General features: G+C 31.3%; 44 protein-coding genes (2 of these 44 cut by a window edge). 36 read left to right on the forward strand and 8 right to left on the reverse strand.

Annotated elements, in window-relative coordinates; all coding sequences use genetic code 11:
• The 6 genes in view from Q0842_RS01970 to Q0842_RS01995 are tightly spaced (at most 17 nt apart) and all read right to left on the reverse strand, a layout consistent with a single transcriptional unit that may run on beyond the window.
• A protein-coding gene (locus Q0842_RS01970; protein WP_298493736.1) for a rhodanese-like domain-containing protein crosses the window boundary here: on the reverse strand, positions 1–389 show its 5' portion. 268 nt of this gene lie to the left of the window's left edge; only the first 389 of its 657 coding nucleotides appear in the window; it begins with the start codon at positions 387–389; its stop codon lies beyond the left edge, outside the window.
• Between the two features lie 17 nt (positions 390–406).
• Positions 407–997 (reverse strand): YeeE/YedE thiosulfate transporter family protein, encoded by a 591-nt coding sequence (locus Q0842_RS01975; RefSeq protein WP_298493739.1) that lies wholly within the window; start codon positions 995–997, stop codon positions 407–409.
• Between the two features lie 16 nt (positions 998–1,013).
• Entirely contained in the window at positions 1,014–1,544 is a 531-nt protein-coding gene (locus Q0842_RS01980; RefSeq protein WP_298493742.1) for a YeeE/YedE thiosulfate transporter family protein, read from the reverse strand.
• 11 nt (positions 1,545–1,555) lie between these two features.
• On the reverse strand, positions 1,556–2,515 hold the full coding sequence (gene nrfD / locus Q0842_RS01985) for an NrfD/PsrC family molybdoenzyme membrane anchor subunit (protein ID WP_298493745.1): 960 nt from the start codon (positions 2,513–2,515) through the stop codon (positions 1,556–1,558).
• A 10-nt stretch (positions 2,516–2,525) separates the two neighbouring features.
• Positions 2,526–3,059: a 4Fe-4S dicluster domain-containing protein gene (locus Q0842_RS01990; RefSeq protein ID WP_298493747.1), complete on the reverse strand. Its 534-nt coding sequence runs from the start codon at positions 3,057–3,059 to the stop codon at positions 2,526–2,528.
• Positions 3,056–5,299, reverse strand: coding sequence for a molybdopterin-dependent oxidoreductase (locus tag Q0842_RS01995; RefSeq protein ID WP_298493750.1), 2,244 nt, complete (start codon positions 5,297–5,299; stop codon positions 3,056–3,058). The genes Q0842_RS01990 and Q0842_RS01995 overlap by 4 nt, the downstream gene beginning before the upstream one ends.
• Before the next feature lie 179 nt (positions 5,300–5,478).
• On the opposite strand from Q0842_RS01995, the gene Q0842_RS02000 reads away from it, so the two are divergent.
• From Q0842_RS02000 to Q0842_RS02060, 13 genes are all read left to right on the forward strand, one after another.
• Complete coding sequence (locus Q0842_RS02000; RefSeq protein WP_298493752.1) at positions 5,479–7,383, forward strand: hypothetical protein; 1,905 nt, start codon at positions 5,479–5,481, stop codon at positions 7,381–7,383.
• Positions 7,384–7,558: 175 nt separating this feature from the next.
• A complete protein-coding gene (locus tag Q0842_RS02005) occupies positions 7,559–8,308 on the forward strand; it encodes a Crp/Fnr family transcriptional regulator (RefSeq protein ID WP_298493755.1) in 750 nt (249 codons plus the stop codon).
• 364 nt (positions 8,309–8,672) lie between these two features.
• Positions 8,673–10,067 (forward strand): CmpA/NrtA family ABC transporter substrate-binding protein, encoded by a 1,395-nt coding sequence (locus tag Q0842_RS02010; protein WP_298493758.1) that lies wholly within the window; start codon positions 8,673–8,675, stop codon positions 10,065–10,067.
• 28 nt (positions 10,068–10,095) lie between these two features.
• Entirely contained in the window at positions 10,096–11,202 is a 1,107-nt protein-coding gene (locus Q0842_RS02015) for an ABC transporter permease (RefSeq protein WP_298493761.1), read from the forward strand.
• A gap of 113 nt (positions 11,203–11,315) precedes the next feature.
• On the forward strand, positions 11,316–12,164 hold the full coding sequence (locus tag Q0842_RS02020; RefSeq protein ID WP_298493764.1) for an ABC transporter ATP-binding protein: 849 nt from the start codon (positions 11,316–11,318) through the stop codon (positions 12,162–12,164).
• A 7-nt stretch (positions 12,165–12,171) separates the two neighbouring features.
• The gene (locus Q0842_RS02025) at positions 12,172–13,002 is read left to right on the forward strand and encodes an ABC transporter ATP-binding protein (protein ID WP_298493767.1); all 831 of its coding nucleotides are present in this window, start codon (positions 12,172–12,174) and stop codon (positions 13,000–13,002) included.
• Between the two features lie 121 nt (positions 13,003–13,123).
• Complete coding sequence (locus Q0842_RS02030) at positions 13,124–14,395, forward strand: alginate export family protein (protein ID WP_298493770.1); 1,272 nt, start codon at positions 13,124–13,126, stop codon at positions 14,393–14,395.
• A 407-nt stretch (positions 14,396–14,802) separates the two neighbouring features.
• Entirely contained in the window at positions 14,803–15,642 is an 840-nt protein-coding gene (gene kduI, locus Q0842_RS02035; RefSeq protein ID WP_298493773.1) for a 5-dehydro-4-deoxy-D-glucuronate isomerase, read from the forward strand.
• Positions 15,643–15,650: 8 nt separating this feature from the next.
• Positions 15,651–16,439 carry a gluconate 5-dehydrogenase gene (locus tag Q0842_RS02040; protein WP_298493776.1) on the forward strand — a complete coding sequence of 263 codons (789 nt, stop codon included), beginning with the start codon at positions 15,651–15,653 and terminating at the stop codon, positions 16,437–16,439.
• 11 nt (positions 16,440–16,450) lie between these two features.
• Positions 16,451–17,851 (forward strand): glucuronate isomerase, encoded by a 1,401-nt coding sequence (gene uxaC / locus Q0842_RS02045; RefSeq protein WP_298493781.1) that lies wholly within the window; start codon positions 16,451–16,453, stop codon positions 17,849–17,851.
• A 27-nt stretch (positions 17,852–17,878) separates the two neighbouring features.
• Positions 17,879–19,177 carry an MFS transporter gene (locus Q0842_RS02050; protein ID WP_298493784.1) on the forward strand — a complete coding sequence of 433 codons (1,299 nt, stop codon included), beginning with the start codon at positions 17,879–17,881 and terminating at the stop codon, positions 19,175–19,177.
• Positions 19,178–19,217: 40 nt separating this feature from the next.
• Positions 19,218–20,663 (forward strand): tagaturonate reductase, encoded by a 1,446-nt coding sequence (locus Q0842_RS02055; RefSeq protein ID WP_298493789.1) that lies wholly within the window; start codon positions 19,218–19,220, stop codon positions 20,661–20,663.
• Positions 20,664–20,682: 19 nt separating this feature from the next.
• Entirely contained in the window at positions 20,683–22,290 is a 1,608-nt protein-coding gene (locus tag Q0842_RS02060; protein ID WP_298493792.1) for a UxaA family hydrolase, read from the forward strand.
• 81 nt (positions 22,291–22,371) lie between these two features.
• On the opposite strand, the gene Q0842_RS02065 is transcribed toward Q0842_RS02060, so the two are convergent.
• Positions 22,372–23,406: a LacI family DNA-binding transcriptional regulator gene (locus tag Q0842_RS02065; protein WP_298493795.1), complete on the reverse strand. Its 1,035-nt coding sequence runs from the start codon at positions 23,404–23,406 to the stop codon at positions 22,372–22,374.
• A 383-nt stretch (positions 23,407–23,789) separates the two neighbouring features.
• Here Q0842_RS02065 and Q0842_RS02070 point away from each other — a divergent pair, with 383 nt between their 5' ends.
• The 18 genes from Q0842_RS02070 to Q0842_RS02155 all read left to right on the forward strand — a co-directional run bounded on the left by Q0842_RS02070 (position 23,790) and on the right by Q0842_RS02155 (position 50,371).
• Positions 23,790–25,184, forward strand: a complete 1,395-nt coding sequence (locus tag Q0842_RS02070) for a glycoside hydrolase family 28 protein (RefSeq protein WP_298494029.1) — start codon at positions 23,790–23,792, stop codon at positions 25,182–25,184.
• A 93-nt stretch (positions 25,185–25,277) separates the two neighbouring features.
• On the forward strand, positions 25,278–28,331 hold the full coding sequence (locus tag Q0842_RS02075) for a TonB-dependent receptor (RefSeq protein ID WP_298493798.1): 3,054 nt from the start codon (positions 25,278–25,280) through the stop codon (positions 28,329–28,331).
• A gap of 10 nt (positions 28,332–28,341) precedes the next feature.
• Positions 28,342–29,952: a RagB/SusD family nutrient uptake outer membrane protein gene (locus Q0842_RS02080; RefSeq protein WP_298493801.1), complete on the forward strand. Its 1,611-nt coding sequence runs from the start codon at positions 28,342–28,344 to the stop codon at positions 29,950–29,952.
• 183 nt (positions 29,953–30,135) lie between these two features.
• Entirely contained in the window at positions 30,136–30,990 is an 855-nt protein-coding gene (locus Q0842_RS02085; protein WP_298493804.1) for an alpha/beta hydrolase, read from the forward strand.
• Between the two features lie 2 nt (positions 30,991–30,992).
• On the forward strand, positions 30,993–32,000 hold the full coding sequence (locus tag Q0842_RS02090; RefSeq protein ID WP_298493807.1) for a DUF4861 family protein: 1,008 nt from the start codon (positions 30,993–30,995) through the stop codon (positions 31,998–32,000).
• Positions 32,001–32,004: 4 nt separating this feature from the next.
• Positions 32,005–32,433 (forward strand): cupin domain-containing protein, encoded by a 429-nt coding sequence (locus Q0842_RS02095; protein ID WP_298493810.1) that lies wholly within the window; start codon positions 32,005–32,007, stop codon positions 32,431–32,433.
• A 14-nt stretch (positions 32,434–32,447) separates the two neighbouring features.
• Positions 32,448–33,662 (forward strand): glycoside hydrolase family 88 protein, encoded by a 1,215-nt coding sequence (locus Q0842_RS02100; RefSeq protein WP_298493813.1) that lies wholly within the window; start codon positions 32,448–32,450, stop codon positions 33,660–33,662.
• A gap of 10 nt (positions 33,663–33,672) precedes the next feature.
• On the forward strand, positions 33,673–34,716 hold the full coding sequence (locus Q0842_RS02105) for a Gfo/Idh/MocA family oxidoreductase (RefSeq protein ID WP_298493816.1): 1,044 nt from the start codon (positions 33,673–33,675) through the stop codon (positions 34,714–34,716).
• Complete coding sequence (locus Q0842_RS02110; RefSeq protein ID WP_298493818.1) at positions 34,713–36,323, forward strand: DUF5060 domain-containing protein; 1,611 nt, start codon at positions 34,713–34,715, stop codon at positions 36,321–36,323. Before Q0842_RS02105 ends, Q0842_RS02110 begins: the two co-directional genes overlap by 4 nt.
• On the forward strand, positions 36,320–38,014 hold the full coding sequence (locus Q0842_RS02115) for a glycoside hydrolase family 28 protein (protein ID WP_298493821.1): 1,695 nt from the start codon (positions 36,320–36,322) through the stop codon (positions 38,012–38,014). Before Q0842_RS02110 ends, Q0842_RS02115 begins: the two co-directional genes overlap by 4 nt.
• A gap of 2 nt (positions 38,015–38,016) precedes the next feature.
• A complete protein-coding gene (locus Q0842_RS02120) occupies positions 38,017–38,697 on the forward strand; it encodes a LamG-like jellyroll fold domain-containing protein (protein ID WP_298493825.1) in 681 nt (226 codons plus the stop codon).
• A 10-nt stretch (positions 38,698–38,707) separates the two neighbouring features.
• Positions 38,708–40,717, forward strand: coding sequence for a pectate lyase (gene pelA, locus Q0842_RS02125; protein WP_298493827.1), 2,010 nt, complete (start codon positions 38,708–38,710; stop codon positions 40,715–40,717).
• Positions 40,704–41,477 carry a rhamnogalacturonan acetylesterase gene (locus Q0842_RS02130; RefSeq protein ID WP_298493830.1) on the forward strand — a complete coding sequence of 258 codons (774 nt, stop codon included), beginning with the start codon at positions 40,704–40,706 and terminating at the stop codon, positions 41,475–41,477. Before pelA ends, Q0842_RS02130 begins: the two co-directional genes overlap by 14 nt.
• Positions 41,478–41,486: 9 nt before the next feature.
• Positions 41,487–42,410 carry an alpha/beta hydrolase gene (locus Q0842_RS02135; RefSeq protein ID WP_298493833.1) on the forward strand — a complete coding sequence of 308 codons (924 nt, stop codon included), beginning with the start codon at positions 41,487–41,489 and terminating at the stop codon, positions 42,408–42,410.
• 906 nt (positions 42,411–43,316) lie between these two features.
• Positions 43,317–46,415: a TonB-dependent receptor gene (locus Q0842_RS02140; RefSeq protein WP_298493836.1), complete on the forward strand. Its 3,099-nt coding sequence runs from the start codon at positions 43,317–43,319 to the stop codon at positions 46,413–46,415.
• 15 nt (positions 46,416–46,430) lie between these two features.
• On the forward strand, positions 46,431–48,221 hold the full coding sequence (locus Q0842_RS02145) for a RagB/SusD family nutrient uptake outer membrane protein (protein ID WP_298493838.1): 1,791 nt from the start codon (positions 46,431–46,433) through the stop codon (positions 48,219–48,221).
• Between the two features lie 12 nt (positions 48,222–48,233).
• Positions 48,234–49,940: a hypothetical protein gene (locus tag Q0842_RS02150; RefSeq protein WP_298493841.1), complete on the forward strand. Its 1,707-nt coding sequence runs from the start codon at positions 48,234–48,236 to the stop codon at positions 49,938–49,940.
• Positions 49,941–49,969: 29 nt separating this feature from the next.
• Positions 49,970–50,371 (forward strand): hypothetical protein, encoded by a 402-nt coding sequence (locus Q0842_RS02155; protein WP_298493843.1) that lies wholly within the window; start codon positions 49,970–49,972, stop codon positions 50,369–50,371.
• Positions 50,372–51,157: 786 nt separating this feature from the next.
• Here the strand turns inward: Q0842_RS02155 and Q0842_RS02160 are convergent.
• Positions 51,158–52,174 (reverse strand): T9SS type A sorting domain-containing protein, encoded by a 1,017-nt coding sequence (locus tag Q0842_RS02160; RefSeq protein ID WP_298493845.1) that lies wholly within the window; start codon positions 52,172–52,174, stop codon positions 51,158–51,160.
• 602 nt (positions 52,175–52,776) lie between these two features.
• Here Q0842_RS02160 and Q0842_RS02165 point away from each other — a divergent pair.
• From Q0842_RS02165 to Q0842_RS02185, 5 genes are all read left to right on the forward strand, one after another.
• Positions 52,777–53,640: an AraC family transcriptional regulator gene (locus Q0842_RS02165; RefSeq protein WP_298493848.1), complete on the forward strand. Its 864-nt coding sequence runs from the start codon at positions 52,777–52,779 to the stop codon at positions 53,638–53,640.
• A 205-nt stretch (positions 53,641–53,845) separates the two neighbouring features.
• The gene (locus Q0842_RS02170) at positions 53,846–55,183 is read left to right on the forward strand and encodes a GntP family permease (protein ID WP_298493850.1); all 1,338 of its coding nucleotides are present in this window, start codon (positions 53,846–53,848) and stop codon (positions 55,181–55,183) included.
• 193 nt (positions 55,184–55,376) lie between these two features.
• Positions 55,377–55,697, forward strand: coding sequence for a hypothetical protein (locus tag Q0842_RS02175; RefSeq protein ID WP_298493852.1), 321 nt, complete (start codon positions 55,377–55,379; stop codon positions 55,695–55,697).
• A gap of 36 nt (positions 55,698–55,733) precedes the next feature.
• Positions 55,734–56,741: a family 16 glycosylhydrolase gene (locus Q0842_RS02180; protein WP_298493854.1), complete on the forward strand. Its 1,008-nt coding sequence runs from the start codon at positions 55,734–55,736 to the stop codon at positions 56,739–56,741.
• A 9-nt stretch (positions 56,742–56,750) separates the two neighbouring features.
• Positions 56,751–57,671: the 5' portion of a family 16 glycosylhydrolase gene (locus tag Q0842_RS02185; RefSeq protein ID WP_298493856.1), read on the forward strand. Its footprint extends 78 nt past the window's final position; 921 of the gene's 999 nt are visible here — the first part of the coding sequence; its start codon is at positions 56,751–56,753; its stop codon lies beyond the right edge, outside the window.

The raw sequence follows: 57,671 nt of genomic DNA on the forward strand, positions 1-57,671 counted from the left end.
GCCCAAGCTTGATCTGCATAAAAATTATCATCAGAAAAAAACACAACATCATATTGATCTTGATTTAAATAAGATTCAAACTCTTTATCCAGTAATTTTTTTAAAGGAATATTTATAGCATTAGGAAGTGTATAGCTATTATATCTTTCCTCACTTCTAACATCTATTAATATGAACGAAGGATCTTGACTAATTAATTTATCCGAAATTTGATCTGTAGAAACATATCTTTCAAGACTTATTATATTGCTAAGTAATTGTTCTGCTGGAATACCTTCGCTCTCCTGATATTTTGGTAGTAAAACCAAGCCACCGGCAAGCAGAATAAGTATAGCAGCCATCATTGTATACCTGAAAGATAAAATTTTTGCGATTCTTTTTTTAACCATCATCATTTTGTTTTAAATTAATAGAACACCTTTTTTATTTTTTTTCTAACCATATCAGCAACTACAAATGCCACAACTGCTATGATTGAAAAAATGAAAATTGTCCAATAAGGGTTCCATTCAAAAGAGTCAATTAAAGTGATATTACCTAAATAATAGCCATTATAAATAGGTTCAAATACGGTATACAATTCTGAAAAAATAAAAATCCCAATTAAAATTCCTAATACATAAACCCAAGCATCTAATTTACCAATTGCAACACCACATAGACCAGTTCCTGGACAAAAACCACCAGCAATAAAACCAACACCCATAATAGCGCCACCAATTATTGCACCCCAAACATATGTTGGGTGAATATATAATTTAGTTACATCTAAGTAACCTAAATAATCTAGATAATATATTCCAATTACAGCAACTACTGCAGCTGTAAAAAACACTTTTAAAACAGCAAAATCATAACCATAGAACACACCTGCCATTTTTCTTGAAGAAGAAAATCCAGAAGATTCTAAAACAAAACCAAAAGCAATACCAATACATATGGCAATAATACTATCCCATTGTTCAGGAATAATGCTAGTAGAAATTAAAAATTCCATATTTTTTATTTTTTAATTAAATCCAATTTTTTCTAAAAAAATAAGCAAATGCATAAGCTGTTCCGAAAATAGCTAACATAGTTATAAACCCTCCAGAAGATAATACGGCCATGCCACTTAATGCTGCGCCACTTGTACAACCTCTTGCTATTTGAGCGCCTAAACCAAATAAAATTCCTCCACCAAGAGCAAAAAGCAATCTTCTTCTGCTAGATATTTTAGGAGAATGTTGTACTCTCCATCTAATTCTTCCTGATAAACTTCCCGAAATAAATGCGCCAATAAGTACTCCTAATGCTTCAAAAACTAACCAAGTATTCATTGGTGTATCATCTTCTTTAACAAACTGGCTATAATATGCATTGTTTTCTGCGTGGGTTGGTGCTACTTTATCAACAATTGTAACAACACTACTTTTCATAGCACCACTTGCTCCTAGACCTCTTCCTGTTAATAAAAAGGTAAAAATGATTATGATGCCAAGTAGAAAGCCACCAAAATATGGATTCCAGTATATATGACTGTTTTTTTTTGGTTTTGTATTCATAATAAATATTTTTAATAAAGAAATCTTGTTAATTGTCCGGCTTCTACCATAACAAATCGGAAAATGAGTCCGCCTATAATAACCATTAAAGCAGGTACTACAACAGGAACTTTAAAACCTATAAGTTCAATAAATTCAAGTATTGCAGGAACTATTAATCCTAGTATTACTACAAAGCCAAAGAACATTAAAGTAAAATCGCCTGCAATTAATAATTGCATAGCTTCAAGTTGAACTTGAGAGCCTGCATAATATCCCATAATCATATGAGTAATTAATGCTAATTCAATAATGATTAAGCCTAAATCAATTTTTCCAAACAAATGTTTTTCTGTCTTTGTTTTTGATAATAAAATAATAGCTGCAGCTCCTGTTGAAAGTCCAGAAACTAAAAATAATGGCCCTAAAATAGCATTGTTCCAAAGTGGTCTAGCATTAAAAGCAGATAATAAAATACCTGTGTAAACACCTAAAATTAATGCTAATGGAATTAAAGCGTATGCTATGTTTTTTTTATTTTTTATAGTAAATTTTTCAATTGTATTTAAAAACTTAAAACGTTTAAATACTTTTAACTTAGCTTCAAGTTTAGGGTAGACTTCTCTATAATAACTAAAAGTCCAAAGAAAAGATAATGGCGTTGTAATTAACAAAACCCAAGCCCCCCAAGACATTGGAGATTCAATTCTGAAAGTGGTATATAATTGCCATGTGTATAATGGATGTGTTAAGTCATACACCAAAGCTAATAACCCTATCGATAGTGCTATTGGTGGAATAATAGATGCTGTTTTCACAGCTGTTGGATATTCATCTTCTTTGCCTAATATATAGAGTAAAGCTCCAAAAAATAATATGCCTGCAGCTAGGCCTCCTAAAAATAAATATACAGATATTGGCCAATGCCAAATTTCTAATGAAGGATCAATATTAGGAATATGTCTTCCGCTTGTGAATAATTCTTCTTGCATTGTATTAGTTTTAAATTAAGTAAAATACATGAGGATCCGTACCTGCTTCTGGAGCTAATGTTTTGTGTTTTCTATTTTTTAATAGTAGTGAAACTTCACTATTTGGGTTGTCTAAATCTCCAAAATACATACATTTTGTAGGGCAAACAGAAACACATGCAGGAAGTTGTCCTTTTTGAAGTCTGTGATGACAAAATGTACATTTATCTACATAACCATCAGGATGTTGATAACGTGCATCATAAGGGCATGATTCTATACAAGCACCACAACCAATACATTCATCTGCTGTAACTAAAACAATACCACCATCAACAATATGACTCGCTCCTGTTGGGCAACATCTAACGCAAGGTGCGTTAGCACAATGATTACATCTTTCAGATTTTAATTCTAAAGCAATGTTGGGGTATGTGCCATCTACAGTTTCTGTTATCCAATCTCTACAATATCCAATTGGTACGTTGTTTTCGGTTTGACAAGCAACTACACAGTCGCTACATCCTACACACTTTAATGTGTCTATAACCATTGCATATCTCATATCTCTACAGTTTTATGTGGATCTTCAGTTAAAATTTCAACAAAGTTTCCACGCATTCCAGTTCCTCCCATAATTGGGTCTATCATTGTTTTGGTAACCATTTCTGTATCATTAATACCTTTACCAAAAGCTCTACTCAACTTTTTGTTATCATGCCCAAAGCCATGAACCATATATACAGAATCCCATCTAATACGTTCTGTAACTCTTACTTTAATGGAAAATGTTGAGGTAATTTTATCTTGATTTTTCAACCAAACTGATTGTCCAGTTTTTAAACCAATTATTCTAGCAACTTTTGGGTTTACCCAAAGATTGTTTTCACTCTTTAAATCATTTAGATTAGGGTTATTAGCAGTTCTGCTAAATGTGTGCATAGGCGATCTTCCATAATTTAATCTATAAAAACCTTGAGGTGGTTCAGGGTGTTTGGTATAAAGTGGCATTGGGTCGAATCCTAAATCTTTTAATTCTTTAGAATACAGTTCTATTTTACCACTTGCAGTTGGAAATTCATGATTTTCACCTTCCACTAAATACATTGGTCCAGATTTACGAGGATAATGTTTTACTCCAATCTTTTCCATTTCTTCTAATGACGTTCCCATTTTTTTCAATTGCCATTCTATGACTTCTTTATAATCATCATATTTAAAAAAATCGCCTAAACCAATTCGTTCACCAATTTGTTTAGCGATCCACCAACCTGGTTTAGAATCGTATTTTGGTTTTACAGCAGGTACTCTAACAGCTATTGAAGGCTCTCTATTTGTAGCAGAACGAATACCATCATAACGCTCTAAATAGGTGCATTCTGGTAGAACAACATCAGCATAACCAGTAACATCCATAGGCATGGTATCTATAACAACCATAAACTCAAGCTCATCTATTGCTTCTTCTAATAATTTTTTATTAGGGATTGATTTTGTGATATTTGTACCAGCAACCATCATCGCTTTTACAGGATATTTATTATCCTTACTAGGAATTGCATGTCTAATAACTTCTGTAGTAATTCCCATTTGAGCTAACGGGAATTTTTCCCCTATGTCTCTCCAATCCCATTTTGGATGTGGATATTTTGGATGTGGGAATTTAGGAACACTAATGCTTTCTTTGAAGTAGAATCCACCACGTCGTCCCCAAGAACCTAAAAGACCATTTAAAATAGCCATAGCTCTAGCACGTTGTGTATCATCGCCATACCAACTTACATGGCGTCCAGGATGAATAATTACAGCAGGTGCAGCATGTGCCATTTCCCTGGCTGTTTTTCTAATATCTTCGGGTTTAATTGTTGTAATTCCATAAGCCCATTCTGGAGTGAAATTCTCCACATGATCTTTTAATTCGTCAAATCCGATTGTATATCTTTTTACATACGCTTTATCATATAATTCCTCCTTAATAATCACATGCATCCAAGCCAACATTAAAGCAATATCTGTAGCTGGTTTTATTGCTAGCCAATATTGAGATTTACTTGCTGCTGTTGATAACCTTGGATCTACAGTTATAATTGTTGCATTATTATCAATAGCGTCAGACATTTCTTGTACTTGCGAATTATGCATATTCTCACCAATGTGAGAACCAATTAATACTAAGCATTTTGTGTCTCTAATATCTGTTGGTTCTGGAGATCCTATCCAAGAACCATAAGTTAAGTTAAAACCCGCTTCACGAGCACCTCTACATTGAGCGTAAGCTGGTTCGGCTACTGTATCAGATCCATACGCTTTAAACAAGTGTTCTAAATGTTTACCAGGAGAACCATGTTTTAATAATGCAAATGATTCAGCTCCATACTTTTCTTTAATATCTTTAAATTTTGAAGCAATTAAGTCTAAAGCTTCTTCCCAACTAGCTTCCCTAAAGGTCTCTTCACCATTAATTGTTGTTCTAATTAAAGGTGTTTTTAAACGGTCTTCATCATGATACATTCCTACACCACCTGTTCCTCTAGGACATAGTCTGCCAAAACAATGTGGGTCTGTTTCATTTCCAATAATTTTTTTAATATTTCCTTGCTCATCAGAATGTGCCCAAGCTGCACATTTCCAAAAACATACCTCACAATAGGTGGCAGTTTTTTTTAAATTTTGGGTAATGTTTAAAGCGGTCTTATTATTTAAATATGAATTTTTACCAAAAAGATTTAACGCTGAAGTGGAGGTAACAAGTCCTCCTATACCTAATGCGGAAATTTTAATAAATTTTCTCCTCGAAGTCGTCATATATTACTTTTTTTTCCCAGTAAAGATAGAATCGTTGAGGTTTTGAAATTATGACAATTGTCATTAATTCAGTGTTTTATATGTAACAAATGTTACATAACAATGTCTTTAATAGTATTCGGAATGTTTTGATAATTGTCTTTCTAAATTATTGTAAATTTGAATAATTGTAAACCTGAATGAAGAAAAAAAAATATTCAAGAGTACTATTTATAATAGTTATACTATTGTTTTCTATATTATTATACGTAAAAAATAAGACAATCTTTGAGTCAGAAGGTGTATATAAAAGTGTTATTGAAAATGTTAATGAAAGTGACGTTGTTTCAACTCAAGAATCTTGTTTTTTATGTCATCAAAACACAAAAGGATATTCTAAGTTTCATAATCCAGAAAATATTGGCTGTGCAAGTTGTCATTTAGGTAATATTACTTCATCTAACAAAGAAGAAGCTCATAAAGGCATGGTTTTAATTCCTGGAAATTTATCTGATGCAAAACAAACCTGCGGTAAGTGTCATCCAAATGAATTGCATAAAGTAGAAAACTCTTTAATGACAACAAATAGTGGACTTGTAGCAGTAGATAAATTTGTTTTTGGTGAAGCTGATAGTTTGGATTATCATTATCATATTAAGGATTTAAAAAATTCGGCAGCAGACAAACATTTAAGAGACTTATGTGCTAACTGTCATTTAGGAGCAGAAAAAACAACTTTCGGATCTATAAATCAAAAGAGTAGAGGTGGGGGTTGTAATGCGTGTCATCTAAATTATTCAAATGAAGCATTAATAGACCTAGATAATTATTTAACTTCAAATAAAACAGAATTACCCAAATTTCATCCTTCAACAGATATTTTTGTTAATGATACCCATTGTTTTGGTTGTCATAGTCGTTCAAGTAGAATTTCTACAAATTATATAGGCTTGCAAGAAACCTTGTTGGAAGAAACAGATGTAAACAACAAATCGGGCTTTGAGGTTTTAGAAGATAAACGTGTTTATAAATATATTGAAGAAGATGTACATCATACAAAAGGTATGTTATGTATTGATTGCCATTCATCTCATGAAGTTATGGGAGATGGTATAAGGTATGCACACGAAGAGCAAGCTGTAAAAATTCAATGTATAGATTGTCATTTTAAAGATAAACCTAACACTATTTCTTATGACTCTTTAGATACAGAAAGTATGCTTGTTTTTTATCACCGAGATTATAAGCATAACGATAAACAAATTATAGCTGTTAAAAAGGATAATCACCCATTAGTGAATACCTATGTAGATAGCCTTGGTGATGCTTATTTAATTGGTAAAAAGGATGGAGCGTTACATGCTTTAAAACCTCAGGGGGATGTTTGTTCTAGAGATAGCGCCCATAAAAATGTGAGTTGTGCAACTTGTCATTCTTCATGGACTCCACGTTGCATAGGTTGCCATAATGAATTTGATAAAGAAGAACCAAGTGCTTTTGATCTGTTAGATAAAAAGTATACAAAAGGACAATGGAAAGAGTATGTAGCGGAGTTTTCATCATCACTTCCAGCCATGGGAGTTCGAGAAAATAGTGAAGGAAAACATATAGAACCTGCAATTCCTGGAATGATTATGACTATTGATTTAAATAGTTATACTCAAAAAACTACAGGAGAGTCACTTTTATTTCACAGATTATATGCGCCAAATTCACCACATACAACAACAAAAGAGGTGCGTGATTGTGCATCTTGCCACTCAAATTCTGCTACTTTAGGCTATGGTAATGGTACTTTGGTTTACGATATAAAAGGAAATAGTGGCGAATGGGTATTTACACCCGAATACGCATTAAACAGTCATGATAATTTACCAGAAGATGCTTGGATTCCTTTTTTGAAAAAGGTTGACAAAAAAACCATAAACTCTACTCGAACAGATTTCAGACCTTTTACTGTACAAGAACAAAAAAGACTTCTTTTGGTGGGTGCTTGCTTGCAATGTCATAAAGATACTTCCAAAGTTATGAGACAAGCCATAGAAATTGGTCTAGACCCTATATTAAAAGAAATTAGTAAAGAATGTATAATGCCTAAGTGGTAAAAATACGCACTAATAAAATATTAAAAGATTTAAAATACAGATTGCATAATATTCTTAATATATTATTTAGGATTATAAAAATATAACTTACATATTTTGTTTACTCTTTAAAAATACGTATTTATTTGTATAAATTAAGTATTATTACTTATTTTTGATTTAAATGTAACTCGCAATGCATCTTACACCAACATCTAATAAATTAGAAATCAAGACGTCTCTAGACGGATCTTGTAGTGTTTGTAAAACTGCAAATTGTCTCATTCATAATAACGCCGAAGCTCTTTTTAATTCAAAACTACCACAAAGTAATGCCGTAATTAACTGTAAAAAAGGTCAGCAATTCATTATAGAAGGCGCTCCAGTTAACGGATTGTTTTTTATAAAAAGTGGTACTGTAAAAGTTTTTAGAACAGGCATAAACGGTCGCCAGCAAATTGTTCGTTTTGCAAAACCTTGTGAAATTGTAGGACATCGTGGTTTTGGTACACAAGAATATTATTCCATTGGCGCTATTGCTCTTCAAGATACAAAATTGCATTATTTCTCGAAAGAACATCTTCAAGAAGCATTGCTTAAAAACCCCAAATTTGCTTACGATATGATGCTCTTTTACGCTAATGAACTTAATCGTAGCGAGAATAAAGTGAAATCTATTTCTCAAATGACGGTGCGCGAGCGCGTTATTGACACCTTATTGTATATACACCGAAAGTTTGGCGATTTAAGAGGCTTTATAAATTTACCTCTAAGCAGAAAAGAGTACGCAGATTACGCTGGTACAACAGAAGAGCAAGTTATTCGTGTGTTCTCCTTACTTAAAAAAGAGCGTCTTATTAATACACAAGGAAAAAAAATTGGTATTATTAATGTTCAAACTCTTAAAAACGAAATTAGCGAGCATAACTATTTCTTAGATAGTTAATCTGTTGTTTTAATTAATTATTTGGGCTCCTTTATGTCGGGAGGCAGGCTAGAACAAGGGTTGGGCTTTCTTTTTCAATTCCTAACGCATTTATTCCCTAATTGAGTGTTAGTATTTAGAATGTATTAACTAAGTAATTTAAATCAAATTCAAGTAATATTAAGTAAGAGTACATACACTAATGTGATTGTTTAAAATATTGATTTACATTGATTTATGATTAAAGTATGTTTTTTTGCAGGTTTTGTTATGTTTTAAAAAGAGGTTTTTACATGGGTATAATCATGAAATAGAATTAAGTCTACTTATATATTTGTCTTAAATAAGTATTAATACTTAGATTAATTTAAAACTCATATAAAAAATGAAATCTTTATTTAAAAAAACAACTTGGATTTTACCTGTAGCAGCCTTACTAATTGCTTGTGGAGGTAAAGAGAAGAAAGATAAATTAGCTGAAAACACAGCTGCTGAAACTTCAAAAACAAAAACATTAGCTATTGAAAAACCACAATTAACTTTTGGTTTTATAAAATTAACAGATATGGCGCCTTTAGCAATTGCTAAAGAAAAAGGGTTTTTTGAAGATGAAGGTTTATTTGTTTCGGTTGAAGCACAATCAAACTGGAAAAACGTATTAGATCGAGTTATTGATGGTCAATTAGATGGGTCTCACATGTTGGCAGGTCAACCAATTGCAGCAGGTGCTGGGTTTGGTCGTCAAGCTAAATTAGTAACTCCTTTTTCAATGGATTTAAATGGAAATGGTATTACTGTTTCTAACGATGTTTGGTCTAAAATGAAACCAAATGTACCTAAAGGAGCAGATGGAAAACCAATACATCCTATAAAAGCTGAAGCTTTAAAGCCAGTTATTGATGAATATAAGACCAATGGTAAGGCCTTTAAAATGGGAATGGTATTTCCAGTTTCTACACATAACTACGAAATTAGATATTGGTTAGCTGCTGCAGGAATACACCCAGGTATGTATACTGCAGATAATGTACAGGGACAAATTGATGCAGAAGTTTTATTATCTGTAACGCCACCGCCACAAATGCCAGCAACTCTTGAAGCAGGAACTATTTATGGTTATTGTGTAGGAGAACCTTGGAATCAACAAGCTGTATTTAAAGGTATTGGTGTTCCAGTAACAACTAATTATGATATCTGGAAAAACAACCCAGAGAAAGTTTTTGTAATGACAGAGAAATTTGTTGAAGAAAACCCAAATACTGCAATTGCTGTAACTAAAGCATTAATTAGAGCAGGTAAATGGTTAGATGAACCATCAAACAGACCAGAAGCTGTTAAAATATTATCTATGTCTCAATATGTTGGTGCGCCAGAGGCTGTATTAGCAAATTCTATGACAGGTACTTTCGAATTTGAAAAAGGAGACAAACGTGAGATGCCAGATTTTAATGTATTCTATAAGTATAATGCTACTTACCCGTTTTATTCTGATGGTATCTGGTTCTTAACTCAAATGAGAAGATGGGGACAAATTCCAGAATCAAAACCTGCAGATTGGTATGCTAATACAATAAAAGACATATACAGACCAGATATCTGGACTAAAGCGGCTAAACTTTTAGTAGAAGAAGGTAATATTCCAGCAGGAGATATTCCAACAACAGATGGGTACAAACCTGCAACAGCAGATTTTATAGATGGAACAACTTATGATGCCAAAGACCCAATATCATATATCAATAGTTTTAAAATTGGTAACAAAGATAAAGCTGTACAATAATTAGTAAAGTAAACAAATAAATAAAACGATGAAGCAAAGTATAACATTAGGAAAAGTAACCAAATTTATTGGGTTAGGATTTTTAAGCACAATAAAAGATCTATTTACTGGGAAGCTAGAAAAGCAAGATTTTATAAATTTTCTGCGCAAAATTGTCGTACCGCTTGCTTCCATTCTTTTATTTATTGGTCTGTGGCATATGGGGGCTAAAACGCTATACAACATAGAAGCAGATTTTAAAATAGAAAAAGCCTTGACAGATCAAGGTCCAGCGGCGGCTGATGCTTTACGAACATGTATTGCTTCTGGAGAGTCTAGTTGCCAGCCAAATACATTACCGTCTCCTAGTCAAGTTTGGGACTCTTATAAATCTTTATTAAGAGATCATAACATTATTGCAGCAGATAAAGCGGCATTTATAGAAAAAACTGCAGCATTAAATGAAACACGTATTGCAGATGGGTTAGATGCTATTACTTATACAGGTAGACCATCATTTGTAGACCAAATATTTAGAAGCTTAAAAACGGTTTTTGCTGGTTTCTTATTAGCATTATTTATTGCTGTACCATTAGGAATATTTATTGGATTAAGTCCTACTTTAAAAAGTGCATTTAACTGGTTTATTCAAATTTTTAAACCCGTATCTCCAGTAGTTTGGTATTTATTGGTTTTTATGATTGTAAAGACATTACTGATTGATTCTAATGAAGATAGCTCATTTACCATTTCGTTTATTAGTGTTGGTTTATGTTCAATGTGGGCAACTCTTGTAAATACTGCAATGGGAGTGTCTAGTGTCGATAAAGATTATATAAACGTTGCTAAAGTATTAAAGCTTGGTAATTTTCAAAAGATATTTAAAGTGGTGCTACCATCGTCTTTACCATTAATTTTTACAGGTTTAAAGATCACATTATCTGTTGCTTGGATGGTTTTAATTGCTATTGAGTTATTAGCCCAAAGTCCAGGTTTAGGATTGTTTGTTTGGGAAGAATTCCAAAATGGAGCAAACGACTCTAATGCTAAAATTATAGTTGCCATGTTTGTAATTGGTATTATAGGATTCTTATTAGATCGATTAATGTTAACCATACAAAACTGGGTAAGTTTTGATAAGACTGATGCAATTTAATTAAAGTTACGAATTTGCGTTAGGGATTGAACGGCATGTTTGAGCTTCCCGAAGCATGAGGAAGCGAGTAGTGAAAGCCCGACCCTTGTGGTAACGCCCAAAAAAAAATAAAAATGGCATACTTAGAATTAAATAATATTTATAAAACTTACGGGCAAGGTGAAAACGAAACCGAAGTGCTTTCAAACATTAATTTGAAAATAGAAGAAGGTGAGTTTGTAGCCATAGTAGGATTTACAGGAAGTGGAAAAACAACCTTAGTGAACTTAATTAATGGTTTGTTAGAGCCAACAAAAGGAGAGGTTTTATTTAAAGGGCAACCTGTGCAAGGTACTAGCCATGAACGCGGTGTAATTTTTCAAAACTACTCTTTATTGCCATGGCTAACTGTAGGGCAAAATGTATATATGGCTGTTAAAGAAGCATTCCCTAAAAAGAGTAAAAAGGAGTTAAATGAGATTGTTGCCAATTATGTAGAAATGGTGAGTTTAACACCTGCTATAAATAAACGTCCTAAAGAATTATCGGGTGGTATGCGCCAGCGTGTTGCTGTTGCTAGAGCTTTGGCTATGAAACCAGAGATGATTATTATGGACGAACCACTAGGTGCTTTAGATGCATTAACCCGTGGAAATCTTCAAGATGAGATTTTAAATATTTGGGGTAAAGATAAACGTACCGCACTCTTAATTACTAATGATGTGGATGAGGGAATTTATATGGCAGATCGTATTATTCCATTACGTCCAGGGCCAAATGCAACATTAGGTCCAGAGTTTAAAATTGATTTAGAACGCCCTCGTGATAAAACAGAAATGAATGATAATGCAAATTTCAAGGAAACAAGAAATGCTATTATTGAATACTTGATGGACATTGGTGACGAAAGAAAATCAGAAAACAAGGAACAAATTATTTTACCAGAATTAAGCCCTAAAGATTTCGTTAATCAGTTTAAATAATATACTTATGAGTACTATAATAGAAAATAAAAAAGCAACTAGTTTAACTGATAATGGTCTTTTTCCTTCTAATGAAGTGATGTTGGATTTGAAAAACCTTAAGAAAGTATATCCAACACCAAAAGGGGATTATGTTGTTCTGGAAGATTTAAATCTTCAAATTAGGAAAGAGGAATTTGTGACCATTATTGGTCATTCCGGTTGCGGAAAAACCACTATGCTTTCTATGATTGCTGGCTTAAATCCAATTTCAGGTGGTAATATTTCTGTTCTAGGAAAACACATTAAAGGGCCTGGACCAGATAGAGGTGTAATTTTTCAATCGCCTAGCTTAATGCCCTGGATGACAACCTTGCAAAATGTCATGCTTGGAGTTAATCAGGTTTTTCCTCACGCAACAAAAGCGCAGCGAAACGATATAGCAAAGTATTACTTACAAAAAGTAGGCCTAGAAGATGCTTTTAATAAAAGAGCTTCAGAGCTTTCTCAAGGTATGCAACAGCGTGTGGGTATTGCAAGAGCTTTTGCTATAAAACCTAAAGTATTATTGCTTGATGAGCCTTTTGGAATGTTAGATTCTTTAACAAGAGGCGAACTTCAAGACATACTAATAGAAATTTGGAATAAAGAAAAAATTACAGCGGTAATGATTACACATGATGTAGATGAAGCCATCTTTTTGGCAGATCGTGTTGTAATGATGACAAGTGGACCCAAAGCAAAAATTGGTGATATTTTAAATATAGACTTTGAAAGACCTAGAACAAGAAAAGCGGTTTTAGAACACGAAGATTATTACAAATATAGAAAGCATTTAATTGACTTCTTAGAGCATTAATCAATACAATATTTTAAGTATAAAATTAAAATATGAAAAAGCTAATTTTTCATATTAATAGGATACCTATATATAAACAAAAAATTATAAATCAAACAATCAAAATTTAAAACTAGTAACTATGAAAAAACAATATGTATTAATAGGCTTAATGGCATTGATAGTTCAATTTGCACAAGCACAGTTTACATTAGAAGGAGAATTTAGACCACGTACAGAGTACAGAAACGGATTTGGTAGTTTAATTGCCGATGATGCCGATGCGGGTTTTGGAATCTCAACAAGAGCACGATTAAAAGCAGGCTATAATACAGATGCTTATAAATTCTTTTTAAGTTTTCAAGATGTCATGGTATGGGGAGAAAATAGACAAATATTACCTTACGACCAGAATAATTCTTTTGCAATATTTCAAGCTTGGGCAGAAATTAAATTAGGAGAAGGTTTCTCAACCAAATTAGGACGTCAAGTATTATCTTATGATGATCAACGTATTCTTGGAGGTTTAGATTGGGCACAACAAGGTCGTAATCATGATGCCGCTTTATTAAAATATTCAAAAGATAGTTTTAAATTAGATTTTGCTTTGGCATTTAATCAAGATTATAGTAACCCAACAGGTTTTGTATCTGCAGGTACAGCCTATGATACTACAGGTTTCTTTTCATATAAAACTATGCAAATGTTGCATTTAAGTCAAAAATGGGAAAAATTCTCTGGTAGTTTATTATTAATGAACAATGGTTTTCAAGAATATGAAGATGATGGCGTTACAGGAGATGGAACAAGTAGCTTACTTACTTTAGGTACACATTTAAAATATAATTCTGGAAAATTTGGTCTAGCTGCTAATGCTTATTTACAATCTGGAAAACGCCAAGGCGAAGTAGATGTAAAAGGAGCTCATTTATTAGGTCTAGATTTCACGTATAAAGCTTCACCTAAAGTTGGTTTAGGTGCAGGTATTGAAATTATAAGTGGTAATGATGCTGATGCTGGAGAAACTGGCGCATTTTTCCCATTGTATGGAACAAATCATAAGTTTAATGGGTTAATGGATTATTTCTATGTTGGTAATCATGCAAACTCAATTGGTTTAGTGGATGTACATGTAAGTGCAAACTTTAAATTAAGTGAAACTTCTAGTTTATTAGTAAAAGCCTTAAACTTTAGTGGCGAGCAAGAATTAGCTAGTGGAGAGAAGTCTTTAGGTACAGAAATAGATTTAGTGTTTAAAAAGAAATTTAAAGGATACGCATTAGTCGCTGGATATTCTCAAATGTTTGCTAGTGATGGAATGTACGAACTAAAGGGCATATCTGAAGATTTAGCTGCAAGTAGTCAAAACTGGGGATGGGTAATGCTCGTTTTAAAACCTAAGTTTATAAACTAAGAAAAGTCATCGTTGAATTGGATAAAATTTTCATTTTATAGATGTTAATTAGTTTTATGGTCCAATTTATGAATCCCACTTCGGTGGGATTTTTTTTATTCTTAAATATTTATAAAAATACAATACCGAAACTTAAAATATTGATTTTTTTAAAGAGTAAATTATAATATGTCCTTTATGTTTCATACAAATTTTAATATTCAAATATAAAATAATCGTACTTTTTACTATTTATAAATAATCTTCTTATACATTGAATTTGTTACAATTTAAAACAGATTAAGAGTAATTATTCATCAATATTTTTAAATTAAAAATCTATTATTTATAATTTTTTGTATCATAAAAAATTGTTTTTGAATAAAAAACTATATATTTGTGCAATCGATTACACTAAATATAGTATCATGAAAAATTATAGAACAAGATATGCTTCAAACCCTGAAAATGTAAGAGAATATAACACCCAAAAATTAAGAAATGAGTTTTTGATCAAAAAAGTTTTAAAAACCGATAGATTAAAATGGGTTTATTCACATTATGATAGATTTATGGTTGCAGGTGTTATTCCGGTAGAAAATAATGTGAAATTAGAAACTTTAGATGTTTTAAAATCAGAATATTTTCTTCAAAGAAGAGAATTAGGTATTATTAACATTGGAGCAGAAGGCTCTGTTCAAGTTGATGGAAAAACTTATAATTTAGAGAATAAGGAAGCATTATACGTTGGTAAAGATGTTAAAGAGGTTGTTTTTTCTAGTAAGTCTAAAAATAATCCTGCCAAATTTTATTTAAACTCTACACCAGCTCACAAAGTTTTTCCAACAAAAAAAATTGGTAAAGACGATGTTGAGGTTATCGAATTAGGTACTGCAGAAACTACAAATGCAAGAACACTAAGAAAATATATAGTTAATAGTGTGGTTGATGTTTGTCAATTACAAATGGGAATGACATCCATTAAACCAGGTAGTTCTTGGAACACCATGCCAGCTCATGTTCATGATAGAAGAATGGAAGTGTATTTCTATTTTGAAGTTCCAGAAGATCAGGCAGTATGTCACTTTATGGGACAACCAACAGAAACAAGACATATTTGGATGGCTAATGAGCAGGCTGTAATTTCTCCACCTTGGTCCATTCATTCAGGTTCAGGAACAAGTGCCTATAGTTTTATTTGGGGAATGGCAGGAGAAAACCTTGACTATGGTGATATGGATATATGTAATATTAACGAGATAAGATAGTAGCTACAATGAAAAATTTATTCGATTTAACAGGTAAAAGAGCTTTAGTAACAGGAGCAGTTCATGGTTTAGGAATGGCAATGGCAAAAGGATTAGGTCATGCAGGTGCAGAATTGATAGTAAATAACCATTCTCCTGATATGTTAAATGAGGCAAAAGTTGAATATGAACGTGAAGGGCTTAAAGTACATACTTATGTTTTTGATGTTACAGATGATAATGAAGTTAATAGAAATATTGACTTAATTGAAAAAGAAATAGGTCCTATAGACATCTTAATTAATAATGCTGGAATTATTAAAAGAGTTCCTATGGAGGATATGGAAGCTAAAGATTTTAGAGCAGTTATAGATGTAAATCTTGTAGGTCCATTTATTGTATCTAAATACGTTGGTAGAAAAATGATATCTAGAAAAGTAGGAAAAATAATTAACATTAACTCTATGATGAGTGAATTAGGAAGAAATACAGTTTCAGCTTATGCAGCATCAAAAGGAGGTTTAAAAATGTTAACTAAAAATATGGCAACCGAGTGGGCAAAACATAATATTCAAACAAATGGTATTGGTCCTGGATATTTTGCAACTTCTCAAACAGCACCAATACGCGTAGGAGGCCATCCTTTTAATGATTTTATTATTAGTAGAACACCAGCAGCTAGATGGGGGAATCCTGAAGATTTGGTTGGGGCTGCTGTGTTTTTAGCTTCAAAAGCAAGTGATTTTGTAAATGGGCAAATAATATATGTTGATGGTGGAATACTAGCAACTATAGGTAAGCCTTCTAACGAAGATTAAAAAGCAAAATAATGAGCAATAAATTTATTCACGATAATTTTCTCTTAGAAAATAAGTATGCTGAAGAATTATATCATAATTATTCTAAAAATCAGCCAATCATAGATTATCATAACCACTTATCACCTCAACAAATTGCAGAGGATAAAACATTCAATAATATAACGAATGTTTGGATAAATGGAGACCATTATAAATGGCGTGCAATGCGTACATTGGGTATAAATGAAAAATTTATTACTGGAGATGGTTCAGATAAAGATAAATTTTTAAACTGGGCAAAAACAGTACCTTATACAATGCGTAATCCTTTGTATCATTGGACACATTTAGAATTAACAAGGTATTTTGGAATTACCGATTTATTAAGTGAAAAAACAGCAGAAAAAATTTGGGAACAAACCCAAAGTCAATTAACATCTGATTCTTTAAGTACCAGACAATTATTAAATAAAGTAAATGCTGAATATGTTTGTACTACTGAAGATCCAACAGATAATTTAAAGTATCATAAAGCAATTAAAAAATCTAATTTTAATGTAAAAGTTGGGACTTCTTTTAGACCAGATAAAGCTATTTTAATTAATGCTGATGGGTATAATGAGTATTTAGATTCTCTAGGAAATTCAACAACAACAACTATTTCAACATACAATGATTTATGTGATGCTTTAAAAAACAGAATCGATTTTTTTAATAAAAATGGATGTAGTGTCTGTGATCATGGATTAGATCAAATTTATTTTGAAAGTTATACAGAATCTGAGGTAAAAACAATATTTGCCAAGAAAAGAGAAGGAAAAGAAGTTTCTAATGAAGAAGCTTTAAAATTTCAAAGTGCTATTTTAATTTTCTTAGCAGAAACTTATCATGAATATGGTTGGGTACAGCAATATCATTTGGGTGCTTTAAGAAATAACAATGCACGTATGCATCGTATTTTAGGTCCAGATACTGGGTGGGATTCTATTAACGATTATCCACAAGCACAAAAATTATCCGCATTTTTAAATACTTTAGATAGTAAAGATAAATTAACAAAAACCATAATATATAATTTAAACCCTGCAGACAACGAAGTAATGGCTACCATGATAGGGAACTTTAATGACGGTAGTGTTAAAGGAAAAGTTCAATTCGGTTCTGGTTGGTGGTTTTTAGATCAAAAAGATGGTATGACAAAACAATTAAATGCGCTTTCTAATATGGGGCTAATTAGCTGTTTTGTTGGAATGTTAACAGATTCTAGAAGTTTCTTATCATTTCCTAGACATGAATATTTTAGAAGAGTTTTATGTAATCTTTTAGGAGATGAAATTCTAAGAGGAGAATTACCAAATGATATGGAATGGATCGGTAAAATGGTTTCGGATATTAGTTATAATAATGCTAAAGAATATTTTAAGGTTTAAAAATCAAATAGACATAAATTAATAATTATGAATAAAGCACAAAAAATAGGAACCTATCGATATCGAATTCTAGCACTATTAATGTTTGCAACTACTATTAATTACTTTGATAGAAGTATAATTGGTGTTATGGCTCCAACTTTAGAAAAACTATTTGGTTGGACCAATAGTGATTATGCAAATATCATGATTTCATTTAAAGTCGCCTATGCACTAGGAATGCTTTCTATGGGAGGATTAATAGATAGATTAGGAACCAAGAAAGGATACACTTTATCTATTGCAATTTGGAGTATTTTTGGAATGCTACATGCATTGGTTAGACCAGGATTTAGTGTAATTGGTTTTGCAGCTGCTCGGTTTGGTTTAGGTTTTGGTGAAGCAGGAAACTTTCCTGCTGCTATTAAAACAACAGCTGAATGGTTTCCAAAAAAAGACCGTGCTTTTGCAACAGGTCTTTTTAATGCAGCAACAAGTATTGGAGCTATAGCAGCACCTTTTGTAATAGGGTGGATAGTACATGAAAACGGAAAAAATTGGCAAATTCCATTCTTAATTACAGGAGCTTTAAGTGCTATTTGGGTATTATTATGGTTGCGTATGTACAAAAAACCAGAAGTGCATCCCAAAGTATCAAAAGAAGAATTAGCTTATATTCAAGAGGATTCTGAGGTTGAAAGTGAAGAAAAATTACCATGGAAAAATGTTCTAAATAAAAGACAAACTTGGGCATTTGCATTGGCAAAGGTAACCGATGCAGTTTGGTGGTTTTACTTATTCTGGGGAGCAAAATTTTTAGCAACCACTTTTGACGTAAATATTAAAAATATTGCGCTTCCATTTTTTGTTATTTATTTATTAGCAGATGGAGGTAGTATTTTAGGAGGCTATCTATCAGGAGCATTCATTAGAAAAGGATGGGCAATAAACAAAGCAAGAAAAATAACACTTTTAATCTGTGCATTAATTATATTACCTGTAAGTTTTGTAGCAATTACAGATAATAAATGGTTAGCCATTGTACTTATTGGTATTGCTGCTGCAGGACACCAAGCTTGGTCTGCAAATATTTTTACACTTGTGTCTGATGTGTTTCCAAAAAAAGCAACAGCTTCTGTTGTAGGTATTGGTGGGATGGTTGGTGCTGTAGCAGGTATTGTTGCCGATGCTGCATTGGGTTCTGTATTAGATGCTGCCGGAAATTCTGGATATTTTTGGGCCTTTCTAATTGCAGGGTCATGTTACTTAATCATCCTTGGTTTGGTCCATTTATTAATGCCAAAAATGACTCCATTAGATGAAAATTTAAAACTAATCACTAAATAATAAAGGTGATTTTCATATCGTACATATTAATAGTATTAAGATGAAAAAACTAAATAGAAGTAATAAAGGATTAGAAAACAAACTGCCCATTAAAATTGCGCAATTTGGGGAAGGAAACTTCTTAAGAGCCTTTATAGGGTATGCTTTTCAGGAACTAAATAAAACTGTTAATTTTAATGCAGGAATTGCAGTTGTACAACCAATTGATAAAGGTTTGGTTAAAATGCTAAATGATCAAGATGGATTGTACACACTATTCATGAAAGGTGTTAAAAAAGGTAAAGAAATTCAAGATATTGAATTAATATCAAACATAGTCAAGGCAATAGACCCTTATTCTAATTTTAAGGATTATTTAAGTTTAGCTAGGGAAGAGTCATTAGAGTTTATAATATCAAACACGACAGAAGCAGGTATTGCTTATGTAGATTCAGACACGCCTTTAATGCAACCACCAAGTTCATTTCCAGCTAAATTAACTGTCTTTTTATATGAGCGTTTTAAGCATTTTAAAGGTGATAAAAACAAGGGGTTAACCATCATTCCATGTGAATTAATTAATCATAATTCAGAAACTTTAAAAGAAATTATATTAAACTACGTTTCTGATTGGAATTTAGGCGATGATTTTAAAAATTGGCTACTTGTAAGTAATTCATTTCACAGCACATTAGTAGATAGAATTGTACCTGGTTATCCAAAAGCAGAAATTGAAGCTTACAATGCACAATTAGATTATGACGATAATTTAATTGTTTCAGCAGAAGCATTTTTATTATGGGTTATAGAAGGTGGAGACGATTTAAAGGCAAAACTACCATTTGATAAAACAGCATTAGATGTCAAGATTGTTAACGATATGCAACCATATCGTACCAGAAAAGTTCGTATATTAAATGGTGCTCATACAGCAATGGTACCTTTCTCTTTGCTATATGGAAATAAAACTGTAAAACAATCGGTTGATAACCTTTTTACAGGTGAGTTTATAAATAAAGTAGTTTTTGATGAAATTATTGATACTTTAGATATGAATAAAGCAGAACTAATTAGTTTTGCAGATGAAGTTTTTGATCGTTTTAGAAACCCATTCATCATTCACAATTTATCAAGTATTGCATTAAACTCAATATCTAAATTTAAAGTCCGAGTGTTACCTAGTTTGTTAGAATATGAAAATAAGCATAAAAAACTACCAACACATCTTACATTTGCTTTAGCGTGTTTAATTCGTTTTTACAAAGGCACTTGGAAAGGTAATAGTTTGCCTATTCAAGACAATCAAGATATAGTTGCTTATTTTTCTGAAACATGGAAATCTAATAATTTTAATGAGGTAGCAATAAACATTTTAAGTCAAGAGAACTATTGGGGAGAAGATTTAACTAAGATTAAAAACTTAGCAAGTTCAATAGCCTTAGCCTTAAAAGAAATTGAAGAAAATGGTATAGAAAAAGGTTTTGAAAATTATAGCAAAACCTATTAAAAGATAATATGTTATTAGGATGCAAAATAAAATAATAAAAGTAAATTCTTCAGATAATGTTGCTGTAGCTTTAATAAATTTAAAGGCAGGAGATGTTGTTACCTTTAATGAAGAAACTATAAAGATTTTATCAGACACTAAATCAAAGCATAAAATAGCTTTAGAAAAATTTGAACCTGGAGATAGAATTATCATGTATGGTGTCCTCGTAGGTACAGCTAATATAACCATAGAAAAAGGCAATATTTTAACTGTAAATAATGTTAAACATCAAAGTGAAAAGGTTATTGGTAAAACCGAATCTTTTAGATGGGCAGCTCCTAACGTAGATAAGTGGAAAGCTAGAACTTTTCAAGGCTATCATAGAGAAGATGGGCAGGTAGGAACAGAAAATGTATGGTTGTTTTTCCCGTTAGTATTTTGTGAAAATAGAAATGTTGAAATTTTAAAAGAAATTTTTGAAAAAGAACTTTTAAAGCAAAAAGTTAATCCACATCAAATGCTTTTACGTTCATTAGTTAGTGGAAACGAAGAGACAGAAATCACTTCAACTTCATCAGATGTTTTCGATAATATTGATGTAAAATTTATTACACACCCTGGTGGTTGTGGTGGTATAAGACAAGATTCAGAAAGTTTAGCTAAATTACTAGCAGGCTATGTAAACAATCCCAATGTTGCAGGAGCAACTGTGCTAAGTTTGGGTTGTCAAAACCTTCAAATTAATATTTTTAAAGAAGCTCTAAATAATATTAATCAGAATTTAAACAAACCTGTTTTAATTTATGAGCAACAGCAAATGGGAACGGTAGATGAGATGCTCTCTGCTGTTATAAAAGACTCTTTTAAGGCTATAAAACAAGCTAATCAAATAGAACGTAAACCTGCACCTTTATCTAAATTAAAAATTGGATTAGAATGTGGTGGATCTGATGGCTTTTCTGGGATTTCTGCAAACCCTACATTAGGAGTTGTTTCAGATATGATAACTGCTTTAAACGGAACAGCTATTTTAGGTGAATTTCCAGAATTATGCGGAGTTGAACAAGAGTTAGTAAACCGTTGTGTTGATGATAAAAAAGGCATAAAGTTTTTAAAATTAATGAAAGCTTATGAAAAATCTGTAATAGATGCTGGGTCAGGATTTGATATGAACCCCTCACCAGGAAACATTAAAGATGGACTTATTACAGATGCAATGAAATCTGCAGGTGCAGCTAAAAAGGGAGGAACATCCCCAGTTCAAGATGTTTTAGATTATGGTGAATATATCACCAAGCCAGGTCTTAACCTGTTATGTACACCAGGAAATGATGTTGAAAGCACTACTGCAATTGTAGGATCTGGAGCTAATGTGGTATTATTTACTACTGGCTTAGGAACCCCTACAGGAAATCCTATTGCACCGGTTATAAAAGTTTCTTCGAATACAGAACTTGCAGAAAAGATGCCTGATATTATAGATTTTGAAACTGGAGCAATAATTCGTGGTGAAAAAACCATTGAAGAAATGGGTGAAGAAATGTTAGAATTTATTATTAAAGTTGCAAGTGGAACAATTAGCACCAAAGCAAAAGTTTTAAACCAAAATGATTTTATCCCTTGGAGAAGAGGTGTATCTCTTTAGCATTACATATTTGGGCTATTAAACAAAAAAACGCTAAGATTTAATCTTGGCGTTTTTTTGTTTATTGTAAGTAATTGTATCTTAATTAGAAACTGGCTTCTTTAAAGAAGATTTTCTAATTAATAACTCTGGCGTAAGAACAACTTTTTTTTCAATTTTAGCATTATCAGTATTATTTACTTGCTCTAAAAATACGTTAGCAGCTATTTTGCCCATTTCTACAGGGGATTGGTCAACTGTAGAAATTGATAGCTCCATAAATTTTGTAAAAGGCTCATTTGCAAATCCAACTACACAAATATCTTCGGGAATTTTAATGCCTTGATTTTTAATCTCTTGTATGGCTCCTAAAGCAGCATAATCACTAGAAGAGAAAATGCCGTCTGGTGATTTTTTTAATTTTAATAACTTTTTCACAGCTTTTCGACCATCTTCAACTGTACTTTTAATTCTAATAACATAATCTTCATTAAACTCAATACCTTCATCTTCTAAAGCTTGTTTGTAGCCAAGAAATCGATTGTTGAAAATATCCAACAATGTATTACCAGATAAATGAACAATTTTTTTACAACCTTGCTTAATCAAGTGTTTTGTTGCTTTATAGCCAGCTTCAAAATCATTAATTGTTACAGAACTAACGCCTTCTATATTTGCTTTTCTATCAAAAAATATTAGTGGAATTTGTTTTTTAAAAATTCTATTAAAACTTTCTTTTTTATATATATCTACATTCGAGATGGACATTAAAATACCGTCTACTTGAGCATTTAATAATGTGTTAATAATTTCAATTTCAATATTTTCGTTATTATGAGTTTGACAAATTATTACGTGGTAACCATGTGCAAATAAATTTTCTTCAATACCTCGAATTACAGATGCAAAGAAGTTGCTATCTATTCGAGGCACAATAACTCCTACATTATTACTTTTACCACTTTTAAGAGCTAAAGCCAATTTATTTTGCTCATAATTCATTTTGTTAGCCATTTCTAACACAAGATCTCTTGTTTTTTTACTAATCTTGGGGCTGTTATTTAAAGCTCTTGAAACTGTAGCCGCGGTGATATCTAGCTTTTTAGCTATGTCGTAAATAGTAGTTTTCTTACCCATTAGTAGTACTGTAATATATATTATTTGTAAAAGTAATATTTAAATAATAAAAAATATTATGTTATCGATTACACTAAACGTAATTATCCGTTAATTTTTTAATGTTTAATTAAATTTAGTTATTAAATATATAGTCTTTATTAACATTTTATTAAGATAACCATTTAATTGTTTGTTTGTTTAAAGTTTATTTATTAGTTTTGTGCAATCGATTACATTATGTAAAACTTATATTATCGAGTGTTTTTTTAATAATATGATTTTTTAAATCAATTTTTATGAAACTTATAGAGATTACAGTTAAAGTTTTTAATAAATCATTTAGATATAAAATGATTTGCCTTTTTGGTTTAACTATTTTTTTTCTTGGATGTAAAGTGAAAATGAAATCTGCTATTAATCATGTAAACGATAAAAATTCACCATGGCAAATCATGCAGCAAATAGTTGATGATGTAAATGAGCCAAATATTCAAGATAAATCTTTTAGTGTAATTGATTATGGTGCAATCTCAGATGGTGTATTTAATAATTCTGATGCTTTTAAAAAAGCTATACAAAATTGTTATGAAAATGGAGGAGGAAAGGTTATTGTACCTTCTGGTAAATTTTATACTGGTCCAATTCATTTAAAAAGTAATATCAATCTTCATTTGGAAGAAGGAGCAGAAATATTATTTAGTACAAATCCTTCAGATTATTATCCATTAGTGCATACTTCATACGAAGGGCTAGAATTAATGAACTATTCTCCTTTAATTTATGCTTATAAAGCAAATAACATATCTGTTACAGGAAAAGGAGTTTTAAATGGTCAAGCTAATAGTCATAATTGGTGGCCATGGAGCATGGGTGTTGACCATGGTTGGAAAGAGGGTATGCCATCACAAAGAGATAGTTTAAACCTTCCTAAGCTAATGAGTTTCGCGGATAAAGGAATTCCAGTTAACGAAAGGATATTTGGTGATAACCATTATTTAAGACCAACTTTCCTTGAGCCTTTTAATTGTACTAATGTGTTAATCAAAGATGTGAAAATTATAAATGCACCTTTTTGGGTTATTCATCCTATAAAATCTAAAAATGTTATTGTAGATGGTGTAACTATTGATTCTCATGGTCCGAATAATGATGGTTGTAATCCAGAATATTCAAAAAATGTTATAATAAGAAATTGCACTTTTAATACTGGTGATGATTGTATAGCAATTAAAGCTGGTAGAGATAACGAGGGCAGAAGAATTGCTATAAAAAGCAAGAACATAGTTGTGCAAAACTGTAAAATGATTGATGGTCATGGAGGTGTAGTAATAGGTAGTGAGATGTCGGCTGGTGTGTCTAATGTTTTTGTTGAAAATTGCATAATGGATAGCCCAAATTTAGACAGGGCAATAAGGATTAAAACAAATTCAAGAAGAGGGGGTACTGTTGATGGTGTTTATGTTAGAAATATTGAAGTTGGACAAGTTAAGGAAGCTGTTTTAAAAATTAATATGTTTTATGGTATTTATAGTAACCAAACAGGAGCGTTTATACCACAAGTTCGAAATATATTACTAGAAAATGTTAACGTAAAAAATGGCGGTGAATTTGGGGTTTTAGCAAAAGGATATGTAGGGTCTCCAATACAAAATATAACATTAAAAAATGTTGTTATAGAAAAGGTTAAAAAGGAATTTTCTTTGGAAAATGTTACAAATATTAAATTAATAAACACAAAAATTAACGGATTGCCTGTAGAAGAAACTAATACTAACAAACAATTAAACAATAACTAATTTCAATTAAACAATTAAATTATGAATATCAAACTTTTATTTAGAAAATCACTAAAATTGTGTGGCACAATTTTCCTTTTTCTGAGCTTACTCATGGGTAATGAAATCTATGCTCAAGAAAGAAGTACTCCAATAAGCGGTACTATTATCGATGAAACTGGACAGCCTATTCCTGGTGTAAATATTTTGGAAAAAGGTACTAGTAATGGAACAACTACAGATTTTGACGGCAAGTACACCTTCAAGGTTACAAATTCAAATGCAGTATTAGTTGTGAGTTATGTTGGTTTCGCAAAACAAGAAGTTATTGTGGGAGGGAATAGTATTATTGATATAACACTTAAAGAAGATTTAGAATCACTAGATGAAGTCGTAGTGGTTGGTTATGGAACTATAAAAAAATCAGATCTTACAGGATCTGTTAGTACTATTAGTGCATCAGATGTAACAGAAAAAAATGTTACTAGCCCTTTAGAGGCCATTCAAGGTAATATACCAGGTGTACAAATTTCTTCATCTTCTGGTAGAATTGGAGATGGTTTTGATATTACAATTAGGGGTAATAACTCATTATTAAGTGAGACAAAACCATTATTTGTAGTAGATGGTGTTCCAACAGATGATATTACTTTTTTAAATCCACAAGATATAGATAGAATTGATGTTTTAAAGGATGCATCATCAGCGGCAATTTACGGTTCAAGAGGTGCAAGTGGTGTAGTAATTGTTTCAACCAAAAGTGGTAAATCTGCTAAATCTGGTTTAAATATATCTTATGAAACATCTTATGGAACAAAAGAAGTAGCCAGATTACCAAAAATGATGGGTGGTGAAAAATGGTGGTACTATCATCAATCTGCTTATTTTGCAACAACTAATGGAGGGGATGCATCAACAACAACTGCAGATATGTTAGCGGGGTCTGTTGTAGGTAGTAGTAATACTGTGCTTTTACAAAGAGCTTCAAATAATGATACCTTTGATTGGTATGATGCTGTGCTTGAAAGCGGAAGTCAACAAAATAATTATTTGAGTATTAACGGAAGAGCAGATAATGGTCTGGCATATAGTTTAGGCTTAGGATTGCAAAAAGAGACAGGTAATGTTCCTAATGAATCGATTGATAAATACACATTTAAGGCTGGTGTAAACCATAAAATAAATGAGAAATTTTCAACAGGAGCTAATATTACATTAGCTCGTACTGATGAGCAATTAGGTAGTGATGTTGCAATGCGAGAAGCATTTAGATTAAATCCTTTTTTAACACCTTGGAAGGTGGATGAAAATGGTAACGAAATTGTTGGTGAATATCAAGATCAACCTGGTAAATTAAGATTTCCTGATGGGTCTTATGCAATCAATAAAACTAGTACATATAATCCGTTATTAGAAATTGCTAATTCATCAAATGAGATTAAAAGATGGAGAACTTTTGGAAACTTGTATTTAGAATATAAGCCTTTAGAATGGTTAACATTAAAGACTACGTATTCAGGAAATTACAATACTTCTAGACAAGGTGAATTTTCGGGAGCTCAAACAAATGCAGGTATAAGTAATGAAAATCTTCCGTTGTCATCACTTGCTAAAAGTGAGAATTATAACTATACATGGGATAATCAATTTAATATAAATTATATTTTAAATGAAGATCATGTTTTTAATTTTTTAGGATTACAAAGTTTATACTCTAATGTAACAGAAAGTTCTTTTTTAAGTTCAAGAGAGCAACCTTTTGAAACAGGGTTTTATAACATAGGATCTGGAGAAGCTGGTACTTTTAATTTGGGTTCTAATTATATTAAAAAGACGTTAAACTCATATGCAGTTCGTTTAAATTATTCATATAAAGATAAATACTTACTTACTGCCTCTAACAGATGGGATGGATCATCTGTGTTATCAGAAGGTAATAAATGGGAATCTTTTCCATCAGTAGCATTAGCATGGAAGGCAAGTAAAGAATCTTTTTTAATTGATAATGAAACTATTTCAAATTTAAAGGCAAGAGTAAGTATTGGGTATACAGGTAACGACAATGTAGATTCATATTCAACTCTTAATGCTTTAAATCAGCAGGTATATTACGATTTTAATGGTACTTCTGCCAATGGATGGTTAGCAGAAACTCTAGCTAATAGTGATTTAACTTGGGAAAAAACTAGAGAATTTAATATAGGTGTAGATTTTGGGTTATTTAAAAATAGAATTTCTGGTAGTGTAGATGTTTATGACAGGTTATCTGAAGATCTTATTTATGCACAAGCTTTACCATTAGAATCTGGATGGGAATCAACTTTTGCAAACGTAGGTTCTGTTAGTAATAAAGGTGTAGAAATACTTTTAACCACTAGAAATATTAAAACGGATGATTTATCTTGGAGTACAACATTTACTTTTACAAAAAACACCAATAAATTAGAATCTATTTATGGGCAAAGTGAAGTTTCAGATATAGGTAATAATCTTCATTTAGGAGAATCGTTAAATTCTTATTATAACTATGTGTTTGACGGTATTTGGCAAGCTGATGAAGCTGATGAAGCTGCCTCTTATGGTCAAAGTGAAGGTCAAGCGAAAGTAAAAGATTTAAATAATGATGGCGTTATTGATGCTAATAACGATAGGACTATTTTAGGTAATTCTGATCCAGATTGGTCTGGAAGTTTTATTTCTAATTTAACATATAAAAATTTTGATTTATCTATTTCAGCTTTCACTAACCAAGGTGTATTTGCTTATAGTGAATTCCATCAAAACTTTACAGATGTAAGAGATAGAGGCCGTCAAAAATTAGATATAGCAGATTGGTATATTCCAGCAAATGCTGCTGGTATTCCTGCACAAGCATCAAATTCGTTTCCACAACCTCGTAATGCAGGTACTTATTGGAGAAATGATAGAGTTGGATATTATAAAGATGCATCTTTTATTAAAGTAAAAAATATTGCTCTTGGCTATACTTTAAGTGATAATGTTGTAAATAAACTCAAAATTAAGAGTTGTAGAATTTACGCTAACGTATTGAATCCATTTGTAATTACAGATTACGAAGGATACGATCCAGAATGGGCTGTTGCAGGTTATAATATAGCGCGTGTTAGCTCGGTAACATATCAATTAGGTTTAAGTTTAAAATTTTAAAAAAAGAATTATGAAAAAAATATTAATATTAGGAATCCTAGCATTGATAGTTAGCTCTTGCTCGGACTTTATAGAAGAAGAGAATCTTGCAAATGCAGATGCAGAGACTTTTTATACAACATCAGAAGGTTTTAATGCTTTAGTTAATGCAAATTACTCAGAGTTGCGTGAAATATACGGAAACGACGCTTATGTATTCTGCGCTGGTACAGATTTATATGCAGTAGGATCTGGAAGAGGATCAGAACCAGAAGGACTGTCTATTTACTCGCAATTAAATTCATCATCTGTTGGTGTAGATCAACTTTACGCTTCATGTTATTCAGCAATTCAAAAAGCAAATATAGCTATACATTATTCTGATATTACCGCTCAAACTGAAGAATTAAGTACTTTAGTTGGCGAGGTGAAATACATGAGAGCAAATGCATACTTTTTGTTAGTGCAAACTTACGGTGGGGTTGGAATAGTTACTGATTATATAGCAAGTCCTATATTATCTTTTGATAGAAATTCTGCTGAAGAAGTATATAAATTAATAATTGCAGATTTGCAAGAAGCTTTATCAGCAGTAAAAGATGAATCATTTTCAGGAAGAGTAACAAAAAGAGCTGTTCAACATTTATTAGCTAAAGTACATTTAACAAGAGCATACGAAACTTTTGCAGACTCAAACGATTTTGCAACAGCAGCAACCTATGCAGAAAATGCAATTGCAGGACAATCTTTAACCATTCCTTTTGCAGAATTATGGTTTCCTGGAAATGAAATGAATGCAGAAACAATATTCTCTGTACAATTTGATGAAACCTCTATTAGTGTAGATCCTACAGAATTAGGACATAAGCAAGCAAACTATTTTGGCCCTTATTTAGGTGGTTCAGAATTTGCCGGTGATGCAGGATGGAAAAGCTTTACTTTATTAGCAACCGATTTTGCTTTAGAACTATTTACAGAAGATGATGAAAGATACGAAGCAACGTTTATGACAGAAGCTTATATGCGTTATTTTGATGCTTTTGAAGTAGATGATACAAGCGGATTAGAAGTAAGACATTATTATGCACCTCAATGGGCAACACCAGCAGATATTGCTGCTTATGCTTTGGCTCATCCAGAAGCGCAAATTCACGAATGGGGAACTTATGCAGCAGGTGTTGTAAGTAGTGACTACCAAACAATTCCAGCAAAAAAGTTTGATGATCCAAGTGTTCAATTTGATGATGATTCAAGAGTAAGTTCTCGTGATATTGTTTTATCTAGACTTGCTGAAACTTACCTTATAGCAGCCGAAGCTTATTTACAAACAAACCCAGTTTTAGGTCTAGAAAAACTTAATGCTGTGAGAGAAAGAGCTGGTTTAACAACACCACTAACTACTTTTGATATTGATGTTGTATTAGATGAAAGAGCAAGAGAGTTATTTGGAGAATATCACAGATGGTTTGATTTAAAACGTACAGGAAAGCTAGTAGAACGAGCTTCAATGTATAATTATTTAATTGATGCAGCTAATTTTAATGGAGCTAATGGAGAGTTAAAAATATTAAGACCTATACCTCAAGCGGCTTTAGATTTAAATCAAAATAAAGATTTCCCTCAAAACCCTGCTTATAATTAATTAAGTGTCAGGTTTTAATAAAGAATTAGTTTTAGTAATTATTTAGTTTGATTTAGTTTAAATAAGCCTGACAAAAAATCAGGCTTATTTTATAAAAATATGTAGGTTATTATGTTAGTTAAAAAGTACATATACATATTATTTTATCTTTTTAATTTAACTTCAATTTTTGCCATACAAAAATTGGAGATTGACACTAGTTATACTATACATAATACTTTTCAAAAAGAAATAAAAAAATTCCCAAATATTTCAATTGCTTATGCGAATTCTATCATTAATTTATCTGAAACCAAAGATTTAATCTTTAAAGAATTAAACAATCAAAAACTACATTTAGACTTTTATCGAGTAAAAAACAATGAATTAGTTCCTGCAGTTATTTTGATTCATGGTGGAGGATGGAAATCGGGTAATAAATCACATATGGAGCCTTTGGCTAAAAGTATTGCCTCTCAAGGATATGCTTGTTTTGCTGTTGAATATAGATTATCTGCTCAAGCTATTTATCCAGCAGGTATTAATGATGTTAAACATGCCATTAAATTTATAAGAGCTAATGCCACTAAGTTTGGCGTTGATTCAACGAAAATTGCTGTATTAGGTTGTTCTTCTGGTGGTCAAATGGCTGCCTTAATTGGCACAAAAAACAATGAAGATTATTCATCGACTAAAGTTCAAGCTATAATAAATATTGATGGAATTTTGGCATTCAAACATCCACAATCTAGAGAAAATGTTGTTGCAAGTAAATGGTTAGGTGGTACATGTAAAGAAAAGCCAAAAGTATGGGAAGAAGCATCAGCTTTAAATCATACAAATGCACAAACACCTCCTATTTTATTTATCAATAGTCAATATGATAGATTTCATGCAGGTAGAGATGATATGATTAAAATTCTTAAAAAGCATAATATATATTACAATTTAAAAACAATTTTAAATAGCCCACATACTTTTTGGTTATTTAATCCTTATTTTAAGGAAACAACAAAACATATTGTAACGTTTCTTGATAATCAATTTAAACCTAATTAATTATGAAAACCGTCAAATACATAATAATAGTATTCATGTTTATAAGCATTTTGGCTTGTAAAAATGAAGAAACGAAAGCAGTTTTAGAACAAGTTGCAAAAAAAGAGCTTAAGTCACCTGTAAAAACATATGCCGAAATCTCTATTGCAGAAGGCGGAAAATGGATTGATGGAGAAAGAGGTCATAAAGAATACAATGGTGGTACATCTTTTAAAAACGTAAACCAGTTACAAGTACCAGATAATCATACAGACCATACTTGGTATTTACGCTACGAAGGTCCAGGTTGGGAAAATAATAAAATTGGTTACAGATTGTATTTAGACTGGAGAAATGCTATTGATATCTTCGGGAAAACTACCGATAAAATGGTGCTATCACAAGTTGGTCAAGATGGATTCGATTCTTATCATGAGCCTCAATCTTGGGGACAAGACATTTTAAAAGTTGGTAAAGGTCTTGGTATTGGATCTATTGGAAGATTGGTTGACAATAATGTGCTTCATTTTAAAGAAGTAGATAATACGCATGCAACTATTAAGAATACCGAAAGTAATTCTACAGTCATCATTCAATACAAAGGTTGGAAAACTGGCAAAGATAAAATCGATTTAAAATCAACATTAAGCATTGCTCCAGACCAACGTTATACTAAACATACCATACAACCTTCAAAAGCTATAAATGGTATTGTAACAGGTATTGTAAATCATGGTGTTAATTTCATTAAAAAGAAAAATGAAAAATGGGCATACATAGCAACTTATGGAAAACAAACTTTAGTACCAGATAATTTAGGAATGGCAATTTTTTACAAATTAGAAACCACAACAGAAGTAAAAAAAGGCGCAAACGATTATTTAATAGAATTTAAACCTACCACAAAACCAATTGTATTTTATTTTTTAGGTGCTTGGGAACAAGAAGTGGATGGCATTAAAACCGAAAAAGCATTCATTACTTATTTAAATGAAAAATTAGCCGAATTAAATAATAACGATAAACTATAAAGTCATGAAAAACCTTCTCCAAATAAAAACATCTATAGTGTTGTTATTATGTTTTTCCTTTTTAGTATGTAATAATTTAAATGCTCAAGAAAAAGAATATACAATTGATGATTGTGTAAATACCTTCAATAAAGAAGAGGCAATCCCAACAAAAGTTGGGTATCAATATTGGTTTGCAGATAAAGATTTTTTAGATGGACGAACCATTAAAATGAGTGTTGTTGCTCCAGGAAAAGCAACCCATGCACCACACAAACATCCAGAAGATGAGTTTTTCTATGTTTTAGAAGGTAAAGCCAAGTTTCATTTAGACGGAAACGAAGTTGTTGTTCAAGCTAATACAAGTTTATATTGTCCTTCAAATATTATGCATGGCATAAGTAATGCAGGAGAAACAGAATTAAAATACCTAGTTATTAAAAAATACGAATAGAAATAAATATACCTATGAAAAACATAACACTAATTGCAATAATAGTATTAAGCTTTTTTACAAGTTGCAAAGAAGAAAAAAAGGAAGTTGTAACTGAAGAAACGCAACAAGAAGTAAAAATTTCTAGTTCCTTAAAATGGTCAGAACGTATGGCATTATCTATAATGAAACGTTTTCCAAAAGCGAGAGATGTCGATAATCATAAAACTATAAACTGGAATTACAAGCATGGTTTATTGGCTTTGTCGTTTGAAAAATTATACCAAGAAACAGGTAACGAAAAATATTTTGAATACGAAAAAGGTTATGCAGACGATTTAATTGATAGTACAGGAACGATTTTAAACTACGATATCGAGAAATATAACATCGATAATATCAATGCTGGAAAAATTCTTTTCTTCTTGTATGAAAAAACCAAAGATGAAAAATACTTATCTGCTATAAAGACTTTAAGAAAACAATTAGAGAACCATCCAAGAACCAAGTCTGGAGGCTTATGGCACAAAAAAATATATCCATACCAAATGTGGCTCGATGGTTTATATATGGGACAACCTTTTTATGCAAGATACATAGCAGAATACGAAGATGGTAAAAACTTTGACGATGTCGCACACCAATTCGAGGTATGTTACAAGCAAACCTATGATGAAAAAACAGGCTTGTTATTACACGCTTGGGACGAAAGCAAACAAATGGGTTGGGCAGATAAAACAACGGGTAAATCTCCAAATTTCTGGTCGCGTTCACTAGGTTGGTACGTTATGGCTTTAGTAGATGTGCTTGATTATTTTCCAGAAGACCATCCAAAAAGACAAATGCTAATACAACAGCTAAACGACCTTTCTACGGCTTTAGTTAAAGTGCAAGATAAATCTGGAATTTGGTATCAGGTTCCTAATTTTCCAGATAGAGAAGGCAATTATTTAGAATCTTCTGGAACAGCAATGTTTGCATATGCATTTGCTAAAGGTGTTAGAAAAGGCTATTTACCTTCAGAATTTAACGACGTAGCAAACAAAGCGTTTGATGGACTTGTTAAAGAGTTGGTTAAAGTAGACGACAATGGAGAAGTACATTTAACGCAAACTTGTAAAGGTGCTGGTTTAGGAGGAAATCCTTATAGAGATGCTTCTTTTGAATATTATATAGGTGAAGCAAAACGAGTAAATAATCTTCATGGTACAGGACCTTTTATTTTGGCTGCATTAGAATTGAACAGATAAAATATCAAATATGAAATCAATAAACACAGCTTTATGTTCTTTCGGAATGAGTGGACATCTTTTTCATGGACCTTTTATTGATTTACACCCAAACTTTAATTTATATGGTGTTCTAGAACGTACTAAAAATTTAGCACAAGAAAAGTATCCAAATATTAAAACATTTAGGTCTTTAGAAAACTTGTTGCAAGACAATGCAATAGATTTAGTTGTAGTCAATACACCAAATATTACACATTACAACTACACTAAAAAAATAATAGAAGCTGGTAAACATGTTGTTGTAGAAAAACCTTTTACAGTTACAACTACCGAAGCTCAAGAGTTAATTGATTTAGCAAAAAAACATAATGTTAAACTTTCTGTGTATCATAATAGAAGATGGGATAGTGATTTTAAAACAGTAAAAAAAATAATTGATGAAGGTGTTTTAGGAGATATTGTTGAAGCCGAATTTCATTACGACAGATTTGACCCAGAATTAAGCTATAAAACACATAAAGAAACGCCAACAGAAGGTGTTGGAAGTTTATACGATTTGGGCTCTCATTTAATCGATCAAGCTTTACAGCTTTTTGGAATGCCTAATAGTGTTTTTGCCAGTTTAGATAGTTTTAGAAAAGACTCTAAAGTAGGCGATTATTTCGATGTTAAACTGTATTACACATCGCATTATGTCACATTAAAGTCCAGTTATTTTGTACGCGAACCACTTCCAGCTTATAGTATTCACGGAACAAAAGGCTCCTTTATAAAATCTAAAGCAGATATTCAAGAAACCGAACTTCAAAAAGAAATAAAACCCAATACTAATAATTGGGGAATAGAACCAGAATCCGAAAAAGGAATTCTTCATGTTCTAAAAAACGGAGATTTTAATAAAGTATTTGTAAATACAGAACAAGGAGATTATATGGTTTATTACAATGGTATTTATAATGCTATCGCAAATAACAAACCATTACCTGTAACTGCACAACAAGGAACAGATGTTATAAAAATTATTGAAGTCGCAATACAAAGTAATCAAGAAAAAAGAATTATTGAATTATGAGAGTTTGTTTAGTATTACTGTTTTTATTTAGTTCTTTCAATGCATTTGCACAAGAACAAATAGAGCAATGGAACCGTTTTGAAATTAGTTTAAAACACAAAACAAAAGGGAATCCGTTTCAAGATGTAAAACTTTCTGCTAAATTTTTTAATGCAGATACTACTTTCGTGGTTAATGGATTTTACGATGGTAAAAACGTTTTTAAAATTCGTTTTATGCCACAGCAAATAGGAAAATGGAATTATTTAATATCGAGTTCTGTCGAAGAATTTAATTCAAAAACAGGAAGTTTTCAATGTGTTAAAGCATCATCAGATAATCATGGAATGGTAATAGTTAGTGAAACTTATCATTTTAAATATGCAGATGGTAACAATTACTATCCTTTTGGTACAACTGCTTATGCATGGACACATATGAAAGAGGAGCTTCAAGAGGAAACTTTAAAAACATTAGAAAAAGCAGACTTTAATAAAGTAAGAATGTGTGTGTTTCCTAAAAACTACGATTTAGTAAAAGAAGAGCCTAAAGTGTATCCTTTTAAAGTAAAAAAATTAGTAACTAATGCTAAAGGAGATAAAATTTTTACTTGGAATTTTGATGAATTTGACCCAGAATTTTTTCAATATTTAGAAAAAAGAATAGACGATTTAAATAAAATTGGTGTTCAAGCAGATTTAATACTCTTTCATCCTTACGATGGAGGTCGTTGTGGATTTGATTCTATGCCTCACAATGTAAATGAAAAATATCTAGAATATATTACAGCTCGATTATCATCTTTTAAAAATGTGTGGTGGTCTTTAGCAAACGAATGGAATTATGTAGACGCAAAAACCATTGCAGATTGGGACGCCTTAACAGAAACTGTTGTAAATAATGACCCTTACAGACATTTATGTTCTATTCATGGTGCAACATCATCTTACTATAATTATTTAAAACCAGAATACACACACGTAAGTATACAAGACGAAGCACCTGTTTTAAATTCCTACTCTTCAGCTACATTAAGAAACATTTTTAAAAAACCTATAGTGTTAGACGAAGTTGGTTACGAAGGCAATTTAAAAAGAAGATGGGGAAGATTAAGTCCAGAAAAAATGACACATTTAGTTTGGAATGGCGTTATTGCAGGAGCTTATGTAACACATGGTGAAGTTTATAGATTCAATATAGAAACAGATACTTTTTTCTGGGCAGATGGAGGTGTTCTTAAAGGAGAGAGTTGGAAACGAATTAAATTTTTAAAATCTATAATAGAAAATGCTCCAGGACCATTACATATGGCAGATATAAGTAGAGATTTAATAACAGCATCTTCAGGAAAAGGATTTTACTTAATGTATTTTGGTGAAGAAATTATAGAGTCTTGGGCATTTAATTTACCAAAAAAGAATGCAGAATTAGATAAACTTAAAGAAGGTGTAAAATTTAAAGTTGAAATTATTGATACTTGGGACATGACTATTACACCAGTTTCTGGAGTTTTTGAAACTAAAAAAGTAAACGATAATTATCGTCTGTATGATGTAGATTTAAAAGAAGTGAGATTACCATACAAGCCTTATATCGCTTTAAGAATTACTGAAATAAAAAAGAAATGAAAACAAAATCTATCGTACAACTAGTTGTAATTTCCTTGTTTTTTGTTGCAAGTTGCTCCAAATCTAAAGAGAAAAACGAAATTCAAACACCAGATAATTATGAAGGTATTGAGTTTGAAATGAAAACTATTCAAGAACCTCAAATTCCTAATAATACAGTAAATATTAAAGATTTTGGAGCTGTAGATGGAGGACATGTTTTAAATACAAAAGCCTTTGAAAAAGCGATAGAAGCTGTTACAAAAAAAGGAGGAGGAAAAGTTATAATTCCTGCTGGTATTTGGTTAACAGGACCCATTATTTTAATAAGTAAGTTAGAATTACATGCAGAAGCTGGCGCTTTAATAAAATTTTCTACAAATAAAGACTTATATCCTATAATAGAAACAAATTTCGAAGGCTTAAATACATGGCGTTGTTTGTCACCAATATATGGCAAAAACCTAGAGGATGTAGCTTTTACAGGTCCAGGTATTTGGGATGGCTCTGGCGATGCATGGCGACCAGTTAAGAAATCTAAAATTACAGATAAACATTGGGGAAAATTAGTAGCTTCAGGTGGTTTTGTAGACAATAATAAAATGGTATGGTATCCATCAGAACAATTTAAAAATGCTTCAAAAAATGCCGAGTTAAATGTTAGAAAAGATTTAAAAACAAAAGAAGAATTTAAGCAAATCAGAGATTTTTTAAGACCAGTAATGGTTAGTATCCAGAACAGTAAAAGAGTTATGTTTAGTGGTTCTGTTTTCCAAAATTCTCCAGCTTGGTGTCTTCATCCTTTAATGGTAGAAGATTTAATTGTTAAAAACATTACAGTACGCAATCCTCATTATTCCCAAAATGGAGATGGTATAGATATAGAATCTTGTAAAAATGTAATTATAGAAAACTCTAGTTTCGATGTTGGTGATGATGCCATCTGTATTAAATCTGGAAAAGATAAAGATGGTAGAGACCGTAATTTTCCTTGCGAGAACCTAATTATAAGAAATAATACGGTTTATCATGGACATGGAGGCGTAACTGTTGGAAGCGAAATGTCTAGTGGTGTAAAAAACATGCATGTTTCTAATTGCACATTTATAGGTACAGATGTTGGACTTCGTTTTAAAAGTAAAAGAGGACGTGGTGGTGTTGTAGAAAATATCTTTATTTCAGATATAAGAATGACAGATATTCCAACCAATGCCATTTCATTCAATTTATATTATGGTGGATTGTCTGTTTCAGAAATGTTAGCAAAAGCAAAAAACAATAAAACAGTTGCTAAAGTTGTTCCTGTTTCAGAAACGACACCACAGTTTAAGAATATTTTTATTCAAGATATTGTTATACAAGGCGCATATCAAGCAGTTTTTTTACAAGGTTTGCCAGAAATGAATCTTGAAAACATTAAAATTAGCAATTTACTTGTTAAAGCAGATAAGGGGTTTTCTATTATTGATGCCAATGGTGTTAATATTAGTAACGTTAATCTTACTGTTAAAGAAGATGTCAAATTTAATATTTATAACACTAAAAATTTAGAATTGAGTGCCATAGAATTTAATTTAAATTCTGAAAATTCAATATTGATTAATGGTAAAGCTTCAGAAAATATTCAGTTAAAATCTTCTAGTAAAACAGATTTTTCAAAAAACACTTTAATAGGAGAAACAGTTGAAGAACATGTAGTAAAATTTGAATAATAATGATGACATTTAAAGCAAATACTATCTTTCTAATTTTTGTTAGTACTATTATAATTGCTTGTAATTCATCAAAAAAAGGACCAATTGATAGTTCTAAAACAGATTGGATAATTGCCAATTTACTTGAAAAAGAATCAGACCAAATAACCATTCAAGGAAACCCTAAATTAGTGAATGCGCCTTTAGGAAAAGCGGTTTATTTTGATGGAATAGATGATGCGTTATTTTTAGACCAAATGCCACTTAAAAATGCCAATTCTTTTACAGTTGAAATGATTTTTAAACCTTCTGAAGTTGAAGCTCCTTTTGAGCAAAGAATTGTTCATATAGGAGAAGTTTCAAAAGATAGAGTGCTATTAGAAATTAGAGCAAAAAATGGACAATGGTATTTTGATGGTTTTGTGGCTTCAAATGAAAATAAAAAAGCATTAATTGACGAAAAACTAACACATCCTTTAGGCAAAAGGTACCATGTTGCGTTAGTTGTTACTCCTAATAGTATAATAACTTTTGTTAATGGTAAAAAGGAATTAGAAGCCCCTTTTTTATTTAAACCTATTAATACAGGAAAAACGTCTTTAGGTGTGCGTTTAAATAAAAAATCTTGGTTTAAAGGAAGTATCTATAGAGTAAAAATTAGTAAAAAAGTGGTGTTACCAAATCACTTTATTCATTTTTAAAAAACTTAAAATGAAAAAAAACAAAACAGTATTAATACTCGTTTTTGTGTTGTTTAGTTTAAACACAATTGCGCAAGTTCATGATAAATCTTGGCGAGATATAGCTAATAAAAAAGAAGATGTTTGGTTTGCATCATTAGAAGCAAAACAAATAGCTAAAAATGTCTTATTATATCAACGAGACATAGGAGGTTGGCCTAAAAATGTGCAAATGCACAAACCGCTTTCTGAAGATAGAAAAGCAGAATTAATGGCTTTAAAACCTCTAGGTAAAGGTGCAACCACAGACAATGGAGCAACCATTCAAGAAATGTTTTTTATATCAAAAATGTATCGTCAAACTCAAGATGAGCAATATAAAAATAGCTTTTTAAAAGGATTAGATTATCTGTTAGAAGCACAATACGATAATGGAGGTTGGCCACAATATTATCCATTACGTAAAGGGTATTACACGCATATTACTTACAATGACGATTCTATGGTTAATATTATGAATCTGCTTCGTGAACTAAAAAATAACACCAATTATTACTCTATAAAACCATCAAAATCACAATTAAAAAAAGTAACACTAGCTTTTAATAAAGGTATCGATTGTATTTTAAAAACACAGTACAAACAAAAAGGCATTTTAACTGCTTGGTGTGCGCAACATGACGAAAACACCTTGCAACCAGCAAAAGCAAGGTCTTACGAATTGCCATCGTTAAGTGGTGCAGAATCTGCACAAATTGTATTGTTATTAATGTCTTTAGAAAACCCTTCAGATAAAGTAATAACTTCTATAAATAGCGCAGTAACTTGGTTTGAAAAAGTGAAAATAGCAGGAGACGAAAAAGATAAAATATACAACGGAATTGGACAAGTGATGAATAAAAGAATGATTCCTCAAGAAAATGAGACTGCCATTTGGGCTCGTTTTATGAATTTAGAAGATAATAAACCCTTTTTCTGTGATCGAGACGGAATTAAAAAAGCAACTTTAGATGAAATAGGTACAGAACGAAGAGATGGTTATGCTTGGTATAAAAACGATCCTCAGTTGGTGTTAGACGCATATCCTAATTGGAAATTGAGTCTCAAAAAAAAAAGCTATAAAAAACCAAAAGACGAATTAAATATTACGGTCTCTAAAGATGGTTCTGGAGATTATACAAGTATTCAAGATGCTATTAATAACACCAAGTCATTTCCTTATAATAGAGTAACTATATTTATTAAAAATGGTGTGTATAAAGAAAAGGTGAAAGTTCATGAATGGAACCCAAACCTTTCTTTAATTGGAGAAAATAAAGACAAAACAATTATTACCTACAACGATTATTTTAATAAAGTAGGTTTAGGCAGAAACAGTACGTTTTATACCTACACGCTTTTAATAGAAGCTAATAACGTTTTCCTTAAAAATTTAACCATAGAAAATTCTTCAGGAGAAGTTGGTCAAGCAGTAGCATTGTCGGTGTTTTCAGATGAAGTGGCTGTTATAAATTGCAAACTTTTAGGTAATCAAGACACATTGTATGCCTCTGGAAAGGGAAAGCAATATTATAAAGATTGCTATATAGAAGGTACTACAGATTTTATTTTTGGAAGCGCAACTGCGTTATTTGAAAATTGTGAAATTTATAGTAAAAAAGACTCCTATATTACAGCAGCTTCAACACCCAAAGACTCATTATTTGGTTACGTATTTAAAAATTGTAGACTTACAGCAAATAAAGGCATTCATAAAGTATATTTAGCAAGACCATGGAGAATTTATGCGCAAACCATTTTTATTAATTGCGAATTAGGAAAACATATTTTACCAATAGGTTGGCATAATTGGTCAAAACCTGAAGCAGAAAAAACAACATTTTATGCGGAATATAAAAATTCTGGAGAAGGATTTCAACCAGAAAAACGAGCCTATTGGTCGCATCAGTTAAAAAAACGTGAAGCAAAAAAATACACGCTTCAAAATGTGTTAGGTAAACATAAAAAAACATCAAAAAAGGAATGGTATGAAGCACTATAAATCATTCTTTTTATGCATTATGTTGATCGTTTTTTCTTGTAAGGAAAACACAAAATCATCAAGTGTTGAAAAAGAGCAAACTAAAGTTTCTATTTATACAATAGGCGATTCCACAATGGCAGATAAACCAAACCCTGACGAGAACCCAGAAAGAGGTTGGTGTCAATTATTGCCTAAGTTTTTAAACAAAAATGTAGTTGTAAAAAATCATGCTGTAAATGGCAGAAGCACACGCAGTTTTATTGCAGAAAAACGTTGGGATTCTGTTTATAATCAACTACAAAAAGGCGATTATGTTTTTATTCAATTTGGGCACAATGATCAGAAAATAAAAGACCCAAAGCGTTACACTAATCCGCATACAGCTTACAGAAATAACTTAATAAAGTTTATAAAAAACACTAGAGAAAAAAACGCAATTCCTGTGTTATTTACATCTATTGTTAGACGAAAATTTAACGAAGAAGGTGTATTGGTAGATACGCATGGTGCATATCCATTAGAAATGCGATTGGTAGCACAAGAGTACAATGTGCCTTTAATAGATTTGCAATATTTAACAGAACAATTAGAGGAAAATTATGGTGTAGAAGTTTCTAAAAAATTACATTTACATTATGCATTAAACGAAATAGCTTACTATCCAAAAGGAAAAGAAGATAACACACATTTATCGGTTTTAGGTGCAACAGAAGTAGCTAAATTGGCAGTAAACGAGTTGACTATTAAAATTGAGGATTTTAAATATTTAATTAAATAAAAGAAGAAAATGAAAGCTTTACTTTATATTAAACTACTGCTGTGTTGCTTCATTTTATTTAACAGTACAAAAGGTTATAATCAAGAATTAAAACTTTGGGAGTATGCTATTCCTGGGGAAATAAAATCTAAAGACTATAAAGAAGTTTTACAAATTGAAAATGGAACAGTTTTAAGAGCTAAACAAGTAACCAATCCTACGTTAACCATTTTTAAACCACAACTTCCTAACGGAACCGCAATTTTAATAATTCCCGGAGGAGGTTACCATCATGTTACTATTAATAAAGAAGGTGCAAAAGTAGCAGAATGGCTAAATACTTTAGGAATTACAGCCTTTGTATTAAAATACAGATTGCCAAGTGATGTTATTATGAAAGACAAAAGTATTGGTCCTTTACAAGATGCACAAAAAGCTATACGATATATTAAACATAACTCTGAAGCATTTCAGCTTAAAACAGATAAAATTGGAGTTTTAGGTTTTTCAGCTGGAGGACATTTGGCAGCAATGGTATCGACACAATTTAATAAAAAGGTTTATAAAGAAACAGATAGTATTAGTGCAAAACCAGATTTTTCAATATTAATATATCCAGTAATTTCTATGAAAGATTCTTTGACGCATCAAGGCTCTAAAAGAAACCTTTTAGGAGAAACACCTTCAAAAGAAAAGGTAGAAATATTTTCCAACGAAACACAAGTAACAGCATTAACTCCAAAAACATTTTTGGTGCATGCTACAGATGATAAATCAGTTTCTGTAGAAAATAGTATTCGGTATTATTTAGCTTTAAAAAAACACAACGTTTCTGCAGAAATGCATATTTACGAAAATGGAGGTCATGGTTTTGGGTTAGGAATTAAAAACACTAGTCAATTTTGGGTAAATGACTGTACACATTGGTTAAAATTTAATGGTTTAATTGATTAATTTGTTGTTCTTTTAATCAATTAAGGTTCATATTTTAAAAATATTTCATTTTATTCAATTTTAAAAAAACTGTTTTTAATATGTTTTAAAATGAAAAAGCCCAAATTCATTAATGAAATTGAGTTTTTTTTTAAGCGGAGAATGAGGAACTATCTAAAGTTTCATTTTTTGAGTATTCATAGTACTTAACAGGAATGATAAACATTTTACGCACCGAATTGCACACCTCTTTGTGTCTATTTATTCAAACAAATTAGTTATTGGGTTTATATGGTTGATTATGAATGAGTTTTTCTTTTAAATCATTTTTTATAATTAGTTATAAGTTGTACTATTTGATCTCTAAGCTATGAAAAGGGCGAAAATTCTATAACTTCACTAAGGAAAGTTTTCTCTTAGTTAGGCTTACTCACTAAGGATGATTTTGATAGTCTAAATGTTTTAAGTATGACGAATAATACAGTTCGTGTGAAGGTTGTCATTATAAAAATATTTTTTACTTTCTCAAGTAAAAACAACTAACAATAGATTTACTCTAGCCTCAATTGAGTTGTGAGTCCAATATCTGGATTCATAACACAAGAAAAGATTAGTGTTTTTAATATTGATGCGTCTGATGTTTTAAGAGGTATTTGTTTTTAAAAAGCCGAAGCTCATAATAATTTAATTATAACAAAAGTCATTAAAATTTAGTTTTTAGTTATTGGAAGAAGTTATTTTGGTATAAACAGCATTATAGCAGTTGTAATTTATACTAAGGTAATTTTTGTTAAGTTTTGGATAAATATTGACATTATACATTACTAAGCAACTTTTATATTTACAAAAATTCCGATTGGATATTCGTTTTACACATAAAATGTATGCATAATCAATCAAAACAAAAAGCTAATTAAACTTAAACAAATGAGAGTTAAAAAGGTATTAATCACTATGGGCCTGAGAAATAAACGTATTCTCTTAACGCTTTTAGTTGTGCTTTGTGGCTTGTTTGCCCAATCACAAAATGACATAGTTGAAGGAGTAGTAAAAGGTACAGATGGTGTCCCAATTCCTGGAGTAACTATAATAGTTAAAGGAACAACTAAAGGAGCAATAACAGATTTTGATGGCTTTTATTCCATTAAAGCTAGTATTGGAGATGTATTAGAGTTTAGCTATATAGGCATGCGGGGAAGATCTTTGAAAGTTACTGGAACTAAATTGAATGTAACTTTAGAGGAAGAGATTGATGAGTTAGATGAAGTTGTTGTAATTGGCTATGGTGAAGTTAAGAAAAAAGAATTGACTGGAGCTGTAACTCAAGTTAAATCTGAAGATATAGAAAGAATTGTAACTGCCGATTTAGGGTCTGCATTGCAAGGGCAGGCTGCTGGTGTTAATGTGGTTTCATCTTCAACACCGGGGGGCGCTTCTGAAATTTTAATTAGAGGTATAACATCTCTAGAAAACAATACACCATTATATGTAGTAGATGGTATTGTACAAGAAGGAGATCCTAGAATACCACCATCGGATATTGAAACTATAGATATTCTTAAGGATGCAGCATCTACTGCAATTTATGGAGCTCGTGGTGCAACAGGGGTTATTATTATTACAACTAAACAAGGAACACCTGGTTCTCTTCAAGTACGAATGAATGCGAGTTATGCAATTCAGCACAGAAGAGCTGCCGTGCCATTAATGAACTCATTAGAGCAGACTTACTTCGATATTGTTACTCGTAGAAATACTGATGGTGCTTTTGATGATCAGGTAAACCTTCAATTAACACAAAACCCAGCTAATTTTCAAAACGAAACAAACTTAAATGATTTAATTTTTAAACAAGACGCACCTACTCAAAATTATAATACTAATATATCTGGTGGAACAGAAGATATTACATATAATGTAGCTTTAGGCTTTTTTAGTCAAGAGGGGATTCAAATTAATTCAAATTATGAACGATTTAACACACGTGCTAATACTGTTTATAGTAAAAATAAAATAAGAATTCAATCTAGCCTTTCTTTAATTCAAGATACTAGAGATATTCCTCAAAATCAATTATTGTCTCAAGCCATAGTTTACAGACCAACACAACCAGGTTTAGAATTAGATAATTTTGATGATTTAGAACAAGGTGGAGATGATGTAAATAGATTAGGTTGGGTTATAGAGAGTTTAAGAACAGAGAATAATTTAAAAACCGTTAGAACAAATGCTTCTTTCAGTTTAGATTATGATATTACAGATGAATTAAAATTTTCAACCAATGTAGGGCTTACAACATATAATTCTTATAGAAAGTTAATTAGGCCTTATCAATTAATAGTTAATACACAAGGTTTATTACAAAGCCAACCTTCAAATAGTTTTGTAGAAAATTCTACCAATTATAATAGGTCTTTAAACCTTAATGCTGGTTTAACTTACCAAAAGCAAATAGAAGACCATAAATTAACTTTCACATTTTTTGCAACTCGCGAAAAATACCAAAATGATGCGTTTAGAGCTATTAGGCGAGGAGCAACAGATCCAGCGGCTAGAGTATTAGATTTGGCTACAGGGGAGCAAAGTGTTAGTTCTGGTTTTGATTATGTAAATACTAGAATTGGTACTATAGGAAGGGTTCAATACGACTTTAAAAGTAAATACTTGTTTAGTGGAAGTATTCGTAGAGACGGATCATCATTAGTGTCGCCTTTAGTGTCACCAAAAAAACAATGGGGTATATTTCCATCAGTAGCATTTGCTTGGAACATATCTGACGAGAATTTTTGGGCGAAACACAAAAGCACCATAAACAACTTTAAATTAAGATTATCTCACGGTACTGTGGGTAACGATAGAGTAAGAGCATATTCGTTTTTAACAGGTATTGAGCAAAATATTAATTATATTGGGTATGATCCTGCTACTGGTAATGAAACTTTAGGATTAGGAGCGTCACAAGTAGATTTTGCAAATAAAACTTTAAAATGGGAATCTACTACCACATCTAATGTTGGTGTTGATTTAGGTTTTTTCAAGAATAAATTAACCTTAACAGCTGAATATTATTATGCAGATAAGGAAGATATGTTATTTCCGGTAGCTCTTCCACTTTCTGCTGGTGGTGGTAATAATGCTAATATTACTTTAAATGTTGGTAATATGGTTAATAAAGGTTTTGAGCTATCTGCTGCTTACAAAGGTAATATTGGTAAGCTTAGGTACAGAATGAATGGTACTTTTTCAACTAACGAAAATGAAATTACCAAGATTAATGGTGACACCAATTTCTTATTTACAAATGATTTTGGTTTAGTTGGTAGAGCTGGAGATCAGTCTAGAATAACTGCATTAGCAGTTGGACGTGAAGCTGCAGCATTTTATTTATGGAGAACAGATGGAATTATTGATACAGAAGAGAAATTAGCTGAATATCAAAAAATAGATAATAATGCTAGAATGGGAGATACAAGATTTGTGGATCAAGATAATAATGGCATTTTAGATCAGCAAGATAGAGTTTATAGCGGTAGTGGCTTACCTAAATATGAGCTTGGTTATACGTTAAACTTAAATTATAAAAGTTGGGATTTTTCTATGAATTGGTATGCAGCATTAGGGCAGGAAATTATGAATGGTTTTGATGCTTGGGCTTATGGTTTTGGTAGACATAAAGATTTAGTATACCAGTGGTCTGAAGCTAATCCTAATTCAACAATTCCAGCCTACAGAAATGATATAAGAAGACATCCAAACTATTTAGGTTATAGTGATTTATGGTTAGAAGATGGGTCTTATTTAAGATTAAGACAAGTTTCATTAGGATACGCTATACCTAAAAAAACTGTTGAAAAATTGGGGCTAACATGGTTAAGATTTTATGCAAGTGCACAAAATCCTATTACGTTCACAAAATATTCTGGGTATAACCCTGAAATTGGTGGGGGAATTGCTGGTAGAGGACTTGATAAAGATACCGGACCAATATCAGCTCAATATTTATTTGGAATACAACTAAACTTTTAATAATACTTAATTGTTATGAAACATATATTAATAAAATCGATTGTTATAATTTTTACAGTAAGTGCAATCGTTTCCTGTGCAGATAGTGACTTTCTTCAAGAAAGTAATCCAAATGTTCTTGGAGTAGATACATATTGGAGAGACTTAAGCGATACTCAAACTGGGTTAAATGCCACATACAAAACCTTGCATAACCCTGCGGTTTTAAATGTCATTGCAGAAATTCTAAGGTCAGATATGGGTTATCCAGGTTATGGAAGACCAGTACCTCAAAATACTGAAGATTTTTACCTTCATCTGTATAATGCAAGTACTTCTGAAATTTTAGAAAAATGGCAAACTAATTATCAAGGAATTTTTAGAGCCAATCAAGTAATTCAAGCTTTAGAAAACCTAGAAGGCACAGTAGATGAAACAGAATGGACTTCCCAAATGGCTCAAGCACGTTTTTTTAGAGGCTTATTTCATTATTACTTATACACAACTTATAATAGTGGTAGCATAATAATAAGAAAAGAAGTACCAGAAGTACAGGATTCTGAGGTGCCAACTGAAGAGTTTTATTTACCACTATCTCCAGCTGAAGATGTAATTAAATTTGTAAGAGAAGATTTAGAATATGCTTATCAAAATCTTTATAAAAAAGGAGAGTATCCAAGTGGTGACGCGTCTAGAGTTACATCAGGTGCAGCAGCTACAATTTTGGGAACTAGTTACTTGCAAGAATTAGATTATGAAAAAGCTATGCCTTATTTTGATGATGTAATTAATAATCACGGTTATGAGTTGGAATATGATTTAGATAAAATGTTTACAACAGCAGGTGAGTTTAATAAGGAATCAATTTTTGAAATTAATTTCACATCAGATTTTATTGAAATAGATTTAAATAGATGGAATGGTGATACTGGTACTAACTGGCTAAATCAGCAAACTTCAAATACACGAGGTGCTGTAGGGCCTGCATGGATAGCTTATGCATATAAATCTGAACCTATGGATCCGTTAGATTTAAGGAACTATTATCAAGATGCAAATAATGATGACGCTTTAACACTACGTGATGTACCATTGCGTGCTTCATCTATGATAGCTTTAGTAGATGATAATCAAACTACATATTATTTAACAGGAACTGCAAGTGAATATCCAAGATTTCATGGTTTAGCTTGGGGATATGCTTGGTGGAAAAAATATACCAATGATGATATAGTTGCAGCAGAAAATCAATTACCAAGTGGTGCAGCTACATTGTCAAGTAAAAATGTAACTTTAAACAGATTGCCAGAAGTTATGCTTATGCAAGCTGAATGCAAAATTAAAACAGGAGATGTAGATGAAGCCCTTAATCTTATAAACGACATACGTAAGCGTTGGGGCTTAGTATTATTAGGTCTTTCAGGTTCAGATGTAGCACATACATATGACGAAGAGGTGTATAATGAAGAAAGCTTAATGCAACATTTAATGCGTGTTGAGAAGCCTCTTGAAATGTCTGTTGAAGGCCATTTAATTCGTTTTCTAGATTTTCAAAGATGGAAAAAATCTGATAATTATGGCTTTAAGGAAAGACTTGAAGAACTTGCTAATGAGGAGTATTACGGCGTTAACTTTACATATGTTAATAGTGAAGGAGCTACAAAAATTAGAAATAATTTCCCTTCAATTGAAGGAGAGAAACCTTCTGGGAGTTTTACAACAGTTGATTATGAGTATGATATTCCATTTTTAAATTATACAGAGTCAGTACATGGAACATATCCAATTCCTTTTGATGAAGTTAATGCTAATCCAAACATAAATTAAACATACTATATTATGAAAAATATAAAAATATTAATGCTCTTTTTCGCTTCACTATTTGTGTTTGTAAGCTGCGAGGAAGAAGATTACGTAGAATATACGGCACCAGATGATTTATCTGATGCAATATGGTTGGCTGGAATAGATAGAAATACTTCAATGCCATACAGTATAAATGCAGAAAGCGCCATGGCATTTTTTAATTTGTCTCAAGGAACTGTTAGTAGCGAATGGACTATAGAAGAAGGAAATAAATTTCTAAAACTTGGGTGGTCAAAAAACGATTCTTTAGACCTTTTTATCGATCCTGATGCAGGTTTAAAAATTACAACAGGTAAAGCAAATGTACTTTTTAAAAATAGTGGAATTAATACTGTTACATTGCTTAATAAGTTTAATGAGCCAACAAATTATAACATTAGTGATACTACTAATGTTAAGGTAAAATCTTTCCAAGAGGATGATTTACATGTTATTGAAACAAAATTTCTTTTTGATGTTTATGCAATTATGAAGCCTGCATTTACGGTTTTAAAAGATGGAGTAAATGTATTAACAATAACTGAAGATGATATGCCCGATTTAAATGATTCTGATTCTTGGCCAATAATAGAAGTTGAGGCTGCAACAGGATTACAATTTATAGACAATACTACAATTGGTAGGCCAAATAGTAGAACATGGCTTAGCCCAGATGGTATTCCAAATAAAACAGGAGGTCTTGAGCCCATAATTAAATTCTATAGATTAGGAACATTTAATGCAGGAACATTAAGGACTTTAAGAATAAATGAGTTACCTAAATCAACAGCCGAAAAAATAATACCACTTAAGGTTAAAGTAATTACTTCAAGTCAGCCATTTGTATTTGATGGGGTTTTAAAAGAAGCAGAAGATGAAGTAATTTCATTTAGAGTTAATGGTGAAGTTAAAGAATTCTCTGGTGAAGAAGGTAACTTTATAGTTAATGTAAAAAACGCAGCTAGTGGTTTTGATCAAGTTATTCCTGTCCAAGTAGCTAGAGTTAGTGAAGAAAATTCAATATTTATTGAATTAGTATTATCTGCTCCAATTTATAATTCTGATGAAATAACGGTATCCTATAGTGGTGGGGGGATATTATCTGCAGATAATAGACCATTGGAAGCTTTTAGTGACAAAATTGTTGAAATGAATTTAGGTAATAATATCTTGCCAGCAAATAGTCATGCAAGTTATGAGCAAGGAAACTCAAGAGCTAATAATGCATTTGCTGAAAACTATTTTCTGAATATGGGAAATCGAGTAGATGGAAAGTTAGTGTATGAGAGAGTTACAACCAAATCATTTGATGGAGAAGCGAGTATGAGATTTGTTGCTCCAGAATTTTCAGGTTTTCCTAATATTAACTTATGGAGTTTTGGATTAGGTGAACCAGAAGCAATTCCAGCTGGAACTTATGTTATGTCATATCATATATTTAAAGATGTTGGTACAACAATAACACATTTTAGAACTGAACAAAATAAGCCAGATTTTCAAACTCAACTTTGGGATATAAGCGCTGTACCCAATGGACAATGGACTAAAGTTACCAAAACTTTTACTACAGGGTTAATTACACCTGAGGCTAATTTAAGATTTGCTTTTAAAATATTTACGAGCGATAACCCTGGTGTTGCAGGCCCCCAAACATTGTATATTGATAACCTAGCATGGTTTGCAATTGAACCTAGACCATAATTAATCGCTTTAATTTTAAATAAATAAAAATGAAAAATATAATTAAAATTTTAAGTTTATTAATACTTGTACTCACAATGTATAATTGTGATGAAGAAAATAATTTTAAAGAGTCAGATATTAATTTAGTTCCTGTTTACAGTCTAACGGAAATTAATAATGATGGACCGTTTAAGATAAATATTTATAAAGAAAAGCCATTAATAGTAGAGTATAGTTCAAATGTCACATTATCTAATTATGCTTCGTCTGGATATGCAGATACATCTACAGATATAATGTATCAAATTACAGTAAATAAAATTGTAGATGGTGTTGCTGTAAATTATGTAATATCTGCAGACAAAACTACTGGTGAAGGTACTTTAAATATAGACTCAGGAGCCAGTACGCACAATGTTTTGCTCACAGAAGAGGAAGTGTATAATTAATAAATATATATTGAGTTAGTTTAGTTTAAAAGGGGGGTAAACATGATTTATCCCTTTTTTTTATATATAAATGTTAAGAATTGTTATCGTTTATAGATTAGGTTATTTGGTAAATAATGATAAATTAAATAGTAAAATACTTGCATTATAAGTTTTAAAATCAATAGATTTTTAATGAAAATATTTTATTCATATAATGTTTAACTAAAAATCTAGTTATACCATCTTCTAGAGAAAAACATCAGTATATAATATTTAATTGATGTGGTGTTGTAATTGTTGTTTTAAGCCTATTTTTTAATGCTAGTTATTCATAATAGGAGGGGGTAATAGTTTCTATCTTCAAAGGAAACAATGTCTTCTTTTATTTTTTTGATTTAGAAATCTTGAACTTGAACTTGAATTTTAAATATTAAATAACCAATACTTGAAACTTCAATTGAATACGCTAGATTATTTTTTGAAAGCATAAACTAAATGCACCACCCTTAGGACTTACAGTCTATATATTTTAATGTTATGCCAATTTATGCATAAGGGAATAGGAAAATTAGTTTAACCTATTATAAATCCATTTAATTCAATTTTTTTTAATTGAGAATAAGTCCATGTGTAATCAAGGTTAAAACGAATAGTTTCTTTGAGAGTGCATAATTATTTTATCGAATTACTTTTTGAAAATATTTGATTTATTGAACATTAATTTATGTTGTGTTTTTATTAAATAAAAAAGCTCATACCAAATTATTAAATAAAAGTATGAGCTTTAATATTAAAAGAAAATTATTATTCTTTTAGAAACTTTTTTGAAGACACGCCATTTTCAGAAGTTAATTTAATGATATATAATGATTTGTTTAATGAAGATACATCAATTCTATCCGAAACATCATTAAATGTTAACACAGATTTGCCTAATAAATCGAAAATTTCAATTTTATTTATAGGCTCTAAAGTATCAACACGCAATTCGTTTTTAACTGGATTTGGGTATAAGCCAAATTCAAAAGCGTTATGTCTGTTTGTTGATAATAATGGTGAGTTTTTAGTAATGGTTAATCTATTTTGAACAATTCTATTAATTTCATCACCACTTTGAAAAAATCCTAATGCCCAATTGAAATAATAAGCTCCAGTTCCAGTAATAGCGTCATATATTTCTTGTCTCATTCCTCCCACAGTACCTACAATTGAAGTTTCTGGTGCAGTACCTACATTTTTAATTCTTACTTTTTTACTAGATGAAGCTGCGTCAGCTCCAATAGTAAATTCCATTATGATTTCATAAGCAGATTTATTAGCTTGACTTACATTAGGGTTAGAAGGCATTAAAGCTCCTGTTCCACCACCATTAGAAATTTCTACACTTGTAGATGCGATTGTTGCAATTACAACACCTTCTCTTTGTTGTCCTAATACAGGTCCTGTAGCAGGAGCTGCTTCAGGAGAAAGTCCTGTAATTGTCATATTGGTAGTATTTCCATCGAAATTTTGATTATTAAATCCTAGCATAATAACCGATGTAACTGTTATAACATCTCCTTCAACTCCAGTTATTGGTGTTCCTAATACAGCATAAGCAAAATTAGAACCTGTTAATAACTGATCTGCGGTGTTAGCCGTCCATGTGTTTGAATTGTTAAAATGACCTGCAATCCAATCAGGGTGAGCATTCAAATCAGCTTGTACACCTGCATCATCGTAACTAGCTTCGTCGAAAGCCGAATCGTAAATAGTCGTTTGTGCACTTAAGGAGGCAACAAATGCAAATGCAAATAAAAAAAAAGAGTAAATTTTTTTCATGATAAAATAGTTTAGTTATTAATATATTTATTTTTTTAAAGTTATTTAATATACTGACTCAAAAATGATTACGTATTACCCGGTACTTATCTAATTTTATCTTAATTATTAATTGTACACAATTGAGTTTTTAAATAGTATTCCGTCATCTGTTTATTCAATTATTTAAACTATTGTAAATATTTTTTAAATGCCTATAAATTATGGATCTTTATTTTTATCTAGAAAATAGTTGGGTTAATTTAAACTTATCATAAGAATAGCGCTAAGTTTTAACAGGGTAAAATTCTTTAAAAATCGAGTCTATTTATTCATGAGACAATATTGAATTTTATTTCTGTAAAATCTATGAAGTTAAATATAATCAAGTGTTTTAAGTGGTTTATTTAAATAAAATTTTTAAAAAACCATACTTGTAAATGTTAATAATTTTAAAAATCTATTACATTTATGTGCAATTAATTATTATTATATTTCAAATTTGTTATCTTAGTAGTTGTATTTAAATTAAAATCGATCAGATTTTAATTATACTAATCATTTATTACAATAAATTCAAAACAATATTTAAATCCCATATAAAAGTACAATTCAATAATTTCATGAAATTAGTTTTAAAAAACCCAGACAGTTTTGTAAATCAAAGAATCAATATTTTTAAAAAAGAGATTCCATGCTTAGATACGGCATGGCATTATCACCCTGAGTTTGAGTTACTATATATTTCTAAAAGTAGTGGTATTAGATTTGTTGGAGATAGTGTGTCGCATTTTTTTCCTGGTGATTTGGTTTTAGTTGGGTCTTATTTACCTCATTTATGGCGAAATGACGAAGCATACTATGAAAAAAATGATGATTTGATGGTTAAAACAATAGTCATGAAATTCACTAAAAATTTTATGGGAGTTGGCACTTTTGATAACCCTGAGTTTTTAGGAATAAAAAATTTGTTAGACGAATCTAAATTAGGACTGTCTTTTAGTAAAAAGATTAGTCAGAAATTAAATGATGAAATTTTGGAGATTGTAGAGTTGACTAAAGGAGAGCAATCAATAAGATTGTTAGATATATTGTATAAATTATCACTAAGTAAAGAAGAAGATAAAAAGGTATTATCTTCAACTGATATGCGACAATTTTCTACTGATAATCCAGGTCGATTAGATACCGTTATTAGATATATTTCTGATAATTATAAAACAGATATAAGTTTAGGTGATGTAGCAGGAATAGCTTGCATGACTACTAATTCCTTTTGCCGCTTTTTTAAAAAAATGACTAATAAATCTTTTACTGAATTTTTAAATGAAATTCGTATTAGAAATGCCTCTCGAATGCTTATCCAAGAAAATGCACCGATTTCAGAAATATGTTATAATGTAGGTTATAAATCTATACCCAATTTTAACAAGCAATTCAAGCAAATTATGGGCGATACACCTAAAGCCTATAGGTATAAATTGTAAATCTTCTTTCTATAAACTTTACAATAATTCAATTAGGGTAAAACTTAATAATTACAAGGTAATATTTAGCAGTAGTTTTATATTACTTAGGTCTTTATTTGTATTAGTGAATTGATTTTAGTCTTTATCTTTTTTAATTTGTGTTCGTTAAATCAATGAGATTTAGATAAACCAAATTTATCTATTCAAAAAAACTACTATAAGAATGTTTCTGAATCTTTCAATTCTATTGTTTTTTCTAATTTTCTTAATTTTTGCAATTTCAAAGTGGAAAATTCATCCATTTATTGCTTTGGTTTTAACGGCTATTGCTTTAGGTCTTTCTTTGGGACTGGGAGGAAAAGAAACGGTTGATGTAGTATTAAAAGGCTTTAGCGAAACGTTAAGATGGATTGCAATAATAATTATTTTAGGAGCTTTTATTGGTGAAGTGTTACAAGATACTGGAGGTGCATTTCGTATTTCTGGGTGTATAGTAAATGGTGTGGGAGAAAAAAAATTACCATGGGCCATGGGGTTTACAGGATATATTGTTTCAATTCCTGTATTTATTGATGTTGCTTACATCTTATTGCAACCAGTAACTGAGTCTTTATCTGTAAAAAGTAAAAAACCGGTATTGTATATTGGGCTAGCCTTGGCTGCTGGTTTAGCTGTATCGCATACTTTAATACCTCCAACTCCTGGTCCTTTGGCTGTAGCATCACTATTAGATTTAGATTTAGGAAAAATGCTACTTATAAATATCGTAGTCGCAATTTTTGCAATGGCAGGAGGTATCATTTATGTGACTAAATTTTGTAAAAACTCATGGCTTGCTTATGATGAAAAACTAAAAAAATCATTACAGGGTGGGATTATGGAGAGTCCATCAACTCAACAAAATGATTCTGGTAATATTTTATTGGATTTATTACCAATTCTAATTCCTATTGTCTTAATTGGAGCAGGGTCATTTATCAATATGGATACAAATAATTTTTTTACAACTATTTTTAACTTCATTACTCTACCATTAATAGCGGTGATGATAGGTGCATTTATCGCTGTCTTTCAGTTAAAAAAACCTAATAAATCTAATAAACTTAATGCTTTGGTAGAACAAGCAATTTTAAAGTCCGCCTTGGTTATAATGATAACTGGTGCAGGAGGAGCATTAGGTTATGTAATTAAAGAAACAGGTATTCAAAATGAAATTGTAACTGTATTTGCTAGCTTTCCTTTTTTAGGAGTTTTGCTTCCTTTTTTGGTAGCAGCGATACTTACCACATCAACAGGTTCAATTACAGTTTCACTTGTTGGTAGCGCTTCTATGTTGGCTCCAATGGTCGAGAGTTTACCTGTGTCTCCAGAAATAGTAGCGGCTTTAATTGGGTGTGGTTCATTTTGCGTTTTTCATGCAAACTCTAGTTTCTTTTGGTTGTTAAATCGTTTGCACGAAGTACCTCCTAAAACCCTTTATAAAACATTTACCCTACAATCTCTTGTTATGGGATTATCTGGTTTAGTTGGTGTTTTTTTATTAAAACTTTTTGGTTTCTAAAGGTTGTTTTTTAGTCTGTTATGCTTTTTTAAGTACTTTTTTGAGTTTAAAGTATACTCTGGTATTAGATAGGTAAAATAATATATGAACAGGGTAAGTATTGCTATTAATTATTCCCTATTTTCTGTTTTTTTTGTAAGTGAAAGTGTCTTAAAAGAGACATGTATTAATTTATCTTAAAATTATAATCAAAATGAATTATCAGTTTAGTCATATTGGAATACCTACAACAGAAGAAAAAGAATGGGACGGATATTGCGAACCTGGAAATTTTCATTATACCGATTTTGCAAAGGATGAATATAAAGTTGAATGGGTAAAATTCGATAATCACAGCACAGCATCAGAAATGGTAAAAACCTTGCCACATGTTTCTTATTTTGTAGATAATATAGAAGAAGCTATTAAAGGACGAGAAGTTTTGGGCGAAATTTTTTCTCCAGCTGAGGGAGTTCGTGTAGTTTATATAAACCATAAAGGATCTCCAGTTGAATTTTTGGAAATATCGGAGTAGATATCAAAATAAAACATTAATTAAGATATATTTTAAATGGAAAAAAATATTGAACGTCTACTTTTTATTTCTACGATATTTTTAGTGATATGCTGCTCAAGTAATGATCTTCCAAGTGATGATGAAGTAGAAATAGAAATTCCAAACCCAGAACCGGATCCAGGCTCTGTTATTAATCAAGATTACCCTCTATCCGATCAGTTAAATACAGGTAATTGGACTTTAAACACAAGTGTAAGTGATGAGTTTGAAGAAACTGCTTTAGATGAAACGAAATGGTTAATTCAAGGTAGAAATGGGGTTTATAAGTCAAATTTCATAGGAAGACCTCCATCTCAATTTTCAACTGAAAATGTGCGTTTAGAAGATGGGAAATTGAAATTGGAAACGAGATGGGACACAAGTTATGATTTTTCACCTAAAACACATCCTAACACAGGAGAAACTTTCGAAAACATAACAACCGCAGCGGTAATTACAAAAGAGGAATTTCTTTATGGATACATGGAAGTGAAATGTAAAGCGGCAGATGCTGAGGTGACAAGTTCGTTTTGGGCAACAGGAAATAATACCGAATTGGATTTTTTTGAAATGTTTGGGGACCATAAACAAACAAATAAACTAACCAAAGATCGAGAGTTATGGTGGTCTATTCATGATTGGTCTGCTGCAGGAGGCGGAAAGACAACATATACAGAACATCATGATCTGGGTTATAGAGTTGCAGACGATTTTCATGTATATGGTTTTGAGTGGAGCGCCAACGGGATTAAAATTTTTATAGACGGAGAACTTTACAGAGATGTTTCAAAAGCAACTATCAATGCTTATGACGACGTAGCTAATAATAACGGAGGCAATGGGACAAATGAGAATTTTGTGGTAACAAAACCCGTCGCATTATGGTTTGATCAAGAAACATTCCCGTGGCATGGAGTCCCAGATAGCAAAGAAGATTTAGAATTTAATAGCCCAAGTAGAAAGAAAGATGATGGTGTTGTTGATTTCGAAATAGAATACCTTAGAGTTTGGCAAAAAAAATAAAATATAATTATGAACAATTTAAATAAAATAACTGCAGTTTTCGTGATTGTATTTGTTTTTATAAACTGTAAGAGTCAAGACGTACAAGATAAAGGCGGAAGTTTGCAACAAGCGGTTTATCCGTTTTCCGATCAAAATAATACTGGAAAATGGGTGCTTAATACTGAAGCTAGTGATGAGTTTGAAGATTCAGTTATTGACGAGGACCGCTGGTATATTGTTGGTAAGTTTGAAAACGGTGTGCCTGTTTATAAAGATCCGGATTATCCTAACAAACGTGTATGGAAAGGAAGAGCACCGTCTCAATTTTCAGGTAGAAACTATAGATTAGAAGATGGTAAGTTAATTCTTGAAACACGTTGGGAACCTGATTTTCCTTTTGCAGACGATAATAAACAATCTTGGGGTCCAGATAAGAAAGTTGAAAAGTTTGAAAACATTACAACCGCCTGTTTTATTGGACGTAAAAACTTCAAATACGGCTACATGGAAATTAAAAGTAAAGCTGCCGATGCTGAGATCACAAGTGCATTTTGGGCTACAGGTAGCCAAACCGAGTTGGATATTTTTGAACAATTTGGTGATCATCGTCAAAAAGGAAAAGAATGGAAAGACAGAGAGCTTTGGTGGTCTATACATGATTGGAGTAAGGAAGGCAAAGGAAAAACAGTTTATACCGAACGTTTGGATTATGGTTTTAGAGTAGCAGACGATTTTCATGTTTATGGTATAGAATGGGATGAAAACGGATTAAAACTTTATGTTGATGGTAAATTATTTACCCAAGCTACCAAAGAGCAAGTAAATGCATATGCAAAAGAAAGAAACTTGCCTAATGGATGGGTTATGGATGGTCCAATTCATATATGGTTAGATCAAGAAACTTTTCCTTGGCATGGCGTACCAGATAGTAAAGAAGATTTAGAATTA

The organism is uncultured Algibacter sp., from assembly GCF_947495675.1.
Classification (GTDB): domain Bacteria; phylum Bacteroidota; class Bacteroidia; order Flavobacteriales; family Flavobacteriaceae; genus Algibacter_B.

Excerpts from the sequence above, each read along its gene's own strand:
- Q0842_RS02170 (WP_298493850.1), top strand. The coding sequence starts at position 53,846 with ATGTTTCTGAATCTTTCAATTCTATTGTTTTTTCTAATTTTCTTAATT.
- Q0842_RS02090 (WP_298493807.1), top strand. The coding sequence starts at position 30,993 with ATGAAAACCGTCAAATACATAATAATAGTATTCATGTTTATAAGCATT.
- Q0842_RS02180 (WP_298493854.1), top strand. The coding sequence starts at position 55,734 with ATGGAAAAAAATATTGAACGTCTACTTTTTATTTCTACGATATTTTTA.
- Q0842_RS01990 (WP_298493747.1), bottom strand. The coding sequence starts at position 3,059 with ATGAGATATGCAATGGTTATAGACACATTAAAGTGTGTAGGATGTAGC.
- Q0842_RS02145 (WP_298493838.1), top strand. The coding sequence starts at position 46,431 with ATGAAACATATATTAATAAAATCGATTGTTATAATTTTTACAGTAAGT.
- Q0842_RS02030 (WP_298493770.1), top strand. The coding sequence starts at position 13,124 with ATGAAAAAACAATATGTATTAATAGGCTTAATGGCATTGATAGTTCAA.
- Q0842_RS02000 (WP_298493752.1), top strand. The coding sequence starts at position 5,479 with ATGAAGAAAAAAAAATATTCAAGAGTACTATTTATAATAGTTATACTA.
- Q0842_RS02105 (WP_298493816.1), top strand. The coding sequence starts at position 33,673 with ATGAAATCAATAAACACAGCTTTATGTTCTTTCGGAATGAGTGGACAT.
- Q0842_RS02065 (WP_298493795.1), bottom strand. The coding sequence starts at position 23,406 with ATGGGTAAGAAAACTACTATTTACGACATAGCTAAAAAGCTAGATATC.
- Q0842_RS02140 (WP_298493836.1), top strand. The coding sequence starts at position 43,317 with ATGAGAGTTAAAAAGGTATTAATCACTATGGGCCTGAGAAATAAACGT.
- Q0842_RS02135 (WP_298493833.1), top strand. The coding sequence starts at position 41,487 with ATGAAAGCTTTACTTTATATTAAACTACTGCTGTGTTGCTTCATTTTA.
- Q0842_RS02175 (WP_298493852.1), top strand. The coding sequence starts at position 55,377 with ATGAATTATCAGTTTAGTCATATTGGAATACCTACAACAGAAGAAAAA.
- Q0842_RS02070 (WP_298494029.1), top strand. The coding sequence starts at position 23,790 with ATGAAATCTGCTATTAATCATGTAAACGATAAAAATTCACCATGGCAA.
- Q0842_RS02100 (WP_298493813.1), top strand. The coding sequence starts at position 32,448 with ATGAAAAACATAACACTAATTGCAATAATAGTATTAAGCTTTTTTACA.
- Q0842_RS02015 (WP_298493761.1), top strand. The coding sequence starts at position 10,096 with ATGAAGCAAAGTATAACATTAGGAAAAGTAACCAAATTTATTGGGTTA.
- Q0842_RS02010 (WP_298493758.1), top strand. The coding sequence starts at position 8,673 with ATGAAATCTTTATTTAAAAAAACAACTTGGATTTTACCTGTAGCAGCC.
- kduI (WP_298493773.1), top strand. The coding sequence starts at position 14,803 with ATGAAAAATTATAGAACAAGATATGCTTCAAACCCTGAAAATGTAAGA.
- Q0842_RS02040 (WP_298493776.1), top strand. The coding sequence starts at position 15,651 with ATGAAAAATTTATTCGATTTAACAGGTAAAAGAGCTTTAGTAACAGGA.
- Q0842_RS02165 (WP_298493848.1), top strand. The coding sequence starts at position 52,777 with ATGAAATTAGTTTTAAAAAACCCAGACAGTTTTGTAAATCAAAGAATC.
- Q0842_RS02055 (WP_298493789.1), top strand. The coding sequence starts at position 19,218 with ATGAAAAAACTAAATAGAAGTAATAAAGGATTAGAAAACAAACTGCCC.
- Q0842_RS02025 (WP_298493767.1), top strand. The coding sequence starts at position 12,172 with ATGAGTACTATAATAGAAAATAAAAAAGCAACTAGTTTAACTGATAAT.
- Q0842_RS02050 (WP_298493784.1), top strand. The coding sequence starts at position 17,879 with ATGAATAAAGCACAAAAAATAGGAACCTATCGATATCGAATTCTAGCA.
- Q0842_RS02075 (WP_298493798.1), top strand. The coding sequence starts at position 25,278 with ATGGGTAATGAAATCTATGCTCAAGAAAGAAGTACTCCAATAAGCGGT.
- uxaC (WP_298493781.1), top strand. The coding sequence starts at position 16,451 with ATGAGCAATAAATTTATTCACGATAATTTTCTCTTAGAAAATAAGTAT.
- Q0842_RS02160 (WP_298493845.1), bottom strand. The coding sequence starts at position 52,174 with ATGAAAAAAATTTACTCTTTTTTTTTATTTGCATTTGCATTTGTTGCC.
- Q0842_RS02110 (WP_298493818.1), top strand. The coding sequence starts at position 34,713 with ATGAGAGTTTGTTTAGTATTACTGTTTTTATTTAGTTCTTTCAATGCA.
- Q0842_RS02130 (WP_298493830.1), top strand. The coding sequence starts at position 40,704 with ATGAAGCACTATAAATCATTCTTTTTATGCATTATGTTGATCGTTTTT.
- Q0842_RS02120 (WP_298493825.1), top strand. The coding sequence starts at position 38,017 with ATGATGACATTTAAAGCAAATACTATCTTTCTAATTTTTGTTAGTACT.
- Q0842_RS01995 (WP_298493750.1), bottom strand. The coding sequence starts at position 5,299 with ATGACGACTTCGAGGAGAAAATTTATTAAAATTTCCGCATTAGGTATA.
- Q0842_RS02095 (WP_298493810.1), top strand. The coding sequence starts at position 32,005 with ATGAAAAACCTTCTCCAAATAAAAACATCTATAGTGTTGTTATTATGT.
- Q0842_RS01975 (WP_298493739.1), bottom strand. The coding sequence starts at position 997 with ATGGAATTTTTAATTTCTACTAGCATTATTCCTGAACAATGGGATAGT.
- Q0842_RS02080 (WP_298493801.1), top strand. The coding sequence starts at position 28,342 with ATGAAAAAAATATTAATATTAGGAATCCTAGCATTGATAGTTAGCTCT.
- Q0842_RS02020 (WP_298493764.1), top strand. The coding sequence starts at position 11,316 with ATGGCATACTTAGAATTAAATAATATTTATAAAACTTACGGGCAAGGT.
- nrfD (WP_298493745.1), bottom strand. The coding sequence starts at position 2,515 with ATGCAAGAAGAATTATTCACAAGCGGAAGACATATTCCTAATATTGAT.
- Q0842_RS02155 (WP_298493843.1), top strand. The coding sequence starts at position 49,970 with ATGAAAAATATAATTAAAATTTTAAGTTTATTAATACTTGTACTCACA.
- Q0842_RS02150 (WP_298493841.1), top strand. The coding sequence starts at position 48,234 with ATGAAAAATATAAAAATATTAATGCTCTTTTTCGCTTCACTATTTGTG.
- Q0842_RS01980 (WP_298493742.1), bottom strand. The coding sequence starts at position 1,544 with ATGAATACAAAACCAAAAAAAAACAGTCATATATACTGGAATCCATAT.
- Q0842_RS02060 (WP_298493792.1), top strand. The coding sequence starts at position 20,683 with ATGCAAAATAAAATAATAAAAGTAAATTCTTCAGATAATGTTGCTGTA.
- Q0842_RS02005 (WP_298493755.1), top strand. The coding sequence starts at position 7,559 with ATGCATCTTACACCAACATCTAATAAATTAGAAATCAAGACGTCTCTA.
- pelA (WP_298493827.1), top strand. The coding sequence starts at position 38,708 with ATGAAAAAAAACAAAACAGTATTAATACTCGTTTTTGTGTTGTTTAGT.
- Q0842_RS02115 (WP_298493821.1), top strand. The coding sequence starts at position 36,320 with ATGAAAACAAAATCTATCGTACAACTAGTTGTAATTTCCTTGTTTTTT.